The sequence below is a fragment of the Cereibacter sediminicola genome (genome assembly GCF_007668225.1).
Taxonomy (GTDB): domain Bacteria; phylum Pseudomonadota; class Alphaproteobacteria; order Rhodobacterales; family Rhodobacteraceae; genus Cereibacter_A; species Cereibacter_A azotoformans.
Genome location: NZ_VDEK01000021.1, coordinates 1 through 55,913, shown reverse-complemented (window position 1 = coordinate 55,913; position 55,913 = coordinate 1). Strand labels below are relative to the sequence as shown.

The following is a 55,913-nucleotide window of genomic DNA, read 5'->3' as shown; positions in this document are numbered from 1 at the left end:
GATGTGGTGATCCGCCTCAAGCGGTCCTGACGGGCAAGTCGGCGGTCCTTTCGCCTGCGCCTTCGGCATCTGCAGGGATCGGCCCTTTGTGGTCGCATCGCTTCGGAACCGGCCTGCCTGGCAGGGGTTGCCGAATGCGGGGTCACAGGGGGCGGTTCATGCTGATACGGTTCGGATACGAGGTCTCGGTGAACTGCGCCGGGGACACGCCGATGAACTGCCTGCTCGACATTCGGGACGAGCACCGCCCACAGCTCCGCTCGGCCGAGGTGGTCACGACCGAGCCGGAGGTTCCGATGACGCTCCACCGGGACATGTTCGGCAACATCTGCCGGCGGCTTGTGGTGCCTGCGGGCGACTTCACCATCCGCGGCGACGGCGTGATCGAGGATCCGGGCCATCCCGATCCCGAAGACCTGACGGCCGAGGAGGTGCCCGTCGCCCGCCTGCCCGACGAGACGTTGCCGTTCCTGCTCGGGTCGCGCTACTGCGAGACGGATCGGATCAGCCAGATCGCCTGGGACATGTTCGGCGGGCTGGCTCCGGGCTGGGGGCGCGTCCAGGCGATCTCGGACTTTGCGCACCGCCACATCCGCTTCGACTATGCCAACGCCAGCTCGACCCGCACCGCCTATGAGGCGTGGGAGGACGGCACCGGCGTCTGCCGCGACTTCACCCACCTTGCGATCGCGCTCTGCCGGGCCCTGAACATCCCGGCGCGCTACATCAACGGCTACCTCGGCGACATCGGCGTGCCGCCTGGGGGGCCGATGGATTTCTGCGCCTGGATGGAGGTCTATCTCGGCGGCCGCTGGCACACGTTCGATCCGCGCAACAACCAGCGCAGGATCGGCCGGATCACCGTCGCCCGAGGCCGCGACGCGGCCGACGTTGCGCTGATCCACTCGTTCGGCCCGCACAGCCTGACGCACTTCTTCGTCCGCTGCGAAGAACTGGAGGGCTGAGAGCGGCCGCCCCGTCCGCGGGCCCTGGGCCCTTGCGAACGGGGCAGGGTGGCCCGCCCTACTTCGGCCCCATCCTGAGCGCCCCGTCGAGGCGGATGGTCTCGCCGTTCAGCATCGGGTTGCCCAGGATATGCAGCGCCAGCGCCGCAAATTCGGCGGGGCGGCCAAGGCGCGAGGGGAAGGGCACCGCCGCGCCGAGGCTTTCCTGCGCGGCCTCGGGCAGGCCCTTGAGCATGGCGGTCTCGAAGATGCCGGGAGCGATCGCGCACACCCGGATGCCAAGCGGCGCCAGCTCGCGCGCGGCGGGCAGGGTGAGGCCCACGATCCCACCCTTTGACGCCGCATAGGCCGTCTGCCCAATCTGCCCCTCCCATGCCGCGATGGAGGCCGTGTGGATCGCCACGCCCCGCTCGCCCGTGTCGAGCGGAGCCAGCCCGGCCGCCCCCGCCGCAAAGAGCCGCAGCAGGTTGAAGCTGCCGATCAGGTTGACCTCGATGGTGCGCCGGAACTCGTCGAGCGGCATGGTGCCGCCCTTGCCGAGCATCTTCCTCGCCGGGGCCACGCCCGCGCAATTGACCAGGATGCGGGCCGCACCATGCGCGGCCGCGGCCCTTTCCACCGCCTCCTCGGCGCTCTCGGCCGAAGCGACGTCGCAGGCGAGGGCCAGCCCGCCGATCTCGGCCGCCACGGCCTCGGCCGCCCGCCGATTGAAATCCAGCAGCGCAACCCGCGCCCCCGCCGCCGCCAGCGCCCGCGCCGTGGCCTCGCCCAGGCCCGACCCTGCGCCCGTGACCAGCGCCGCCTGATCCCTCAGATCCATCAGAGCAGCTCCACCGCCAGGGCCGTCGCCTCGCCGCCGCCGATGCAGAGCGACGCCACGCCCCGCGTCAGTCCGCGGTCACGCAGGGCGGACAGGAGGGTGACGATGATCCGCGCCCCCGAACACCCGATCGGATGACCGAGCGCGCAGGCGCCGCCGTTCACATTCACCTTGTCATGCGGCAGGTCGAGGTCGCGCATGGCGGCCATGGCCACGACGGCAAAGGCTTCGTTGATTTCGAAGAGGTCCACATCGCCCGCGTCCCAGCCCATCCGGTCGAGCAGTTTGCGGATCGCGAAGATCGGCGCGGTGGTGAAGAGGTTCGGCGCCTGCGCATGGCTGGCATGGCCACGGATCGTCGCCAGCGGCGTGAGGCCTTGCGCCTCGGCGGCGCTCAGGCTGGTGATCACCAGCGCGGCCGCCCCGTCCGAGATCGAGGAGCTGTTCGCCGCCGTCACCGTGCCGCCCTCGCGGAAGGCGGGACGAAGCTGCGGGATCTTCTCGGGACGTGCCCGGCCCGGCGCCTCGTCATCGGCCACGTCATCGACCGCCACGACCTCACCGGCGAAGCGGCCCCCCGAGATCGCGGCCTTGGCGCGCGACAGGGATTCCAGCGCATAGGCATCCTGCGCGTCGCGGGTGAACTGGTAGGCTTCGGCGCAATCCTCGGCGAAGGTGCCCATGGCGCGACCGCGGTCATAGGCATCCTCGAGCCCGTCGAGGAACATGTGATCCATGACGCGGCCGTGACCGATCCTGTAGCCGCCCCGCGCCTTGTCGAGAAGGTAGGGGGCGTTCGACATGCTCTCCATGCCGCCCGCCACCACGATCCGCGCGCTCTCGGCCCGGATCAGGTCGTGCGCAAGCATGACGGCCTTCATGCCCGAGCCGCACACCTTGTTGAGGGTCGAGCAGGGCACCGACTGGGGCAGCCCCGCACCCATCGCCGCCTGCCGAGCCGGAGCCTGCCCCAGCCCCGCCGGCAGGACGCATCCCATGATCAGCTCGTCCACCGCCTGCGGCGCCAGTCCCGCGCGCGCCAGCGCGGCCTCGATGGCTGTCGCGCCAAGTTCGACCGCGGTGCGGCCCCTGAGCGCCCCCTGAAACGCCCCCATCGGCGTGCGCGCCGCCCCCGCGATCACGATCGGTTCCGCCGTCATCAAGCCCTCCCTTCCTGCTGACCGGCGAAGGCTAATCCGGCAGGCTCGTGCGGTGGAAGTGCAAATGGAGGGGTGAGGGGCCTCGTGACGCTCGGTAACTCTGCCGCGCGAGGCCCGGCATCGGCCAATGGGCCACCGGATGATGGCGGGCGCCGTGCTGCGTCTGCGAATGGCTCTGGCAGGGCCGGCCGGGCGCGCGCCGGGGTTCTGGCAAGTGCTGGAAAGTGCGGCATATTGTTGCAGACAGTGTCCCGCCTCCTGCATGGCGGCACTGCATGGCCAGACGTAGACGCCGCTGCGACGCAGCATTATGTTCCGCTCGTCAATCGGCCTGCGATCAAAGGGCCGCCTCTCTGGAAAGCGTCTCACGATGAAAAACGTTCTGGCCGTTACCGCTGCCGCCCTGGCTCTGGCCTCTTCCGTGTCCGCCGGTGAACTGGTGCTCGATGCCCCGATGCAGGCCCGCAGCCTGCACGAGGGGGCGCTCGACCTGGTGGCCTATCGGAGCGACCTCGCCGACGGTGGAATGGAAGTCACCGCGGCCTTCCGCGCACGCACGCCGTCGGGCGAGCCGCAGGTCGTCAAGATGCTGCTGCAGGACAAGGACCGGGTGCAGTTCTCGATGCCGTCGGACCTGCGCACGATCTACACCTTCGCCCGTGCGGGGGATCGGGTGACGGTGGGCGCCGAGCCGGTGGCCTTCAGCCTCGCCTCGCAATAAGCCGATCATCCGGCCCGAAGCGCGCGACGCTGCCCTTGTTCTCGGCGTCGCGTCGCGCTGAGCCCTTCGGTCCGGCGAAAGTTCATGACACGGGAATGGCCCGGACCTGCGGTCCGGGCCAAAGGTCTTGAGGGGTGGATCTTACTTCGGGATCTCGCCCGAGATCCCTTCAACGTAGAAATTCATGCCCAGCAGATCGGCATCGGGCGCGGTCTCGCCTTCGGCCAGCCAGGCCGAGCCGTCCTGCCTGTTCAGCGGGCCGGTGAAGGGATGGTAGGTGCCATCGGCGATCGCGTCGTGAACCTCCATGGCCTTGGCCTTCACCTCGGCCGGGACCGCCTCGGTGATCTCGCCGATCTGCACCTCTCCGCCCGCGATGCCCTCCCAGGCGTCGGTGCCCTCCCAGGTGCCATCGAGCACCATGCCCACGCGCTTGACGTAGTAGGGCGCCCAGTTGTCGATGATCGAGGACACGCGCGGCGAGGGCTTGTAGTTGGCCATGTCCGAGGCCTGGCCAAAGCCGATCACGCCCGGCGTCTTGGCGGCCTCGGCCAGCGGAGCGGTCGAATCGGTGTGGGCGAGGATCACGTCCACCCCCTGCTCGATCAGCGCCTTGGCGGCGTCGGCCTCTTTCGCGGGGTCGAACCAGGTGTAGGCCCAGACGACCGAGATCGTCACGTCGGGGTTCACCTTGCGCGCGTGGATGAACGAGGCGTTGATGCCCTGCACCACCTCGGGGATCGGATAGGAGCCGATGTAGCCGATCTTGTTCGACTTGGTCATCATGCCCGCGATCGTGCCGCAGACCGCGCGACCCTCGTAGAAGCGGGCGTTGTAGGTCGCCACGTTCGGATGCTCGCGCTTGAAGCCGGTGCAATGCTCGAACTTCACGTTCGGGAACTTGGCGGCCACGTTGTTGGTGGCGTCCATGTAGCCGAACGAGGTGGTGAAGATGATGTCGCAGCCCGCCAGCGCCATCTGCGTCAGCACACGCTCGGCGTCCGAACCTTCGGGAACGCTTTCCTGGTAGATCGTCTCGACCCGGTCGCCGAACTCCTGCTCGACGGCCAGACGGCCCTCGTTGTGCTGGAAGGTCCAGCCGCCATCGCCGATCGGGCCGACGAAGACGAAGCCCACCTTCACCTTGTCCCTGGCCTGGGCCATCGCGGCCCGGCCTCCCGCCAGCGACAACGCGAGACCCGAGGCGGCGCCTGCGAGAAGCGTTCTGCGATCCATTCTTTTGCTCCCTGTTCCCTGCCGGCGGTGCCGGCCGATAGTGCTGCCTCAGCGCGAGGCGTGGAAGGTCTTGCCCAGCGACGCCGGCGCCGAGCTGCTCCGGCGCCGGTCGGCCGACATGATGACCAGCACGAGGATCGTTATCAGATAGGGCGACATGGACAAGTATTGCACCGGAATCCGTGCGCCCGCGGCCTGCAGGTTCAACTGGAGGACCGTGATGCCGCCGAAAAGATAGGCGCCGAGCAGGACACGCCACGGCCGCCAGCTGGCAAAGACCACGATGGCCAGCGCGATCCAGCCCGCGCCCGCGGTGATCCCGTCCGTCCATTGCGGCACGCGGATGAGGCTGAGATAGGCGCCGCCGAGCCCCGCCATCGCGCCTCCGAACAGGATCGCCAGCACCCGGATCCGCACCACATGGTAGCCGAGCGCATGGGCCGCCTCGTGATTCTCGCCCACCGCCCGCAACACGAGGCCCGTGCGCGTGTGGCGCAGCACGAACCAGACCGCGGCCACGGCGGCAATCGAGAGGTAGACCATGATGTCGTGCCGGAAGAGCATCGTCCCCAGCGCGGGAATGTCCGACAGCGGCCCGAAGTCGAGCCGGCCCGTCGCGGGCGGCTTCACGCCCACATAGCCCTGCCCGATAAGGCTCGAGAGGCCGAGGCCGAAGAGGGTGAGCGCGAGGCCGCTGGCCACCTGATTGGCCATCAGGACCTGCGTCAGAAAGGCGAAGATCAGGCTCAGCGCGGCCCCGCCCACGGCGCCCCCGATGAAGCCCGCCAGCGGGCTTCCGGTCTCGACCGCGACGACAAAGCCGCAGATCGCGCCGATGATCATCATCCCCTCGACCCCGAGGTTCAGCACGCCCGACTTCTCGACCACCAGTTCCCCGATCGCCGCGAGGATGATCGGCACCGAGGCCATCATCAGCGAGGCCACGAGGACGGCGGGATTGATGCCTCCGAACAGGTCCATCAGGCGGCCTCCTTCCGGCGCGGGCGGATGCGGTAGTTCGACAGAAGGTCCACGGCGAGAAGGAAGAAGAGCAGCATCCCCTGGAAGGCCTGGATCGACGCCGCGGGCAGGCCGAGGTTCGTCGAGGCATTATCGCCGCCGACATAGGTCAGCGCCATCAGAAGCCCCGCGAGCAGGATGCCCACCGGATTGAGCCGCCCGAGGAAGGCCACGATGATCGCCGTAAAGCCATAGCCCTGCGCGAAGTCGATCGAGATCTGCCCCGCCGGCCCCGTCACCTCGAACATCCCCGCCAGGCCCGCCAGCGCGCCCGAGATCCCCATGCACATCAGCACGAGCCGGTTGGGCGACACGCCCGCGAAGCGCGCCGCCCGCGGCGCCTGGCCCGCAAGCCGGATCTGGAAGCCGAGGATGTGACGCTGGAGAAGGATGTAGGCCGCGATCACCGCGGCAAAGGCCGCGACCACGCCCCAGTGCATGCCCGTCCCGGCGATCAGCTCGGGGTTGGCCGACGACGGCCACTGCGAGAGGTTGCGAGAGCCGGGAAAGCCGCCCCCCTGCGGATTGCGCAGGGCGCCCAACGCCATCGAGGCCATGATCGACTGCGCCACATAGACGAGGAGGAGCGAGACGAGGATCTCGTTGGTGCGGAACTTCGTGCGCAGGATCGCGGGGATCATGGCCCAGATCCAGCCGCCGAACGCGCCCGCCACCACCATCAGCGGGAAGATCAGCCGGTTGTCGGCCGGGTAGAGCGCAAGGCCCGCCGCGGCGCCGAAGATGGCGCCCATCATGTACTGCCCCTCGGCGCCGATGTTCCAGACGCCCGCGCGGAAGCCGAGGCTCAGCCCCACCGCGATCAGGATCAGCGGCCCCGCCTTCACCAGAAGCTGGCCCCGGAAATACCAGGCGAACTCGCCGAACAGCGGGTCCCAGAAGATCGTGCGGATCGCCTCGACCGGGTTCTTGCCCAGCAGCGCGAACATCAGCCCACCCGCCAGCATCGTGAGGACAACGGCCAGCACCGGGGTTGCCCAGTTCCAGAAGCGCGACGGGTTGGGCCGCTTCTCAAGCGTGAGCATGGGCCACCTCCATCCCGTGCGCGCCGCCCATCATCAGGCCGATTTCCTCGATGGACAGGCCCTGCGTCGGCCGGGGCACGCTGAGCCGGCCCTCGTTCAGGGCCGCAAAGCGATCGGCGATTTCCAGAAGCTCGTCAAGGTCCTGGCTGATGACCACGACCGCCGCCCCCGCCGCCGCCCGATCGAGGATCGCCTGCCGGATCGCCGCCGCGGCCGAGGCATCCACGCCCCACGTCGGCTGGTTGATGATGATGACCGACGGATCCTGCGACAGCTCGCGGCCCACCACGAATTTCTGCAGGTTGCCGCCCGAAAGCGCGCGGGCGGCCACCCATGTGCCGGGCGTGCGCACGTCGAACCGCTCGACGATCTCCGAGGCGAAGGCGCGCGTGCCCGCCCAGTCGATGAAGCCGCGCCAGGTCAGACGCTTGCGCACCATGCCCGACAGGAGCGCGTTCTCCACAAGGCTCATGTCGGGCGCGGCCGCATGGCCCAGCCGCTCTTCGGGCGCGGCCACCAACCCCCGCGTGCGGCGCTCGTTCGGCCCGAGGTCGCCCACGCCGTGCCCCTCGACCAGCACGGCATCCTTCGGCGCGCGCAACTCGCCCGAGAGCGCGATCAGCAGTTCGTCCTGCCCGTTGCCCGCCACGCCCGCGATGCCCAGCACCTCGCCGCGGCGCACCTTGAAGCTGATGTCCTTGAGCGCGGTGCCGAACGGGATCGGCGAGGCGACCGACAGTCCCGCCACCTCGAGCGCCACTTCGCCCTTGGGGGTGGCGTGCCGCTCGGGCGGGGTCAGCACGGTGCCCACCATCAGTTCGGCCATCTCGCGGGCCGAGCGTTCGCGCGGGGTGCAGGTCGCCACCACCCGCCCGCGGCGCAGGATGGTCGCCTCGTCGCAGAGCGCCCGGATCTCCTCGAGCTTGTGGCTGATGTAGAGGATCGAGGTCCCCTCGGCCGCCAGCTGTCGCAGGGTCTGGAACAGGATCTCCACCTCCTGCGGGGTGAGGACCGACGTCGGCTCGTCCATGATGAGAAGTTTCGGGTCCTGCAGCAGGCAGCGGATGATCTCGACCCGCTGCCGCTCGCCCGCCGAAAGGTCGCCGACCATCCGCGCCGGATCGAGCGGCAGGCCATATTCCTCGGAAACCTGCCGGATCCGGCCCGCGAGGTCGCGCAGCCTCGGCGGATTCTCCATGCCGAGCGCCACGTTCTCGGCCACGTTCAGCGCCTCGAACAGGCTGAAATGCTGGAACACCATGGCCACGCCCGCGGCGCGGGCCTCGCGCGGCTCGCGCGGGGCATAGTCCTGCCCGCGCAGCCGCATCCGCCCCTCGTCGGGCCGGACCAGCCCGTAGATCATCTTGACCAGCGTGGACTTGCCCGCGCCGTTCTCGCCGAGGAGCGCATGCACCTCGCCTTCCCGGATCGAGAAGGACACGTCCGAGTTCGCGACCACGCCCGGATAGGCCTTCGTCACCCCCTCGATCCGCAGAAGTTCCGTCATGACGCGATCTCCGCCCCCGCTCTGCGCTTTTCCCCCAGCAACCCCACCGCGACGCCCAAGGCAATCGCCTGCGGATGCTTGCCGAGCGACTTGTCGCCGATCGGGCACACCATGCGCGCGATCTGCCCCTCGGAATGGCCAAGCGCGCGCAACCTGCCACGGAAGCGGGCAGCCTTCGTGGCCGAGCCGATGACCCCGAGCCCGGCCGAGCCGTGCGCGAGGATCCGGTGGCAAAGCTCGAGATCCAGCGCGTGCGAGAATGTCAGCACGAGATGTTCGGCCTCGCGCGGCGCATGGGCCACCAGCTCCTCGGGCCGCTCGCACCAGAGCGCGTGCGGCCCCTCGGGCAGCGCCTCGGGAAAGCGGTCGCGGGCCACGTCGATCCATGTCAGCGCAAGATCGGGCAGGGGCGCCAGCACCCCCACCAGCGCCCGGCCGACATGGCCGGCGCCCCAGATCCAGACCTGCCGCTCTGGCATCGCCAAGGGCTCGATCAGCCAGCCCTGCCGGATCTGCGCCGCCGGCCGCGCCCCCTCGCGCCGCGTCCGGTCGATCAGCCGCCTCACCTCGAGCCCCATCGGGCGGCCGTCCAGGCTGCGCGCCACCAGCGGCCCCGCGACCGCGGAAAGCTTCGCCGCGTCCCAGACCTCGGTGACCAGCGTGACAGACCCGCCGCAGCACTGTCCGAGCGCGGGGCCGAGCGGCATCCGGTCGACCCTCGCCACTCCGTCCGGCAGAAGGGCTTGGGCCCGCGCGGTGGCCTCCCATTCCAGCGCCCCGCCGCCGATGGTGCCCGAACTCCCGCCCTCCCAGACGAGCATGGCCGCGCCCGGCGCGCGGGGCGCCGAACCCTCGACCGCGGCCACCACCACCCGGGCCACGCGCCCATGGTCCTGCACGGCCGCCCGCAGCCCTTCAAGGTGGAACCCCTCAGCCACGCTGCCGCCTCACCGCCATCAGGATGCGCTCCGGCGTGGCCGGCGCATCCAGCGCGGGATAGACCGAGCCATCGCCGCAGGCCGCCACCGCGTCCGAAAGCGCCATCAGCACTGAAATTCCGAGCATGAAGGGCGGCTCGCCCACCGCCTTCGACCGCCCCACCGTCTCCTCGGGATTTGGCCGGTCCCAGAGGGCCACGTTGAAGATCCGCGGCCGGTCCGAGCAGGCGGGGATCTTGTAGGTCGAGGGCGCATGGGTGCGCAGCCGCCCCTCGCCGTCCCAGACCAGCTCTTCCGTGGTCAGCCAGCCCGCCCCCTGCACATAGCCGCCCTCGATCTGGCCCAGATCCAGCGCCGGATTAAGGCTCGCGCCCGTGTCGTGCAGGATGTCGGCCCGCAGGATGCGGTTCTCGCCCGTAAGGCTGTCGATCACGACCTCCGACACCGCGGCCCCGTAGGCGAAGTAGAAGAAGGGTCGCCCGCGCCCCTTCAGCCGGTCCCAGACGATCTTCGGCGTCCGGTAATAGCCGGTGGCCGAGAGGGGAACGCGTGCCTGATAGGCCATGGCCGCCACGTCGGCGAAGGACAGGTCGGCCCCGCCCACGCGCACACGCCCCTCCTCGAACAGCACCTCCTCCGCCCGCGCCTGATGCCGAGCGGCCACGAGATCCGCCAGTCGCTCGCGCAGCGTCACGCAGGCCGCGCGCACGGCCATTCCGTTCAGGTCCGACCCGGACGAGGCCGCCGTGGCCGAGGTGTTGGGCACCTTGCCGGTGTCGGTGGGCGTGATCTTCACCGCCTCGACCGGCAGCCCCAGCTCGGCTGCCGCCACCTGCGCAACCTTCTGGAACAGCCCCTGTCCCATCTCGGTCCCGCCGTGGTTCAGATGCACCGATCCATCCTGATAGATGTGGACCAGCGCCCCCGCCTGGTTCAGCCAGGTCAGCGTGAACGAGATCCCGAACTTCACCGGCGTCAGCGCAATGCCGCGCTTCAGGATCGGGCTCTGCCGGTTCCATTCGGCAATCTCGGCACGGCGGCGGGCATAGTCCGCCCTCTCCGCCAATGCGGCCACCAGCGCATCGCCAATGAAATCCTCGACCGGCATGTGGTAGGGCGTCGTCTGCACCCCCTCGGGCACGGGCGGCGGCAGATCATGCCCGACCGCCTCCGCCCCGCGCGAGGTCAGATCCACCTCCTCCGCGCCGAGCCGCTCCCGGGCTTCGGCCTCCTCCTCCTTCATTCTCGCGGAAATATCCCGGGGGTCCGGGGGCAGAGCCCCCGGCCCTGTCCCCGGCTCCGGCCCGTCCGTGCCTTGCCCCCGGTCGCCGCCCGATGTCATCGGCGCATAGAAGTTCGCCTGACGCACCGCGAGCGGATCGCGGCCGAGCGCATGGGCCACATGGTCCATCACCCGCTCGATCCCGATCATGCCCTGCGGGCCGCCAAAGCCGCGGAAGGCGGTGGCGCTCTGGCTGTGGGTGCGCAGCCGGTGGCTCTCGATCCGCACCGCTGGCAGGTGATAGGCATTGTCGGCGTGCAGCATCGCCCGGTCCGCCACCGGCAGCGAAAGGTCCTGCGACCAGCCGCAGCGGAAGAGGTGGCGGAACTCGACCCCCGAAAGACGCCCCTCCGCGTCAAAGCCCGCGCGGTAGTCGATCCGAAGGTCGTGACGCTTGCCGGTGATGATCATGTCGTCGTCGCGGTCGTAGCGCATCTTGCAGGGCCGCCCCGTCATCCGCGCGGCCAGCGCGCAGGCGATGGCCAGCGCATTGCCCTGGCTTTCCTTGCCACCAAAGCCGCCGCCCATGCGCCGCACCTCGACCCGCACCGCGCTCATCGGCAGTCCCAGCGCATGGGCCACCTTGTGCTGGATCTCGGTCGGATGCTGGGTCGAGGAATGGACATGCATGTCGCCCCCCTCCTGCGGCAGGGAGAGCGCCACCTGACCCTCGAGGTAGAAATGCTCCTGTCCGCCCACCTCCATCCGGCCCTCGACACGGTGCGGTGCCGCCTCGATGGCCTCCGCGGCCCGGCCCTTCTCCCAGACGACCGGCCCCTCCTCGAAGCGCGAGCCGGCGGCCAGCGCCTCATCGACGGTGAGGATCGCCGGCAGCGGCTGGATCTCGGGCCGCGCCAGACGCGCCGCGCGGCGGGCCGCCCGATGGCTCTCGGCCACCACGAGAAACAGGGGCTGGCCCGCGTAATGGACGCGACCGCGCGCAAGGAGCGGCTCGTCGTGGGTCGAGGGCGAGCAGTCCGGCATCGGATCGAGGTCATCGGGGCCGATCACCCGCACGACGCCCGGCGCGCGCCGCACCGGCTCGAGGTCGAGCGACAGGATCTCGCCATGCGCCACGGGCGAGAGGCCGAAGGCCAGATGCAGCGTGCCGCTCGGGGTGGGGATGTCGTCCACATAGCGCGCGGCGCCGGTGACATGAAGCGGGGCCGCATCGTGCGGCAGGGGCTTGCCGAGGCTCATGCGCCCACCTCCAGCACCGAGACCCTGCCGCCGTCGAGATCGTGGAAGACGCGGGTCAGCATGTTCGCCGCCGCCTCCAGCCGGTAGGCGGCCGAGGCGCGCATGTCCGAAAGCGGGGTGAAATCCTCGGCGAAGGCCGGCCGGGCGGCCTCCAGCGCGGCGAGCGTCCAGGGCCGGCCGACGAGAGCGGCCTCGACCGCCGACGCCCGCTTCGGGATCCCCGCCATGCCGCCAAAGGCCACGCGGGCCGAGACGACATGGCCCTCTTCCAACCCGATGTTGAAGCAGCCGCAGACCGCCGAAATGTCCTGATCGAACCGCTTCGACAGCTTGTAGCAGCGCAGCCCCGGGGCCTCGGTCGGGATCGTGACCGCCTCGACGAACTCGCCCGGACGCCGGTCCTGCTTGCGGTAGTCGAGGAAAAAGTCCTCGATCGGCAGCGAGCGCTGCTCCTCTCCCCGACGCAGGTGGAGCGTTCCGCCGAGCGCGATCAGGGCGGGCGGCGTGTCGCCGATGGGCGAGCCGTTGGCGATGTTGCCGCCGATCGTGGCGGCGTTGCGGATCTGGACGCTCGCGAAGCGGCGCAGGAGTTCGGCGAAGGCGGGCAGGCGGGGTGCCAGCGCCGCGCGCAGTTCGGCGATGGTGACCATGGCGCCGACGCGGAGCTGTCCGCCCTCGTCGTCGATGCGGCGGAGCTCCGGGATGGCGCCAAGGAAGATCGGCGTCGGCAGGTCGCGCAGCTCCTTCGTGACCCAGAGGCCCACGTCGGTCGCGCCCGCGATCAGCGTGGCTTCGGGATGGGCCTCGTAGAGACGCGCAAGCTCCTCGAGGCTCGTCGGGCGGCTGGTGGCGGCGGGGGGGCTGTCTGCCCCCCCGTGCCCGCCCGCCGGGCGGACGTTCGCGGCCGCCCCTCCCGAGGAGGGGCTCCGGCCGCTCACGGTCCCCCCCGAGGATATTTGGGGCAGAGTGAAGGGCGGCAGCCAGTCGGGCTGCGGGTCCGTCTCGGCGGCCTGGGCGGCGCGGAGGATGGGGGCGTAGCCCGTGCAGCGGCAAAGGTTGCCCGCAAGCGTGTCGTCATGGTCGCGACAGCCGGTTGCGTGGGCCACGGCCAGCGACATGACGATGCCTGGGGTGCAGAAGCCACATTGCGAGCCGTGTTCGTCGATCATCGCCCGCTGGACGGGATGCAGGCGGCCATCGGGCGCGGCAAGGCCCTCGACGGTCCGAACGTCCTTGCCCTGCAGCTGCGGAAGGAAGAGCAGACAGGCGTTCAGGGCGCGCGGGCCGGTCTCGTCGGTCACCATGACGGTGCAGGCGCCGCAGTCGCCTTCGTTGCAGCCCTCCTTGGTGCCGGTGAGGCCGCGGTCTTCACGCAGGAAGTCGAGGAGCGTCCGCGTGGGTTCGGCCGAGACGCTGAGGGGCGTTCCGTTCAGGATGAACGCGATGTCCGTCATGTGAGAACCTGCCGCCTTCTGTGGTGCCTTGCTTGCGCCGGTGCAGGACCGCCCGATGCGGCGTAAAGCGGGCCTGCGACATATCGTGCCATGAAAGCCTGCCGGGGCGCCGGATGGCAAGGGGGTCCGACCGTCGACTGGACGGCGCCGCCGCGTCTTTCCGGCCGGTCGCGGGTTCTGTAGGCTTCGCGCCATGTCGAACGTCCCCCGATTCATCCACCTCCGCGTCCATACCGAATATTCGCTGCTGGAAGGCGCCGTGCCGGTCAAGAAGCTGATCGGCCTCTGCACCGCGGCCGCCATGCCGGCGGTGGCGGTGACGGACACCAACGCCATGTTCGCCGCGCTGGAATTCTCGGTGCTGGCAAGCGGCGCCGGGATCCAGCCCATCGTCGGCTGTCAGCTGTCGGTCGCCTACGAGACGGCGGCGCTCGGCGAGCGGGCGAAGCCGCCCGCGCCGGTCGTGCTGCTGGCGCAGACCGAAGCGGGGTATGGCAATCTGATGAAGCTCTCCTCCTGCCTCTATCTCGGCAAGGATGGGGCGCTGCCGCAGGTGACGCTGGAGGAGCTGGAGCGTCATTCGGGTGGGCTGATCTGTCTGACGGGCGGGCCGGACGGGCCTGTGGGCCGGCATCTGCAAGAGGGGCAGCGGGCGAAGGCCGAGGCGCTGCTGGGCCGGCTGGCCGCGATCTATCCCGGGCGGCTCTATGTCGAGTTGCAGCGACATCCGGGCGAGGGCGGGCGGCTGACCGAGGCGGAGCGCGCGACCGAGCCCGGCCATGTGGAGCTGGCCTATGCGATGGGCCTGCCGCTGGTCGCCACCAACGACGTCTATTTCCCCAAGCCCGAGATCTATGAGGCGCATGATGCGCTGATCTGCATCGCCGAGGGGGCCTATGTCGATCAGGTCGCGCCGCGGCGACGGCTGACGCCGCAGCATTACTTCAAGTCCGAGGCCGAGATGGTCGCGCTGTTCGCCGACCTGCCCGAGGCGGTGGAGAACACGGTCGAGATCGCGCGCCGCTGCGCCTTCAAGGCCGCCAAGCGCCCGCCGATCCTGCCGCGCTTCGCCGATGACGAGGTGGAGGAGTTGCGCCGGCAGGCCAATGAGGGGCTGGCGGCGCGGCTGGCGGTGATCCCGCATGCCGCACCGGTCGAGGAGTACGAGGCGCGGCTTGCATTTGAACTCGGCATCATCGAGCAGATGGGCTTTCCGGGCTACTTCCTGATCGTGGCCGACTTCATCAAGTGGGGGAAGGCCAACGGCATCCCGGTGGGGCCGGGGCGGGGGTCGGGCGCGGGCTCGCTCGTGGCCTACGCGCTGACGATTACCGACCTGGATCCATTGCGTTACCAGCTTCTCTTCGAGCGGTTTCTGAACCCCGAGCGGGTCTCGATGCCGGATTTCGACATCGACTTCTGCATGGACCGCCGCGAAGAGGTCATCCGCTACGTCCAGGAGAAATACGGCCGCGACAAGGTGGGCCAGATCATCACCTTCGGCGCGCTCCTGTCCAAGGCCGCGGTGCGCGACGTGGGGCGCGTGCTCCAGATGCCCTACGGGCAGGTGGACCGGCTGTCGAAGATGATCCCGGTCGAGGGGGTGAAGCCCGTCTCGATCCAGAAGGCGCTGGCCGACGAGCCGCGCCTGCGCGAGGCCGCCAAGGCCGAGGAGGTGGTCAAGCGCCTGCTGGACTATGGCATGCAGATCGAGGGGCTTCTGCGCAACGCCTCGACCCATGCCGCGGGCGTGGTGATCGGCGACCGGCCGCTGGACGAGCTCGTGCCGCTTTATCAGGACCCGCGCTCGGACATGCCGGCCACCCAGTTCAACATGAAATGGGTCGAGGCCGCGGGGCTGGTGAAGTTCGACTTCCTCGGCCTCAAGACGCTGACCGTGATCCAGAACGCGATCGACCTGATCCGCGGCACGGGGCGGCCGCTGCATAAGGCGGCGGACGGGCGGGTGCTCTACGACCCGCCGCCGGGCGCCGAGAATGACATCGGGCACATCCCGCTCGAGGACAAGGCCACCTACGAGCTTTATGCCCAGGCCAAGACCGTGGCGGTGTTCCAGGTCGAAAGCTCGGGGATGATGGATGCGCTGCGGCGCATGAAGCCCACCTGCATCGAGGATATCGTGGCACTGGTGGCGCTCTACCGCCCCGGTCCCATGGAGAACATCCCGGTCTATTGCGAGGTGAAGCACGGGCTGCGTGAGCTGGAGAGCCTGCATCCGACCATCGACCCGATCCTGAAGGAGACGCAGGGCATCATCGTCTATCAGGAACAGGTGATGCAGATCGCGCAGGTCATGGGCGGCTATACGCTGGGCGGCGCGGACCTCTTGCGCCGCGCCATGGGCAAGAAGATCGCCGAGGAGATGGCGAAGGAGCGCCCGAAGTTCATCGAGGGCGCGAAGAAGACCCACGGGATCGACGCGAAGAAAGCCGGTGAAGTCTTCGACCTGCTGGAGAAATTCGCGAACTACGGCTTCAACAAGTCCCACGCCGCGGCCTATGCGGTCGTCAGCTACCAGACCGCCTGGCTGAAGGCGAACCATCCGGTCGAGTTCATGGCCGCGGTGATGAACTGCGATATCCACCTGACCGACAAGCTCGCCGTCTACAAGCGCGAGGTGGACAAGCTGGGCATCCGCACCGTCGCGCCCTGTGTCAACGCCTCGCTGGCCACCTTCACGGTGCGCGACGGGGCGGTGGTCTATGCGCTCGGCGCGCTGAAGAATGTGGGCGTCGAGGCGATGCGGCTCATCGTCGAGGCCCGCGGCGACCGGCCCTTCGCCACGCTCTTCGACCTGGCACGGCGGGTGGAGCTGAAGCGGATCGGCAAGCGCCCGCTCGAGATGCTGGCGCGCGCCGGGGCCTTCGACGCGCTCGACCGCAACCGCGCGCGGGTGTTCGAGGCGCTGGACGCGCTGGTCTCCTATTCCGCCGCCATTCACGAAGCGCGAAACTCAAGCCAGGTCTCGCTCTTCGGCGAGGCGGGGGCGGACATCCCCGAGCCGCGCCTGCCCTCGCGCGATGACTGGCTGCCGGTCGAGCGGCTGGCGCAGGAGCATCAGGCCATCGGCTTCTATCTCTCGGGCCATCCGCTCGACGACTACATGGGGGCGCTGAAGCGGCGGAACGTGACCACACTCGCGGCGCTGACCGATCTGGCGCAGCGGGGGCCGATGGTGGCCAAGCTTGCGGGGGCCGTCTCGTCGCGGCAGGAGAAGAAGTCGGCCAAGGGCAACCGCTTTGCCTTCGTCCAGCTCTCGGACCCGACCGGGCTTTACGAATGCACCGTCTTCTCGGACGTGCTGGAGCAGGCGCGCGACCTGCTGGAACCGGGCGGCCATGTGGTGCTGACGGTCGAGGCCACGCTCGAGGGCGACAGTCTGAAGCTGCTCGCGCGCGGGGTCTCGCCCATTGATGCGGTGGCGGCCGATGCGGGCGCCATGAGCCTGCGTGTCCATCTCGACCGCGCCGAGGCCGCGGCCTCGGTGGCGGCGCTGCTCGCCCGCGCGCAGGGACGCGCCCGGGCGCCAGTGCGGATCTGCGTGCGCGACCCCTCGGGCGGGCAGGAGATCGACATCGAGCTGGGTCAGGATTTCGCCGTCTCGCCGCAGATCCGCAGCGCGCTTCGCGCCGTCCCGGGCGTCGAGATGGTCGAGGAGATCTGATCCGGGCGCTCAGTAGTGCGGCGGGCGCTGGTCGGCGAGGACGGCCACGCCTTCGGCTTCACGCTCGGCCTCGCGTTCGAGCAGCATCTCGACGCGGCGGCGGAGCTGCGAGATCTCGCCTGCCTGCCGCGCCACCACCTCCGAAAGATCCTCGACGCTGCGCACCAGATGCGCGATCTGCACCTCGGCCGCCTCGATCCGGTCGTCCATTCCATGCCTCCTTCTGGTTCGCCCGGCGCTTGTCCGCGCGCCGCCCTTCCGATACACCGCGCGCGACGAACAGCGAAGGGTGCGACCCATGGCCAAGGACAAGGCTCCCCGCCGCCCGCGCGCGGAAACGCCCAAGGGCTTCCGCGACTATTTCGGGGCGGACGTGACCGAGCGCAAGGTGATGCTCGATGCGGTGGCCGAGGTCTATCATCGCTATGGCTTTGACCCGCTGGAAACCTCGGCGGTCGAGACGGTCGAGGCGCTTGGCAAGTTCCTGCCCGACGTGGACCGTCCGAACGAGGGCGTGTTCGGCTGGCAGGACGAGGACGGCGACTGGCTCGCGCTGCGCTACGACCTGACGGCGCCGCTGGCGCGGGTGGCGGCGCAGTTCCGCAACGACCTGCCGAGCCCCTACCGCCGCTATGCGATGGGTCCGGTCTGGCGCAACGAAAAGCCGGGGCCGGGGCGGTTCCGCCAGTTCTACCAGTGCGACGCCGACACGGTGGGGGCGGCAAGCGTCGCGGCCGATGCCGAGATCTGCGCCATGCTGTCGGATGCGCTCGAGGTGGTGGGCATTCCGCGCGGCGACTACATCGTGCGGGTGAACAACCGCAAGGTTCTGAACGGCGTGATGGAGGTGGCGGGCGTGCTCGATCCCTCGGACCCGTCGAAGTTCGAGGCCGAACGCGGCATCGTCCTGCGCGCGATCGACAAGATCGACCGGCTGGGCGAGACGGGCGTGCGTGCCCTGCTCGGGGCGGGGCGCAAGGACGATTCCGGCGACTTCACCAAGGGGGCGGGTCTCTCGGACGAACAGGCCGAGGTGGTGATGGGCTTCATGGCCGCCAAACGTGCCACCGGCGCCAAGACGGCGGCGCGGCTGCGCGAGCTGGTCGGCGGCTCGACCCTCGGGCGCGAAGGCGTGCAGGAGCTGGAAACCATCGCCGAGCTGCTCGACGCACAGGGCTACGGGCCTGACCGGATCGTGGTGGACCCCTCGGTGGTGCGGGGTCTCGGCTACTACACCGGCCCGGTGTTCGAGGCCGAGCTGACCTTCGAGATCCTCGACGAGAAGGGCCGCAAGCGGCAGTTCGGCTCGGTCGCGGGCGGCGGGCGCTACGACGATCTGGTCAAGCGCTTCACCGGCCAGTCGGTGCCGGCGACCGGCGTCTCGATCGGGGTGGACCGGCTGCTCGCGGCGCTGCGCGCCAAGGGCCGGGCGGGGCAGGAGGCGCAGGGGCCGGTGGTCGTGACCGTCATGGACCGCGACCGGATGGGCGACTACATGGCGATGGTGGGCGAGCTGCGCCGCGCAGGGATCCGGGCCGAGCTTTACCTCGGCAACCCGAAGAACTTCGGCAACCAGTTGAAATATGCCGATGCTCGGAAATCTCCGGTGGCGGTGATCCAGGGCTCGGACGAGGCGGCGCGGGATGTGGTGGTGCTGAAGGATCTCGTGCTGGGTGCGAAGATCGCCGCGGGCGCGAGCCTCGAGGAATGGAAGAGCCGCCCGGCTCAGGTCGAGGTGCCGCGGGCGGAGCTGGTCCGGGCGGTGAAGGACATGCTCTCGTGACCAAGGCTGCGGTGCGCGCGGAAGCCGAGGCGATCTTTGCGGCCTTTCAGGCGGCGGGGGCGGTGGCGGTCGAGGCTGACATCCTGTTGCCTGCGGGCACGCTCCTTGACCTCTATGGCGAGGACATCCGCGCGCGGGCCTATGTCACCTCGGACCCGCTCCGGGGCGAGATGATGCTGCGCCCGGACTTCACCGTGCCGGTGGTGCAGGCCCACATGAGCGAAGGGGCCGAGCCCGCGCGCTACACCTACATGGGCGAGGTCTTCCGTAGGCAGGAGCATGTCGGCCCGCGCGCGTCCGAATACATGCAGGTGGGCTTCGAGCTGTTCGACCGGACCGAGCCCGAGGCCGCCGACGCCGAAGTCTTCGCCCTGATCGCGGGGTTGCTGGCGCCGCTGGACCTTCGGGCCGCGACGGGCGACATCGGCATCCTGATGGCGGCCGTGCGCGGTCTTTCGACCACCGAGAAGCGCAAGGCCGCCCTCCTGCGTCATGTCTGGCGGCCCAACCGGTTTCGTGCGCTGCTCGACCGGTTTGCAGGCCGCATGCCGGTGCCCGAGGCGCGGCTGCGCCTTCTGGACCGGCTGTCGAGGGCGGGCGCGGTCGAACTGATGGAGGCCGCAGGCCCCGCGATCGGCCTGCGCGAGCCGGACGAGATCGAGGCCCGTGCCGCCGCGCTGGTCGAGGATGCCTCGGCCGCGCCACTGGGGGCCGAGGAGACGGCGGTCCTTGACGAGTTGCTGTCGCTCGAGGATGCGGCGCCGGCCGCGCTGGACCGGCTGGAGGGGCTTGCCCGCCGGATGCCGTCGCTCGGCCCGTCGGTCGCCCGCTTCGCGCGTCGTCTGGGCGCCCTCTCGGCGCGCGGGATCGCGGTGGAGCACCTGCCGTTCGACGCGAGCCACGGCCAGAGTTCGCTGGAATATTACGATGGCTTCGTCTTCAGCTTCCACGCCGCCGATCCGGCCCTGCCGCCGGTGTCCACGGGCGGACGGTATGACGCGCTGACGGCGGTGCTGGGGCAGGGCCGATCCATCCCCGCGGTGGGCGGCGTGATCCGCCCGGGCCTCGTGGCCAGGCTGAAGGGGCTCGCATGACGCTGAAGATCGGGGTGCCGTCCAAGGGCCGGCTGATGGAAAAGACCTTCGACTGGTTCGGCACGCGCGGCGTGACGATGCGCCAGACGGGGGCCGAGCGGGAATATTCCGGTGCCGTGGAGGGGATCGAGGGCGTCGAGCTCGTGCTCCTCTCGGCGGGCGAGATCCCGCGCGAGCTGGGGGCGGGGCGCATTCATCTCGGGGTCACCGGGTCCGACCTCGTGCGCGAGAAGCTGGCCGACTGGCGGACGCAGGTGGCCGAGCTGGCGCCGCTCGGCTTTGGACATGCCGACCTCATCATCGCCGTGCCGGCCTTCTGGATCGACGTGGACACGCTGGACGATCTCGACGCGGTGGCGGCGGCCTTCCGGGCCACGCACGGCTTCCGCCTGCGGATTGCCACCAAGTATCACCGTCTCGTGCGCGAGTTCCTGACCGACAATGGCGTTGCCGACTATCAGCTGGTGGACAGCCAGGGCGCGACCGAGGGCACGGTGAAGAACGGCACCGCCGAGGCGATCGCCGACATCACCTCGTCGGGCGAGACGCTGCGGGCCAACAATCTGAAGATCCTGTCGGATGCGCTGATCCACAGTTCGCAGGCCGTGCTCTTCGCCTCGCGCAAGGCCGACTGGTGCGAGGCCGCGGCGCCGCTGCAGGTGCTTGGCCGTCGGCTCGGCCTGCAGCTGCCGGACCTCGCCGTTACCTGAGGCCGATGTCGGCCAGCGCCTGGGCCAGTTCCGGGGGCAGGGCCTCTTCCTTCGCCCGCCCCTTGGGCAGGTCCGCCGGCGACTCCTCGGGCGAGAGATAGCGCCAGCCCTGGAAGGGCCGCCGCGGGGCAGGGACGGTGCGGATCACCTCGGGGTCGAGCACCAGCGCGCAGCGCGCGATCCCGTCCGCGCCGGTGACGCTCTCGAGGGCCCGGATCGGCTGGCGCGCCAGCACGAGCCCCTTGAACACCCAGTAAAGCGAGCCTCCGGCCAGCACCTCGGCCTCGCGCTTCGGCCACATCCGGGTGATGTGGCGCGGATTTCCGTCGGGCCAGCGGTGGCGCTCGCCGTGCTGCCACGCGATCAGCTCTTCGACCGCTTCCGCGCCGACGCAGAGCTTCAGGATGTTCACGTGACCGGACATATGGGGATTCTCCGTGGCAGAGGCCCGTCATATAGGCCGCCTGCCCGGCCGCTCCAAGCGGTTCACGGCGACATCGCCGCGGCTTCCGCAATCTCGCGCACCCGCACTGCCCCTCCGGCCGCGGGCGCCCGTCGGGCCTAGTTCCGCGCGCGCTCGACCAGCGCCCGCACCTTCGGGCCGATCTCCTCGACGATCACGGCCACGCCCTCGGTGCTGGGATGGATGCCGTCGGGCTGCATGTAGCGCTGGCGCGCGTCGGGCTCGTCAAGCCGCGCAGTCAGCGGCGCGAAGAAGTTGGCCTCGAGATCGGCCTCGTAGCTGCGGGCGAGATCCGGGAAGATCGCGTCGAAGTCCCGCTTGTAGTCGGGGCCGTAATTGCCCGGCGCCTCGAGCCCGACCAGCAGCACGGGCAGTTCGCGCGCCCGGGCCTCCTTGAGGATCGCCTCGAGGTTCGAGCGGCTGAGCCCGGGGTCAAGTCCGCGCAGCATGTCATTGCCGCCGAGGTTCACGATCATGGCATCGACCTCGGGGGTCAGGCTCCAGGCCAGCCGCGCGAGCCCCCCCGCCGTCGTGTCGCCCGAAACGCCCGCGTTTACCACCTCGACGGCCTGGCCATGGTCCCGCAGCCATTGTTGCAACTGCGGAACAAAGCCCTCTCCTTCCGGCAGTCCGTAGCCGGCGGTCAGGCTGTCGCCCAGGGCCAGCACGGTGACCTCCTCGGCGGCCAGCGACGGCATGGCAGAGAAGACAAGGGCCAGCGACATGTTGCGCATCGTGCGAAGCGCGCCATATCGGGGGCTGAGGTTGAGAGAGGCGAGGTGCATGAGCGAGACGATCCTTGCGCTGAGGGACGCGCGGCTGACGTTGGCGGGGAATGCGGGTCCGGTCGAGATCCTGAAGGGGATCGACCTGGACATCCGGCGCGGCGAGACGCTGGGTCTTGTGGGGCCTTCGGGGTCGGGCAAGTCGTCTCTCCTGATGCTGATGGGCGGGCTGGAACGCGCCACCGGCGGCTCGGTCCTGGCCCTGGGCCAGGATCTGACGGCGATGGACGAGGACCAGCTCGCGCGGTTCCGCCGGGGGAATATGGGGGTGGTCTTCCAGTCTTTCCACCTTATCCCCACCATGACCGCGCTGGAAAATGTGGCGGTGCCGCTGGAGCTTGCGGGCGCGCGCGACGCCTTTGCGCGGGCCGAGGCCGAGTTGCGTGCGGTGGGGCTGGGCCGGCGGATGGATCACTACCCCTCGCAGATGTCGGGGGGCGAGCAGCAGCGGGTGGCGCTTGCCCGCGCGGCGGCGCCGCGGCCCGCGATCCTTCTGGCCGACGAGCCGACGGGCAACCTCGACGGGGTGAACGGGGCGGCGATCATGGAACTGCTCTTCGGGCTGCGCGACCGGCACGGGGCGACGCTCGTGCTCGTGACCCACGCGCCCGAGCTTGCCGCGCGCTGTGACCGGGTGGTGCGGCTGGCCGACGGGCTGATCGCGGGCGAGGAGCGCAAGGCGGCATGAGGAACGCGGCACGGATCGCGCGGCGCGAGTTGCGGGGCGGCCTTCGCGGCTTCCGCGTCTTTCTCGCCTGCCTCACGCTGGGCGTGGCCGCCATCGCGGCGGTGGGGCTGGTTCGGTCGGCCATCGAGGCCGGCCTTACCGATCAGGGGGCGGTGCTGCTGGGCGGCGACGCGCAGATGGAGTTCACCTACCGCTTCGCCACCCCCGAAGAGCGCGCCTGGATGGAAGAGCGGGCCGAGCGCGTCTCGGAGGTGGTCGAGTTCCGCTCGATGGCCGTCGTGGGGGATGAGCGCGCCCTGACGCAGGTCAAGGGCGTCGATGACCTCTACCCGCTGGTGGGAGAGATGGAGCTCGATCCGCCCTTCCCGCTCGAGGAGGCGCTGGCCCGCCGCGGCCTGCCCGGCGCCGTCATGGACCGGGTGCTGGCGGACCGGCTCGGGATCGGCATCGGCGAGAGCTTCCGGCTTGGCAACCAGAACTTCCGGCTCGGCGCGGTCATCGTGCGCGAGCCCGACAGCATCACCGGCGGCTTTGCCTTCGGCCCGCGCACGCTTGTGCACAGTTCGGCCCTGGGCGCGTCGGGGCTGCTCGGCCCCGGCACGCTCTATGAGACGGAATACCGGCTCGACCTGCCGGCTGGAACGGATCTGGCGGCGGCGCAGGCCGAGGCCGAGGCCGCCTTCCGCGACAAGGGGATGCGCTGGTCGGACAGCCGCCGCGCGAGCCCCGGCGTCGAGCGGTTCGTGGACCGGACCGGATCCTTCCTGGTCCTCGTTGGGCTTGCCGGTCTTGCGGTGGGGGGCGTCGGCATCTCGGCGGCCGTGCGGGCCTATCTCGAGGGCAAGATCGCCACGATCGCGACGCTGCGGACCCTGGGCGCCGAGGGCAGCACGATCTTCCTGGCCTATCTGCTGCAGATCGGCGTGCTGACCGCGCTTGGCGTGGCGGCGGGCCTGCTGCTCGGGATTCTTCTGCCGCTGGCGGCCTCGCCCTTCATCGTGGCCTCGCTGCCTTTCCCCATCGCCTTCGGCATCTACCCTGCACCGCTGGCCGAGGCCGCCTTCTACGGCATCCTGACCGCGCTGCTCTTCACGCTCTGGCCGCTGGCGCGCACCGAGAGCGTCCGTGCCGCCGCCCTCTACCGCGGAACCGGGGGCGGAGGGCGCCCGCGGTGGCCGTGGCTGCTGGCCACGGGCGCGGTGGCGGCGCTGCTGGTGGGGGGCGCGGTGGCCTTCTCCGGCACGGCGCTTCTCGCCCTCGGATCGGCGGGCGGCATCGCGGGGGCGTTGGCGGTGCTGGCCCTGGCCGCGCTTGCGCTGCGCCGCGCCGCACGGCGGGCCGCGCGCTCGGGCCTTGCGCGCGGGCGCACGGCGCTGCGGCTTGCGCTCTCCTCGATCGGCGGGCCGCGGGAAGAGGCGGCGTCCGTCATCCTGTCGCTCGGCCTCGGCCTCTCGGTGCTGGCCGCCGTGGGCCAGATCGACGCGAATCTCCGCTCGGCGATCTCGCGCGACTTGCCCGAGCGTGCGCCGTCCTACTTCTTCGTGGACATCCAGCAGGACCAGATCGACGGCTTCCTCGGCCGGCTTGAGGCCGACGCCGAGGTGAGCCGCGCCGAGGCGGCGCCGATGTTGCGGGGCGTTCTGACCCGGATCAATGGCACGCCCGCGCGCGAGGTGGCGGGCGAGCACTGGGTCGTGCGCGGCGACCGCGGCATCTCTTACGCCGCCCGCCCCGACGAGACCGCGCGCGTGGTGGCGGGCACCTTCTGGCCCGAGGATTATCAGGGCCCGCCGCAGGTGTCCTTTGCCGCCGAAGAGGCCGCCGAGATCGGCCTCAAGCTTGGAGACCGGCTGACCGTCAACATCCTGGGCCGCGACATCGAGGCCGAGATCACATCCCTGCGCGAGGTGGATTTCTCCTCGGCCGGCATGGGGTTCGTGATGGTGATGAACCCGGCCGCCCTTCAGGGCGCGCCCCACACCTTCATCTCCACCGTCTATGCCGAGCCGCAGGCCGAGGGCCGCATCCTTCGGGAGCTGGCCTCGGACTATCCCAACATCACCGCCGTCCGCGTCAAGGATGCCATCGACCGGGTGAGCGAGGCTCTCTCGGCGATCGCCACGGCGACGGCCTGGGCCGCGGCGGCGACGCTGGTGACGGGCCTTGTGGTGCTGATCGGCGCCGCTGCGGCGGGCGAGCGCGGGCGGATCTACGAAGCGGCCGTGCTGAAGACGCTCGGGGCCACGCGGGGCCGGATCCTGGCGAGCTTCGCGCTGCGCTCGGGCCTCCTGGGGGCGGCGGCGGGGCTTGTGGCGATCCTCGCCGGGGGACTTGCCGGATGGGCCGTCATGACCTTCGTGATGCAGGCCAGCTATCGGTTCGAGCCTGTCTCGGCGCTGGCCATCGTCGCCGGGGGCGTGCTCGCCACGCTGCTCGCGGGCCTCGGCTTTGCGTTGCGTCCGCTGCGGGCGCGGCCTGCGCAAGTTCTCCGTTCATCGGAGTGAGATAGCGGGAACCATCTCTCTTCCTGTGCGTTGTCAGGTGTTTCCTTGGGGGGAGACTTTTGGGGTGATGGTCAAGATGAAAGACAAGAGTATCGATCTTACACCGCCGCCGGAGGTAGCTTCGGTGGCGGAGAAGGGGCTTGAACTCCGCCGGAAGTACAAGCGGGGCGGCACCAATGTGGGCGTTGCACGGGCCCGCGATCTGAAGGGGCGCAAGTCGCTGTCCCCTCAGACCATCAAGCGGATGGTGAACTTCTTCGACCGGCAGGAAGTGCACAAGCAGGACGAGAACTTCGGCAACGAAGAGGATCCGTCGCCGGAATATGTCGGCTGGTTGCTGTGGGGTGGCGATCCGGGCCGCGAGTGGGCGCAACGGAAAAAGGCCGAGCTTGTGGATTCCGCCGGCAAGATGAAGAACTGATCTGGCCCGCGTGACGTTCGGGTTCCCATGACGCTCGTGAGCGGGGCGCCGGCATCGCTGGCGCCTCTTGCATTTTCACCCCGGCACGCGGCCGCAGAGCGGTGCAGCCGTCGGCCCGGAGCCGGTCTTGAACGTCAGGGGGGTGGAGCGGACGACGAGGTTCGAACTCGCGACATCCTGCTTGGAAGGCAGGTGCTCTACCAACTGAGCTACGTCCGCATGATGAAGGGGCGGCAGAGCGCCACGGGCTTCACCCGGTGCTCATACCGCAGTCTTCGACCACGTTCAAGGGTTGCGGCCTCGTCGCCAGGGCCGCGGCCCGTCACGCCGGATGCGGGCCTCAGCCCCCCAGTCTGCGAAGCAGGCCAAGCGAGGGTTGCCCCGTCACGGGCAGGCCGTTGGCCGCCTCGTAGGCGGAAATCGCGGCCTGGCTTCTGGAGCCGATCACCCCGTCGGTCCCGCCGGTGTCGTATCCAGCGGCGGTCAGACGGCGCTGAAGCTCCTGCCGGTCCCGCATGGTCATGCCGCGGGCATCGGGCGGAAAGCTTCCCCGGATCGGCGGACGGCCGCGCAGGCGGTCCGAGAGGTGGCCGACCCCGATGACGTAATTCTCGGCGTTGTTGTAGCGCGTGATGACGGTGAAGTTGCGGAACACCATGAAGGCCGGACCCGCAAGGCCCATCGGGATCAGGATCGAGGCGGGCCCGTGATCCGGCACGGCCCGCCCGTCCATGTCACGCACCCCGAGGCTCGCCCAGGCCGAGGGGCTGCGGGTCGTGCCGCGCCCGGCAAGGCCGGGATTGAAGCCCGCGGGCAGTTGCACCTCGACCCCCCAGGGCTGGCCCCGCTGCCACCCCGAGCGCGACAGATAGGCCGCGGCCGAGGCCAGCGCGTCGGTGGGATCGTCCGACCAGATGTCGCGCCGGCCGTCGCCGTCGAAATCCACCGCATAGGCGAGGTAGGAGGTGGGGATGAACTGGGTGTGGCCCATGGCGCCGGCCCAGCTTCCGGTCAGATGGGCCGGGTCGGTATCACCCGCCTGCACGATCTTGAGGGCTGCGATCAGCTGGCTCTCGAAGAAGGCGCCGCGGCGGCCGTCGAAGGCCAGGGTGGAGAGGGCCGAGATGACAGGCACATCGCCGCGACGTTCCCCATAGCGGCTTTCGAGGCCCCAGACCGCCGTCACGACCTCGGCCTCGACGCCGTAACGGGATTCGATGCGCGACAGCACGGCCGCGTGGCGGGCGAGGGCCGCGCGGCCCAGGGCGATCCGCTCGTCAGAGGCCGCTATGGCCAGATAATCCTCTGTCGTCCGGGTGAACTCGGTCTGGTTGCGGTCGCGCTCGATGACCTGCGGCAGGAAGCCTGCGCTGCGGAAGGCGCGGTCGAAGGTGTCCGGCGCGACGCCGGCGCCGATCGCCCGCGGCCGGAAGCCGGCCACCCACGCGTCCCAGGCCGGGTTCGGCACCGCGCGCATGGCGGGCTCGGGGGAGGGTGAGGGCGAAAGCCCCACGCCACCGCCGCACCCCGCCAAACCCGCAGCCAGAAGCCCGAGCATCATCATCCGCCGCGTTGCCTGCATCCCGCTCTCCTGTGGTCTTGTTGTTCCTGCCTCGGTTCCCGAGCCTATCCGAAACCGCAAGAGCCGCAAATCGCTTCGGCGAGCGGTTGCCGAAGGAGGGCGGGTGCCCCGTCACGGGCCAGCCGTCGCGCCGGCCAGACAGTTTCTACTTCTTGCGGAGGGCCTCGGGCTTGTGGGCGGCCTTTGCGCCCGTCTTGTCGCTCTGAACCACATACTGCGGATCGTCGGGCGAGGCCGAGACCTTGTGCCCCTTGATCTTGGTGTCGCTGGTCTGCTTCTTCACGATCCGGCCCTCGGTCTCCCCCTGGCTCGTGTTCCAGGCTACCTTGTCGCCCTGCCTGAGTTCCTTCGCCATGCACCCTCCTCCTTGCGGACCTGCGGCGGACCGTCGCTGTCCGCCTCGCGGAACGCAAACAGTCAATGCAGGTTCCCTTTTTGCCGCGACGCCGCTACGTCATGCTTGAGAATCGGCCTTGCAAACGTTCTCACGACGGCATTTGATCCGCTCCGAGGCGCCGCTCGTTCGGAAGAAGACGGCACTTCCAACATGATGGAGGTTCACCCATGAGATTCGCTCATCTGCTGGCCGCGTCGTCGCTGGCCCTGATGGCTGCTGCCGGAGCCCACGCCAAGACGCTGGTCTATTGCTCGGAAGGTTCGCCCGAGGGCTTCGACCCCGCGCCCTACACCGCCGGCACCACGTTCGACGCCGCGAGCCAGACCGTCTACAACCAGCTGGTCGAGTTCAAGCCGGGCACGACCGAGATCGCCCCGGCGCTGGCCGAAAGCTATGAGATCTCGGAAGACGGGCTGGAGTACACCTTCCGCCTGCGTCCGGGCGTCAAGTTCCACACCACCGACTTCTTCACGCCGACGCGCGACCTGAACGCCGACGACGTGATCTTCTCGTTCCTGCGCCAGGGCGACACGGAAAACCCGTGGCACCAGTATGTGACCGGGATCACCTACGAATATTACAGCGGCATGGAAATGCCGACCGTGATCAAGGAGATCGAGAAGGTCGACGACCTCACGGTGAAGTTCGTGCTGACCCGCCCCGAGGCGCCGTTCCTGGCCAACCTCGCGATGGACTTCGCCTCGATCCTGTCGAAGGAATATGCCGACACGCTCGAGGCCGAGAACCGCAAGGAAGACCTGAACAACGCCCCCGTCGGCACCGGGCCGTTCAAGTTCGTGGCCTACCAGAAGGACGCCGTGATCCGCTACCAGGCCCACGACGACTACTGGGCCGGCCGCGAGAAGATCGACGACCTGATCTTCGCCATCACCCCCGATCCGGCGGTGCGGATGCAGAAGCTGCAGGCCGGCGAGTGCCACATCATGCCCTATCCGGCGCCCGCCGACATCGAGGCGCTGAAGGCCGATGCCAACCTGCAGGTGATGGAGCAGCCGGGCCTGAACGTGGCCTATCTGGCCTACAACACCACCATCGCGCCCTTCGACAATCCCGATGTGCGGCGCGCGCTCAACATGGCGCTGAACAAGGAAGCCATCCTTGATGCCGTGTTCCAGGGCACCGGCGAGGTGGCCAAGAACCCGATCCCGCCGACCATGTGGAGCTACAACGACGCGGTCGAGGACACGGCCTACGACCCCGAGGCGGCCAAGGCGCTGCTGGAAGAGGCGGGCGTCTCGAATCTCTCGATGGAGATCTGGGCCATGCCGGTGCAGCGGCCCTACATGCCGAACGCGCGCCGCACGGCCGAGTTGATGCAGGAAGACCTGGCCAAGATCGGCGTCAACGTCGAGATCGTCTCGTATGAATGGGGCGAGTATCTGAAGAAATCGACCGAGCCGGCGCGCAAGGGTGCGGTCATCCTCGGCTGGACGGGCGACAACGGCGACCCGGACAACTTCCTCGGCGTGCTTCTGGGCTGTGCGGCCACCGGCGACGGCGGCGCGAACCGCGCCCAGTGGTGCAACAAGGAGTTCGACGACCTGATCCAGAAGGCGAAGGTTACCGCCGATCAGGCCGAGCGCGCGAAGCTCTACGAAGAGGCGCAACTCGTCTTCAAGCGCGAGAACCCCTGGGCCACCATCGCCCATTCGACGGTCTTCATGCCGATGTCGCAGAAGGTCTCGGGCTATGTGATGAACCCGCTGGGCAAGCACGGCTTCTCGGGCGTCGATATCGAAGAGTGAAACGGCTAAAGTAACGGGCAGGCGCGTCGGGAGGACCCCGGCGCGCCTCTCATCATTCAGGGTTCAGATGATCAGATTCCTCATCGGCAAGCTTGCCTATCTGATACCGACCTTCATCGGCATCACCATCGTGGCCTTCGGCTTCGTGCGGCTGCTGCCGGGCGATCCGGTGCTGCTGATGGCGGGCGAGCGTGGCATCACGCCCGAGCGTCATGCGCAGCTCTCGGCCCAGCTCGGCTTCGACCGCCCGATCTGGGTCCAGTATTTCGACTTCCTGGGAAATCTCTTCCAGGGCGACTTCGGCCTGTCGCTGACCACCAAGAAGCCGGTCCTGACCGAGTTCCTGACGCTCTTTCCGGCGACGGTCGAGCTTGGTCTGGTGGCGGTCACGCTGGCCACGCTGGTCGGCATTCCGCTGGGCGTCTTCGCCGCGATCAAGCGCGGCAGCTGGTTCGACCAGATCTCGATGGGCACGGCGCTGGTGGGCTATTCCATGCCGATCTTCTGGTGGGGTCTGCTGCTCATCATCTTCTTCTCGGGCATCCTGCGCTGGACGCCGGTCTCGGGGCGGATCGACCTGCTTTACTACTTCCCGAACGGCACGGGCTTCATGCTCTACGACTCGCTCGTTTCGGGGCAGAAGGGCGCCTTCACCTCGGCGGTGCGCCACCTGATCCTGCCGGCGATCGTGCTGGCGACGATCCCGATGGCGGTTATCGCGCGCCAGTCGCGTTCAGCCATGCTCGAGGTGCTGGGCGAGGACTATGTCCGCACCGCCCGCGCCAAGGGCATGAGCCCGTTCCGCGTGATCTCGGTTCATGCGCTGAGGAACGCGCTGATCCCGGTGGTCACGACCATCGGCCTGCAGGTCGGCGTGGTGATGGCCGGCGCCATCCTGACCGAGACGATCTTCTCCTGGCCCGGCATCGGCAAGTGGATGATCGATTCCATCTCGCGCCGCGACTATCCGTCGGTGCAGGGGGGCCTTTTGCTCATGGCGGGCGTCGTGATGGTGGTGAACCTGATCGTCGATCTGCTCTACGGGGTGATCAACCCCCGCATCCGTCATTCGTGAGGGTTCCATGACCGCCGTGACACCCCCCGCCCCGCCGTCCTCGGAAAAGCGCCGGATCCTGCGCGAGTTCTGGTTCTACTTCTCCGAAAACCGCGGCGCGGTCATCGGCCTTGGCGTGTTCCTCGCGCTGGTGCTGGTCGCGGTCTTTGCGCCGCTTCTGGCCCCGCACAGCCCGACGCTGCAGAACCGCGGCGCGCTGCTCATCCCGCCGTTCTGGCAGGAGGGCGGCAGCACGACCTTCCTTCTGGGCACCGATGCGGTGGGGCGCGACATCCTCTCGCGGCTGATCTTCGGGGCAAGGCAGTCGCTCTTCATCGGCTGCGTCGTGGTCTCGATCGCGCTGACGGGCGGGATCATCCTCGGCCTTGTCGCGGGCTTCTTCGGCGGCTGGGTCGATGCGGTCATCATGCGGGTGATGGACGTGATCCTTGCCTTCCCCTCGCTTCTGCTGGCGCTGGTGATGGTGGCGATCCTCGGCCCCGGCCTCACGAACGCGATGATCGCCATTGCCATCGTGCTGCAACCGCACTTCGCACGCCTTACCCGCGCGGCGGTGATGGCCGAGAAGAACCGCGAATATGTGATGGCCGCGCGGGTGGCGGGGGCAGGGCGGCTGCGGCTGATGTTCCGCACCATCCTGCCGAACTGTCTCGCTCCGCTGATCGTGCAGGGCACGCTGTCCTTCTCGAACGCGGTTCTGGATGCGGCGGCGCTCGGCTTCCTTGGCATGGGGGCGCAGCCGCCGACGCCGGAATGGGGCACCATGCTCGCCGAGGCGCGGGAGTTCATCCTGCGGGCCTGGTGGGTGGTGACCTTCCCCGGCCTTGCGATCCTGACCACGGTGCTGGCGATCAACCTCGTGGGCGACGGCCTGCGCGACGCTCTCGATCCGAAACTGAAGCGGAGCTGAGATCATGGCGCTTCTCGAAATCCGCAACCTCTCGGTCAGTTTCGCCACCTCGACCGGCCGCTTCCACGCCGTGAAGGGTATCGACATGACCGTCAACAGCCGCGAGGTGCTGGCGGTGGTGGGCGAGAGCGGCTCGGGCAAGTCGGTGGCGATGCTGGCCACGATGGGCCTTCTGCCCGCGACGGCGCGGGTCGAGGCCGACCTCCTGCGCTTTGACGGCCGCGACATGCTGGGCATGTCGGACGCCGACCGGCGCAAGCTCATCGGGCGCGACATCTCGATGATCTTCCAGGAGCCGATCGCCTCGCTGAACCCCTGCTTCACGGTGGGCTTCCAGATCGAGGAGGTGCTGCGCGTCCACCTGAAGCTCGGCGCCCGCGCACGTCGCGCCCGCGCGATCGAGCTGTTCCAGGCCGTCGGCATCCCCGAGCCCGAGGCGCGGCTGGCCTCCTACCCGCACCAGATGTCGGGCGGCCAGTGCCAGCGGGTGATGATCGCCATGGCCATCGCCTGCAAGCCGAAGCTGTTGATCGCCGACGAGCCCACGACCGCGCTCGACGTGACGATCCAGAAGCAGATCCTCGACCTCCTGATGAAGCTGCAGGAGGACACGGGCATGGGCATGATCATGATCACGCACGACATGGGCGTGGTGGCCGAGACCGCCGACCGCGTCGTGGTGATGTACAAGGGCCGCAAGATGGAGGAGGCGGGCGTGCTGCAGATCTTCGAGGCGCCGCAGCATCCCTACACCCGGGCGCTGCTGTCGGCGCTGCCGGAACTCGCGACCGGCGACCGCCTGCCTACGGTCTCGGATTTCGTCGATACCGAAGCTCTGGCAGGAGGCGTGTGATGGCCCCGGTTCTCGAAGCCCGCAACATCGTGCGCGACTACGCAGGCTCCGGCGGGCTCTTCCGCCGGTCCCGGCCCGTCCGCGCGCTCAAGGGGATCTCCTTTGCGGTCGAGCAGGGCCGCACCCTGGCCGTGGTCGGCGAAAGCGGCTGCGGCAAGTCCACGCTGGCGCGGATCATAACCCTGATCGACCCGGCGACCGAGGGCGATCTGCTGATCGACGGCGAAAAGATCGACATCGCGAAGCAGGGCCTGCCGCCGGGCCTGCGCCGCAAGGTGCAGATCGTGTTCCAGAACCCCTACGGCTCGCTCAACCCGCGCCAGAAGGTCGGCGACATGCTGATGGAGCCGCTGATCCTGAACACGAAGGACAGCGCCGAGGCGCGCCGCGAGAAGGCGATGGCGATGCTGGTCAAGGTGGGCCTCGCGCCCGAGCACTTCCACCGCTATCCGCACATGTTCTCGGGCGGGCAACGCCAGCGCCTTGCCATCGCGCGGGCGCTGATGGTGAACCCGCGGCTTCTGGTGCTGGATGAACCCGTCTCGGCGCTCGATCTTTCGGTGCAGGCGCAGGTGCTGAACCTGCTCGCCGACCTGCAGGAGGAATTCGACCTGACCTATGTCTTCATCTCTCATGACCTGTCGGTGGTGCGCTACATCGCCGACGAGGTGATGGTGATGTGGAAGGGCGAGGTGGTGGAATACGGCATCCGTGACGCGGTCTTCGACGCGCCGCAGCACGAGTACACGCGGACGCTCTTTGCCGCGACGCCGGTGACGGATGTCGCCGCCATCCGCGCCCGTGTCGAGCGGCGCCGCGCGGCCGGCATCGGCGTTTCGGCGGCCTGAGGGTTGGGGGCGGCCGGCCGAGCCGCCCCGGTTTCACGGATTTGGAGGGTTCCTTGGCCAAGCTGATCCACAGCATGATCCGCGTGCAGGACGAGGCGCGCTCGGTGGCCTTCTACCGCGAGGCCTTTGGCCTCGAGGTGGCCGACCGGCTGGATTTCGACAGTTTCACGCTGATCTATCTCTCGAACCCGGAGAGCGGGTTCGAGCTGGAACTGACGGTCAACAAGGGCCGGAGCGAGCCCTATGACCTCGGCGACGGCTACGGCCATCTGGCCGTGTCGGTCGCAGATGTCGCAGCCGAACATGCCCGGCTGACCGCAGCCGGGCTCAACCCGCGGAAATTGGTGGACTTTGCCCCCGGGGGCGAGGTGATCGCCCGGTTCTTTTTCATCGCGGATCCCGACGGATACCAGATTGAAGTCTTGGAGCGCGGCGGCCGCTACCAGTAAGCTTGCTTCCGGTGCCGGGGCCCGGCCTTTCGGGCAGGCCCCCGGTCGCAGGTTGGAAGCAAGGGGGTATCATGCCGAAGAGCATGGGAATGGCGGTTGCCGTGCCGGCGACGCTGGCGGTGATTGCCGTGGGCGGCGCCGGGTTCGGCGCCTACATGTACAACGAGCGCAATCTTGCGCTGGAAGAGCTGGCGCGGCAGTCGGCGCTGAGCGGCTCGATCGCGGCGCTCGAGACGGAAGTGGCGGGGCTGACCTCGCAGGTGAAGGCGGCCGAGAGCCAGCTTGCCGAGCGCCGGAGCCAGCTTGAAGCGGCCCAGGCCGAACTCGCGACGGTCGAGGCCGAGCATGAGCGGCTTTCGTCCGAACTGGCGCCGATGCGCGAGGAGATTGCGAGTTTCGACAGCCGCAGGGCCGAAGCCGAGCAGGGCACGACCAAGGCCATCGAGGATTTCAAGGCCGCGGATGCCCGGCTGAAGGAGCTGACCGGCCGCGAGGACACACTCCGCGCGACCGTCTCGAAGCTTGCCGGCGAGGTGCAGGATCTCGATCGCCGGATGGAGGGGCTGCGGTCCGAGAGCGGCGCGCTGGTGGCGGCGGCCCAGTCGGCGGCCCGGCAGCGGACGGACCTGCAGGGCATGGTCGAGACGCTGGCTCAGCTTCTGGCCTCGCGGTCCGAGGAACTCGTGCAACTCGAGCGGCGGATCGGAGAGCAGGATCTGAAGGTGCCCACGGAAGGCCCGGCGCCACTTGCCGCCGCGGCCGGGGCCGGGGCGCAGGCGGCGCCCGAGCCAGCGCCGGAAGCGGGAAGCGACGCTTCTGACGAGGCGGAAGAGGCCGGGGAGCCTGAAGTGCCGGCCGAGGCGGCTGACGAGCCCGAAGTGCCGGTCGAGGAGGTTGACGAGGCCGAGGACGCCGCTGCCGCGCAGGGCGACTCTGCGGCGGAAGGCGCTGCCGACGACGCGGCAGATGCAGTGGCAGAGGATGCGGCCCCCGCTGAGGCACCGGCCGAGGAAGAACCGGCGGCCGAGACGGCGGAGGCTCCTCAGCCTGCTCCGGCCGAGGAAGTGGGCGAGTTGTGGGCCGGCACCTACGGGATCGGGCCGCTGTTCGCGACCTTTGCCCCCGGCGGCACCTTCACCATGCGCAATGTCGAGCTTGACACCTCGGTCAGCGGCCAGTGGGAGGCGGTCAACGGCCTTCTGACCCTGTCGGACCCCGAGGGCGGCAGCGGTTCGAGCAGCTTTCCGATGGTCTGCCGGCTCGTGAAGGAGGCGCAGGCGCTCAAGCTCGCCGCGGCCGAGCAGGGCAACTGCCCGCTGGCGGGCATGGAGATCATCCGGCGCTGAGCGGCAATCGCAGCAGGACGCGCAGCCCCGGTTGCGCGTCCTCGAGGCCCACCCGCCCGCCGTGGAGGCGCAGCACCGCCGCCACGAGACTGAGGCCGAGGCCGCTGCCTTCGCTGTTGCGGCTCCGCTCCAGCCGGTAGAAGCGGCGAAAGACCGCCTCGCGCTCCGGCCCCGGTATGCCGGGGCCATCGTCTGTGACCGTGAGGAGGGCCTCGGCGCCGACCGATCGGACGGCGAGGGTGATGCGCGCCGGGGCCGGGCAATGGCGGAAGGCATTCTCGACCAGGTTCGAGATCGCCTGCGCAAGCAGGTCGCGGTCGCCGTCCACCCGCACCGGCGCAACCTCGGCGGCGAGGCTGTGGCCCAGCTCTTCCGCGACGGGTTCGAGCATCTCGTGCAGGTCGGTGACGAGCTGGCCCAGATCCAGCGGCGCAAAGCGGGGGCGTGCGCCGCCGCCCTCGATCTGGGCGATCCGCAGCACCGCGTTGAAGATCCGCACGATCCGGTCCGCCTGGCCAACGGCAAGGGCGACCTCGGCCGCCGCATCCTCGGGCAGATCTTCGCGCAGCATCAGCGGCTCGAGCGAGCTGCGCAGCCGGGTGATCGGGGTCCTCAGATCATGGGCCACGTCGGACGAGACCTGACGCAGGCTCTCGACCGTCAGCTCGAGCTGGTCGAGCATGGCATTCACCGCCTGCGCGATGCGCCCGATGTCGTCGCTTCCGCCATCCCGGATGCGGTTCGACAGATCGCCGCCGGCGGCGCCGGTCAGCACATCCGACAGGCGGGCGATCCGCCGCTCGGCCTGCCATGCAAGCACGCCCGCCACCGTCACGGCGAGCAGGATCGCAAGCGCGAGGCCCAGGGCCACCGAGCGGATCACGATGGCCCTCACCTCGTCGAGCGCCGTCGTCTGCCGCGCGGCCATGACGTAGCCGGCCGGGATGCGCAGCCCGTAGGCCGAAAAGCCGAGCCCCTCGGGGGCGCGGCCGGGCAGCCGCATGTCGCGCCCCGAAACCAGTTCGCGCGGACCGACGAAGGGCTCGGGCAGATGGAAGTTGCCGAAGACGATCCGGCCGGAATTGTCGATGAACAGATAGAGGTTGGCGAAGTCGCGGGTCGTGGCGATGTTGGTGGCGATCTGGGCATGCAGGTCCACCAGACCCGCCACCTGCCATGTGGCGGCGAGCGCCTCGGCCATCTGCCGGGCATCGGCGCGCAGCCGGTCCTTCAGCGCCCCGGTCAGCAGCGGCACCGACACCACCCCGGCAAGCAGCGTCGCCGCCACGAAGATCAGGGTCAGCCGCGCCGCCAACCGGAGCGAGGACGAGCCCAGAAGGCGCGCGGCCCCCGCCCGGAACCGCGAGGGGTGGGGTGTAACCTTCATGCCTTCAGCATGTAGCCCGCCCCCCGAACCGTATGGAGGAGCGGCTTCTCGAAGGGCCGGTCGATCTTGGCGCGCAGCCGGCTGATGTGCGTCTCGACCACACTCGTTCCGGGATCGAAGTGAAAGTCCCAGACCGCCTCGAGCAGCATCGTCCGGGTCTGCACCCGCCCCGCCGAGCGCATCAGATGCTCGAGCAGGCGGAACTCGCGGGGCTGCAGGTCGATCTCGACGCCGCCGCGGGTTGCGGTGCGGCGGGTCGTGTCGAGCGTGAGATCGCCCACGCGCAGCACGTCGCGCCCGGTTTCGGCAAGGGCCGGGCGGCGGGCAAGCGCCGCAAGCCGGGCCGAAAGCTCCGAGAAGGCAAAGGGCTTCACAAGGTAGTCGTCGGCGCCCGCCTGAAGCCCCTCGACCCGGTCCGTCACGCCCCCCATCGCCGTCAGGATCAGGATGGGGGCCTTGATCTGCGCGCTGCGCAAGGCCTTGACCAGCGAGAGCCCGTCCAGCCCCGGCATCATCCGGTCGATCACCAGCAGGTCGTAGGGTTGCAGCGTCGCCTGCACCAGCGCGTCGCGCCCGTCGGGCACATGATCCACGCTGTATCCCTCGGCCGAGAGACCCTGCCGGAGGTAGGCGGCGGTCTGACTGTCATCCTCGGCAAGCAGGATCTTCATGGCTCTCTCCATGGGGCCGACTCTAAGCGGGGCCCCTTGCCGCAACCTTTCGGGCTCCTCACCGTTCGGTAAGGTTCGCCCCGCAAGGCCCGCGATCACGTCCGTGCGAGCTTACGGAATGGTAATCCGCCCGTAAGCGGACCCGCAAGCTTGCGTCCCATGTTGGTGTCCAGGCCCGGACGCGCCGCGGTTCCCGGTTCCGGCCGCAGGTCCCACAGGCGCCCGGTCAACCAAAGGAGAGTTTCCATGCCCCTGCCCACCCCCCGATCCTCGCTCAAGGCCGTCCTGATTGCCAGCACCCTCCTTGCCGGAGGCGCCGTCGGCACTGCGCTGCCGGTGGCGCCTGCCCACGCCGAGGTGCCGATGCAGGGTTATGCCGATCTCGTGGCCCGCGTCTCGCCGGCCGTCGTCTTCATCGAGGTGACCGCCAAGTCGCAGGAGACCGCTTCGATGGCGGCATCGCCGCTCGAGGAGTTCCTTCGCCGCTTCGGCGAGATCGACCCGCAGTTCCGCATGCCCGGCCCGCCGGAGCGCGAGCGCGACCGCGTCATGCATGGGCTCGGATCGGGGTTCCTGATCTCGCAGGACGGCGTGATCGTGACCAACAACCATGTCGTCGAGAATGCCACCGACATGACCGTCAAGCTCGAGGACGGGCGCGAGTTCAAGGCCGAGATGGTGGGCGCCGATCCCATGACCGACATTGCCGTGATCCGGCTGCGGGATGCGAGTGATCTGCCCTTCGTCGAGTTCGGTGACAGCGACCGGCTGCGCGTGGGCGATGCGGTCGTGGCGGTCGGCAATCCGTTCGGCCTTGGCGGAACGGTCACGTCGGGCATCGTCTCGGCCATGGGGCGCAACATCAACTCGGGCCCCTATGACGATTACATCCAGACCGATGCGGCCATCAACCGGGGCAACTCCGGCGGACCGCTCTTCGATACGGCCGGCAAGGTGGTGGGCATGAACACGGCGATCTTCTCGCCCTCGGGCGGATCGGTCGGCATCGGCTTCTCGATCCCGGCCAACACGGTGCGGGACGTGGTGGCGCAACTGCAGGAGACGGGCTCGGTCTCGCGCGGGTGGCTGGGCGTGACCATCCAGCCCCTGACGCCCGAGATCGCGCAGGCGATGGGTCTCGAGGGCAGCCGGGGCGCGCTCGTGGCCGAGGTGCAGCCGGACAGCCCGGCCGAGGCGGGAGGCATCGAGAGCGGCGATGTCATCACCGCGGTCAACGGGCAGGAGATCGGCGAGCGGTCCAGCCTGCCCCGGCTGATCGCGGCCATCCCGAACGGCGAGGAGGCCCGGCTCACCGTTCAGCGCGACGGGCGCGAGAGCGAGATGACGGTCACGATCGGCGAGCTGTCGGCCGACCGACTGGAGCCCGCTGCGGCCGCCGCGCCAGAGGGGCTGGGCGCGCCGCTCGGGCTCGAGGTTCAACCGCTGGAGCCCGCGCTGGCCCGGCAGCTCGGACTGCCCGAAGGTGCCTCGGGCGTGGTGGTGACGGCGGTCGATCCGGCCGGCCCGAACGCCGGCCGGCTGGCGCCCGGAGACGTGATCGAAGAGGCCGGGGGGCGCGCGATTGCGACGCCGCGGGATCTTGCCTCGGCCGTGGCGGAGGCGCGCGGCCGCGGGGTCCTGTTGCTGAAGGTGCTGCGGCAGGGCAATCCCGTCTATGTTGGGGCCGAGGTCGCCTCGTCCTGATCCCGCCGACGGCGGCCCTCGCCCGTCGGGGGCCGCCGCTCTGCGCATCGACACAGGCGGTGAAAATTTCTTCCGTCCCGCCGGGCGCGGGGACGGCGTCGCCTCGCGAAGCGACGCTTTGCCCGGAACAAGCGCCGGGCCCCGCGGTTGCACGCCTCCATCTTGGAGAGGAGGAGATCCATGAAACGCCTGACACTCACGACCTGCGCCCTGGCCCTCATTGGTGCCACTGCGGCCCATGCCGATTGCGCGGATGAACTGGCGTCCCTTACCGGCGGGGCGGCGGACATGCCGGCCACGAGCGGTGCCGCGGCCGGGGGCGATGCCACGGCAAGCGCCACCGGCTCGGACATGTCCACGACGGGCAGCGACATGACGGCCGGCGGCGGAGCGGCCGGAACCGCGGCCACGGGCATGGACAGCACGGGCTCTGGCGCGTCGGGCGGATCGGACACGGCTTCGCCCGGCGGCGCGGCGGGCTCGACGACCGGAACCGATACAGCCGCCGGCGGCACCGCCGGGACGAGCGGAACCGACACGACGGGCGCGGCCACGGGCGGAACCGACATGGCCGGTGGGGCGGCCGGAACCGACACCACGGGTGCGGGCGCGGCTGGATCGACCGCGGGCGGCACCGACATGGCCGGCACCACCACGGGCACCAGCTCGACCGGGCCGGGAACGTCGGATGCGGTCGGCGGGTCCGATATGGCTGCGGGCGGCTCGGGCACGGCGGCCGGCTCGGGCGAGGGTGAGGCCATCGCCAAGGACGGCTCGCTGGCCCCGCTCGAGCAGCCGGGCGGCGGCGGCACTGACACTTCGACCATCGCCATGTCGGGCGACGACGCGGCGGCCCAGCAGAGCGGGGAGTCGATGGCCGCCGAAGGCGCGTCGGCGGAAGGTGCCACCACCCGCGAAGGCGCCATCGAAGAGGCGCGCAGCGCGCTCGCCCGCGGCGACGAGGCGGCCTGCATGGCAGCCCTCGAGCGCGCGCGGAGCCTCTGAGGGCTCTTGCCGACGTTTCCGGGCGGCGCGGGCCGCCGCCCGGACTGCATTCGTCCCGCACGAAGCCTCCGAGGGTGGGAGAAATTTCCGCTCCGCAGAAGAAAAAGTATTTCGGCAGCTCGCTTCGTCCGCCGCTGTGACGGAATTGCATTGGCGAAGCGCGAAAAGCCCGCGATGATGTCCCGGCAGGAACCGGGGGCAGGATCGCATGGGCGCAGGTGAGGCATGAGCGGCAACCGCTGGGCCTTTCTGGCAGTGGCCTGTGCCGCTCTTGTCTTGTCCCTTTCCACCTGGTTCTCGGCCACCGCCGTCATGCCCGAGCTTGTCGCACGCTGGAGCCTCGGGTCCTCCGAGGCGGCTTGGCTCACGAACGGGGTTCAGGCAGGCTTTGTCATTGGCGCACTCGCCTCGAGCGTCCTGGGGCTGCCTGACAGGCTGCATCCCAACCGGCTGATGGCAGGGGCGGCCGCGCTCGCGGGCGCGTCGACCCTCATCCTCCTGCTGGAGCCCGGCCCGGCGGCCGCCATCACCGCGCGGCTCGTGACCGGGATGGCGCTGGCGGGCGTCTATCCTCCGGCGATCCGGCTGATGGCGACATGGTTCCTGCGCGGCCGGGGGTTGGCGCTCGGCTGCCTGATCGGGGCCCTGACCCTCGGGTCGGCCCTGCCGCATCTGGTGCGGGGGGTGGGCGAGGTCCTCGACTGGCGGCTGGTGATCGCGGCGGCCGGCCTCTTCAGCCTGGCGGCGGCGCCGATCTTCGGACTGGCGCTGCGCGAGGGGCCCCATCCCTTCGGCCGCGCCGGGCGCGTGGACCTGCGCCAGACGCTCTCGATCCTGCGCAACCGGCCGGTCATGGCGGCCAACCTCGGCTATTTCGGCCACATGTGGGAGCTTTACGCCATGTGGGGCTGGTTCCTGGCCTGGGCCCGTGCGGCCTCCGGGGCGGGGCTCGGGCTGGGCAACCTCTCGCTTCTGACCTTTGCGGTGCTGGCGGCGGGCGCCCCCGGCTGCGTGCTGGGCGGGCTGCTGTCGGATCGGATCGGGCGTTGCCGGACGACCGCCCTCGCCCTCGGCGTCTCGGGCTGCTGCGCGCTGGCGATCGGTCTGGCCTGGAGCGGCCCGGCCTGGCTTCTCGTGGGGCTGGCGTTGCTCTGGGGGCTCGCTGTCGTGGCCGACAGCGCGCAGTTCTCGGCCGCGGTCACCGAACTGTCGCCGCCGCATCTGGTGGGCTCGGCGCTGGCCTTCCAGATGGGCGTGGGCTTTGCCCTGACGATCTTCACCATCTGGGCGCTGCCGCTGCTGGCCGGCGTGATCGGCTGGCGCTGGGTGTTTCTTGCGCTGGTGCCGGGCCCGTTCCTCGGCGCCTGGTCGATGCTCGCATTGCGCCGGATGCCGGAGGCGGCGCAGATGGCGCACGGCCTGCGCTAGGGCGGGCCCGAGGCCCTCAGCCGCGCTTGCGGGTGAGCGCGCCCCAGATCATCAGCACGAGGATCGCGCCCAGGATGGCGCCGATGAATCCCGCGCCTTCGCCCGGACCATACCAGCCCACGACCTGCCCGAGCCAGGTGGCGACGAAGGCGCCGGCAATGCCCAGGATCGTGGTCAGGATGAACCCCGATGGCTCATTGTCGCCCGGATGCAGGAACTTGGCGATGACGCCGGCGACAAAGCCGATGATGATGGTCCAGATGACGGTCAAGGGGGTTCCTCCGTTCAGGGTCTGCGGGGCGAACGGCCGGCGGGGCCGGCGGTTCCCTCATTCGGCCGGCTCGGCTTCCAGTTCGGGCAGCGGCTCGCGCGCCCCGAGGAAGTTGCCGAACGTGTGCAGCGCCTCGACATTGTCGCACACGACCTTGAGGCAGACGAGAAACGGCACCGCGACCAGCGCGCCCGGCACGCCCCAGAGCCAGCCCCAGAAGATCACGGTGACAAAGACCGAGACGGTGTTCAGCTCGAGCCTGCGCCCGAGCACGATCGGCGTCACCAGCTGTCCCTCGATGGCAGTGGCCGCAAGATAGAGCGCGGGAACGAGAAAGGCCTGCGACAGGTGATCGTAATGGACGATCGCCACCGCGGCCGAGAGCGCCACGCCCGAGATCGCCCCGATATAGGGCAGGAAGTTGAGCAGGAACGCCCCGATCGCCCAGATGATCGGGCTTGGCATTCCCGCTCCCCACATCGCGAGGCCGATTACGACGCCGAGGCCCGCGTTGATGATCGTGACCGACAGCAGGTAGCGCGAGACCCGCCGCTCGATGCCATAGACGATCCGCAGGGCGCGCTTCTTGTCACCGAAGCGGGGGAAGGCCTCGATGAGCTTGATGTAGAAGAGATCGCCCGACGCCAGGAGGAACAGCGCCAGCACGAGCGTCACGATGGTGGTGGTGAGCACGGCGGCGACGCTGCCCACGGCCGACGACAGGATGCCCGGCGATTGCACCGCCACCCGTTGCACCGTGGGATCCTCGGCATCGTTGGCCAGTTCCGAAACCTGCTCGGAGGCGTTCTGCACGGCCTCGAACGAGGCGAGCAGCGTCTGCGCCCGCTCGCGCAGCTGGTCGCCCAGCCGTGGCGCCTGGCTGATCCAGTCCGAGACCGGCCCGCTCAGGATGAAGGCGCCGATCCCGATCACCGCGGCCAGCGAGACGATCAGCGCCGTCGCCGTCACCGGAGGTGCGATGCCGATCCGCTGCAGCGAGCGTACGACCGGGCTGAAGGTCAGCGCCAGAAGCAGCCCGATCATCAGCGGCAGGATCACGTCGCGGGCGAAATAGAGCCCCATGATGACGAGAACGAGAAGGATGAACCCGAGAAGCCTGCGGATCGCGACGAGATGGTTGAGCTGCACCGTCTCGGGCCCGGGCGGGGCGGGCTGTGGCGGTGCATCCCGGGCCGCGACCACGCCTGTGACCGCCTCGCCCGTCGGCTCGTTCTGCATGGTTCCCCCCGAGGGCCTTCCGGCCGGCACGCCGCACGCGGACGGCAATCGGAGGCACAACTTCGCCGACAGGCCTGCTGTTCCACCTCGCCCGCCGCTCAGCGCGGCCTTGAAACAAGCCGCGCCCCGGCGCCCGCGGCCTGCTACTTCGAGCAGAGCGAGCAGATCCGGCGCACGGCCAGCTCGTAACCCTCGACCCCCAGTCCCGCCAGCACCCCATCGGCCCGAAGGCTGACGTAGGAATGATGCCGGAAGCCCTCGCGCTTGTGGATGTTCGAGATGTGGCATTCGATCACCGGCCCGTCGAAGGCGTTGAGCGCGTCGAGGATCGCGACGGAGGTGTGGGTGTAGGCGCCGGGATTGATGACGATGCCGCAGGCTGCGTGACGCGCCTCGTGGATCGTGTCGATGATGGCGCCCTCGTGGTTGGACTGGAAGAGCCGGACCTCGAACCCCTTTTCGGCCGCGACGGCGGCGCAGGCGCGCTCGACATCCGCAAGGGTGTCGTGGCCATAGATCTCGGGCTGGCGCTGGCCCAGCAGGTTCAGGTTGGGCCCGTTCAGAATGTAGATCGTCTTGTTCATCCCGCTTCCCTCGATGTCGCCGATGTCCGACTGATCGCAAAAGGGCGGCAGAACGTCCAGCCAGAGGCGTGGCTGCGGTGACGAAACCGATGGGGCGGGGCCGGCCGGTTGCCTCAGGCCGGCTGCTGCGCGAGGGGAAGCTGACGGACGGGCCGCCCGGTCAGGGCGCGCCAGGCGTTCGCCACGGCCGGCCCGAGAGGGGGCACGCCGGGTTCCCCCACGCCGGTCGGCGGTTCCGCCGATGGCAGGATCGCCACATGCACCTGCGGCATCTCCTCGATCCTGAGCAGACGGTAGCTGTCGAAGTTCGACTGCTGCACGCGCCCGGTCCCGTCGAGCGTGATCGCCCCGTAGAGCGCGGCCGAGAGGGCATAGCCGATCCCGCCCTCCATCTGCGCGCGGACGATGTCGGGATTGACCGCAAGGCCGCAGTCGATGGCGCACCAGACCTGCGTGACACTTGGAAGAGAGCCGCCGTTTTCCACCTCGACGATCTGGGCGACATGGCTGCCGAAGCTCTTGGCGAGCGCCACGCCATAGCCGCGCCCGTCGCGCGTGCGCCCCTTCCAGTCCGCCATGTCCGCCACCTTTTCCAGAACGGCGCGATGGCGGCTGGCCTCTGGCCCGAGCAGCTCGAGCCGGCCCTGCACCGGATCCTTGCCCGCCCGTTCGAGCACTTCATCGAGGAAGACCTCGACCGCAAAGGCGGTATGGGTGTGGCCCACCGACCGCCACCAGAGAACGGGCACCGGACTGTCCACGCGCGCCCACGCGATGTGCCGCGCGCCCAGCGAGTAGGGCAGGTCGTTCGAACCCTCGTAAGAGCTGGGGTCGAGCCCGTTCTGCATGAAGGCCTCGAGCGCGGTGCCGGCCATGATCGACTGGTTGGCGATCCGGTTCTCCCAGCCGACGATGCGGCCCTCGGCGTCCAGTCCCGCGCGCAGGCGGTGGAGCGTGGCGGGACGGTAATAGCCGCCGCGGATGTCATCCTCGCGGGTCCAGAGCAGCTTGAAGGCCCCATCGCGCCCCGCGGCCTGCGCCACATGCGCGACCTCGGCCGCAAAATGCCCGTCGCCCTGCGCCCGTCGCCCGAAGGAGCCGCCGGCAAAGAGCACGTTGATCCGCACGGCATCGGAGCCAAGACCCAGCGTCTGCGCCACGATCGGCCGGTCGATCGCGGGGAACTGGCATCCATACCAGAGTTGGGCGCGCCCCTCCTTCACCTCGATCACCGCGTCGAGCGGCTCCATCGGCGCATGGGCGAGATAGGGAAAGCGGTATTCGGCCTCGAGCAACTCGGCGGCCCCCTCGAGCGCGTCCGCCTCGCCCGATTGCTCGACCACGCGGGCGCTTTCGAGCGCCCCGGACATGTCCTCGAACATCTCGGTCGTGCTGCGGCGCTCGGCCCTGGCCTCCTCCCATTCGATCTGCAGCGCCTCGCGCCCCTTGAGGGCGGCGAAGGTGTTGCGCGCATAGACGGCGATCCCGGACGGGATCTGGCGGACCATCTCGACGCCCCGCACCTTCAACGCCGCGGCATCGTCCCACGAGGCCACCGTCGCACCGAACGCGGGCGGATGGGCGACCACCACCGTCAACATCCCCTCGCGGTAGAGGTCGAGCGTGAATTCCGCGGTGCCGTTCGACTTGGCGGCGGAGTCGAGCCGCGGGACATTCGTGCCGATCAGGACGAAGTCGGCCGGATCCTTGAGGGGCGGGTCCTGCGGCACCTCCATCCCCGCCGCGGCCGCGGCGAAGGCGCCAAAGCCCGCCTCGCGGCCGCTCGGGTGCGACAGGCGGCCCGCGCGCACTGTGATCTCGGAGGCGGGCACGCCCCAGTCCTCGGCCGCCGCGGCCACCAGCATGGCACGGGCCGCAGCGCCCGCCTTGCGCATCTGGATGTAGCTGTTGGCGATGGCGGTGGAACCGCCGGTCCCCTGAACGCCGAAGGCGAGGTTGCGGTAGAGGGCGTCATCGGCATGGGCGGCTTCGGCGCGGATCTGGCTCCAGTCCGCATCCATCTCTTCGGCGACCAGCGTCGCCAGGCCCGTGTAGGGGCCCTGGCCCATCTCGAGATGCTTGATGATGACCGTCACCGTGTCATCGGCACCCACGCGGATGAAGGCGTTCGGGGTGGCGGGCAGGTCGGGCGGGCCGCTCTGCGTCCGACCCGAGCGCACCGGCAGCACCAGAAGCAGCGTGAAGCCCGCGCCGGCGGACAGGAAATTGCGGCGAGATAGGATGGGCATGGCTCAACCCTCCAGCGTGCGGGAGGCCGCGTGGATCGCCTGCCGGATCCTGAGATAGGTCGCGCAGCGGCAGAGGTTCCCGCTCATGGCGCGATCGATGTCCGCGTCGCTGGGTCTCGGGGTCTCGCGCAGCAGGGCAGTGGCGGCCATCACCTGCCCCGACTGGCACCAGCCGCATTGGGGAACGTCGAGGGCGGCCCAGGCGGCCTGCACGACCTCGATCTCGCGGCCCTGCATGCCTTCGATCGTGGTGATTCGCGCGTCCGTAACCGATCCGACCGGCGTCACGCACGAGCGCGTGGGCATCCCGTCCAGCATGACCGTGCAGGCCCCGCACTGCGCCATTCCACAGCCGAACTTGGTTCCGGTCAGGCGCAACTCGTCACGCAGCACCCACAGAAGCGGCGTGTCGGGATCGACGTCGAGACTGAGATCACGACCGTTGACGGACAATGTGAGCATGGCTGCCTCCCCCGGTGGCCTCCGGGGGAACTAGCGGCCGCTGCCGCCGCGTCAAGCGGTCGCACCGGCTTGCCGCGGCCATTGTCGGCCCGCTGCCGCGGACCGTCTCCGCCCGGGGACTCGCGGCCGCGGCTCAGGCTTGCGCGGCCTTTGCCTCGTCGAGGAGGCGGACAAGTTCCTGCCGCATGTCGCTCAGCCTTGCGCGCGCATCGGGGGCCTGCGGCTGGGCCAGCGCCTCGTCAAAGGCGTCGAGGACATGCTGCTCGCCGCTCTCGACCTGCGCGAGAATGTCCTCGTCGATGTCGTCGAAGATCGACCTCAGCGAGACCACGGCGCGGTTCACCGTGGACATGAAGGTGCCTTCGTTGCCGGGGGTGCGCCCGGCCGCGGCAAGAAGGCCCGCCAGTTCGGTCGAGTGCCGGCGGTGCAGATCCTGAAACCGCATGGCCAGCGGGCGGAAATGCGGTTCGGCCTTTCCGACCATGGTGTCAAAGCCCGCCAGCACGTCAACGCTCCGGTCGTGCAGCGACTCGAGCGCATCCGCGGCGGCCGGGTCGGGGGTGTAGGACTGGTTACTCATCTTGGGTCTCCATTTGCCTGAGCCGGTCCAACGTCCGCCACCCGTGCCTGTTCCGTCGCACCGGCTGGGGACGCCACGGAAGAAGCGGTCAGAGAAGCCCGCGCTTCTGGGCGATGTTGGCGGCCTGAACGGCGGTGCGCGCGCCCAGGCGCTGGCAGGCGGCCTTGAAGCGGGCCTTGACCGCGCCTTCCGTGATGCCGAGCCGCCAGGCGATCTCCTTGTATCGGACCCCCTCGCTCAGCATCCGCAGCACCTCGGCCTGGCTTTGCGTGAGGGCATCGCGTTCGGGCGCATGGAGTTCCGCAAGGCTGGCCCTGAGCGCGCCGATCTCGGCGTTGGTCATCTCGCGGTCGTTGCGGGCGAAGATGCCGAAGGTGCGCTTGCGGCTGCGCGAGATGCGGGCGGGCAGGCCGATCACGCACCCGTAGCGCAACCCGTGAAGTCGGTAGGCCGCCATCACGCCCGCCTCGTCAGGCAGGGTGATCGAACTCCAGCGCGTGGCGCCGTTGGCTGTGGCGGCCCATCGGGTCAGCGGGTCCTTCAGCCCGTAGGCGTGGATCGTGTAGAAGCGTATCCAGGTCGAAGGAAACAGGTTCGACTCTTCCTCGGGTGCCAGAAAACCAACCCTCAGCGCCACATAGCTGCCCGCGGGCGCAAGGTCCCGGAACAGCGGCTCCTGATCGGTCAAGGCGGAGAAGGATCGTAGCGTCATCTTCTTTTCTGGCAGGAATGCCAAGGATGGCGCGAACAGACCGTGCCCGCGCGGCAATCACAAGTTGCGCAAAAGGCAATGCCGCGGTCTGTCGCCAGAGCTGTCGTGACGGGTGAGTCAGGTGCCGCGCCTCGCCGCGGCCCTGCGCGCTCCCCACGAGGAACGGTCTCTTGCGCGGCTTCAGGCCGAGAAGCTGAACCGGGTCTCCTGCCGGAAGAGCGCACCCGGCCGAAGGTCGATCGACGGGAAGGCCGGATGGTTCGGGGCATCGGGCCAGAGCTGCGGCTCAAGCGCGATCGCGTCGAAGGAACGGAGCGGGCGGCCGTGGTGCCCTGCATGGGCGCCGCTGTCGATGTCGCGCCCGGTATAGACCTGCAGCCCCGGCGCCGTCGTGGCAAGCGTCAGGCTGACGCCGGAGCGGCCGGTGAGGCGCGCACCCTCGGCAAGCGCGCGCGGCCCCGCCGCCAGACAGAAATTGTGGTCGATCTCTTCCGCGGGTCCGAGCGGTCGGCCTGCGCGCAGATCGAAGGCGCCCTCGGCGGCCCGGATCTCGCCCGTCGGCAGGCCGTCGGCGCTCGGCAGCCAGTGCTCGGCCGCGACCCGCAGGTGCTGGCCACCGATCCCGGGCTCGGGGTCAAGCGTCCAGTAGCTGTGATTGGCGAGGTTCATCAGCGTAGGGGCGTCGCTGACGGCCGTCAGCACCAGCCGGAGCGTGGCCGGCGGCGTCAGGGCGAACTCGGCCTCGATCCGCCGGTTGCCGGGAAAGCCGTCGATGCCGTCCGCCAGATCGAGGCGGAGACGCGCGCTCGACGGTCCGGCCTCGATCACCTGCCAGAGGCGGCCATGAAGGCCCTGCGGACCCGAATGGAGCAGGTTCGGCCCCTCGTTCGGCGCGAACCTTAGGTCGCGCCCGTCGATCCGGGCCGACGCCCCTCCGATTCGGTTGGCGACCGGCCCGACGATCGCGCCGAACCAGCGCAACGGACCGAGATAGGCGGCCAGCTCCGTGGCGCCCGCGGTCAGCGGCCAGTCGATCCCCGCAAGGCGCACATCCTGCAGGATGGCCCCCAGGTCGAGCAGTGCGACCCGCAGGTCGCCGGCCTGAAGCGTGATCCGTTGGACGGCCCGCCCGTCGGGGGCGGTGCCGAAGCGTGTGATGGTCATGCCCGCCTCCGATGCTGGCCAAGGCTGCGCCGGGGGTGGCACGAGGTCAAGGCGCGACGCAGGACAGGATCCCGTCGGCAAGGCCGCGGATCAGGTCGCCATAGAGCCGCGGGCCCGGTTCCATCGAGCTGCCCGAGGGGTCGAGCGGCGGACCGATCCGTGCGCCCGTGTCCTCGGCGATCTGTTGCACGAGCCTTGGATCGTGCTGCACCTCGGGAAAGATGCAGCGCGGCTCGTCCGAGATCGCCGCCCGCAGCTCGGACAGATGTGCGGCCCCCGGCGACGCGGCGTCGCCAGCCGAGATGCTGCCGGCAATGGTCAATCCGTAGTGGCTTGCGAAATAGCCGTAGGCGTCGTGGAAGACATAGAACGGCTGGCCGCGGGCCGCCTCGAGCCGCTGGGCCGTTTCCGTGTCCAGCGCGTCAACGTCGGCGCGCGCCGCCTCGGCATTCGCGGCATAGGTTGCGGCATTGGCCGGATCGAGATCGGCCAGCACGTCGGCAACATGGGCCAGCCACTGCCTGGCGTTGGCCGGATCGAGCCAGAGATGCGGGTCAAGGCCCTCGTGGCTGTGGCCCTCGTGCCCATGTTCGTCGTCATGCGCATGCTCCTCAGCGGAATGGTTGTGCTCTCCGGCATGGTCATGGTCATGGTCATGGTCATGGTCGGCCGTGTCCCCGAAATCCTGCCGATGCGTGCCTTCGAGCGTGGAAAGGCGGATTTCCTCTCCCGTGCGCCCCGCGAGCGCCCGGTCAAGCCAGCGCGTCATTTCCGGCCCGACCCAGACCACGAGATCCGCGTCGGCCAGCGCCTTCGCCTGACTCGGGCGCAGCTGGAACGAGTGGGCGTCGGCCCCCCGGTCGAGCAGGAGGGTCGGCTGCCCGAGATCGCCCATGACCTGCGCCACCAGCGAATGGACCGGCGGCAGGTCGGTAACCACGCGCGGCACCTCGGCAAGGGCAGGGGCCGCAATCAGGCTGGCGACGGCGGGTGGTATGGTATAACGCATGGGGCTGCCTTTCGTTCGGAACGGCACAGGTTTATGTGGTTATAACGTAACACGTCAATGGGGGACAGTGGATGGATGCCCGGACCCGAGGGGCGGCGGCCTTCCGGCCGCACGATCACAGCAGTTGCGCGGCCTCGATCCTCTCGCACGCCGAGAAGGTGGCGGCCGCGGCGGGCCTGCGTCTCACACCCGTCCGGCGGCGGACGCTCGAGATCCTGCTGGAGGAGCATCGGGCGCTCGGCGCCTACGAGGTGCTGGACCGGCTGGCGCAGGAAGGGTTCGGCAACAAGCCCCCCGTCGCTTACAGGGCGCTGGATTTCCTTGTCGAGCAGGGCTTTGCGCACCGGATCCGGCGGCTCAACGCCTTCACCGCCTGCATGCATCCCGGCGAGGCCCATGCGCCCGCCTTCCTGATCTGCAGCCGCTGCGGGGCGGTGGCCGAGGCCCCGGCCGAACCGGTGCGGGCGGCGCTCGACGCGGCCGCCGGGCAGCTGGGCTTCGTGATCGAACGGACGAACATCGAGGCGGTGGGCCTCTGCCCCGCCTGCCGGGAGGCCGCATGAGCCTCATTGCCGCCCATCACCTGGCCGTGCGCCGGGGCCGCGACGAGATCCTGTCGGACGTGAGCCTCGCGGTCGCGCCCGGCGAGATCGTGACCATCGTGGGCCCGAACGGGTCGGGCAAGAGCACGCTCCTGCGCGCGCTTCTGGGCATCCTGCCGCCCGCCGCCGGTTCCGTGAGCCGCAAGCCGGGCCTGCGGATCGGATATGTCCCCCAGCGGCTGCAGGTGGACGGAACCCTTCCGCTCACCGCGGCGCGGTTCCTGTCGCTTCCCCGCAGGCACGGGACGACCGAGGTCGAGGCCGCCCTGCGCCGCGTGGGCGTGCCCGAGGTGGCGGGCCGGCAACTCGCCGACCTCTCGGGCGGGCAGTTCCAGCGCGTGCTTCTCGCGCGGGCCCTCCTGACCGATCCCGAGCTTCTGATGCTCGACGAGCCGACGCAGGGCCTCGACCAGCCGGGCGAAGCCGCGTTCTACCGCCTGATCGAGGAGGTCCGCTCGACCACGGGCGCCGCCGTGCTGATGGTCAGCCATGACCTGCATGTGGTGATGGCGGCCTCGGACCGGGTGATCTGCCTCAACCGGCATGTCTGCTGCGAGGGCACGCCGCGCGTGGTCTCCAACGCACCGGAATACCGCGCGCTCTTCGGCCACGGGACGCAGGGGGCGCTGGCGCTCTACCGCCACGAGCACGATCACGACCATACCCACGATGATCATCACCACCATCACCACCATGCTTGACGATTTCCTCATCCGCGCGGCTCTCGCGGGCATCGGCGTGGCGGCCGCGGCGGGGCCGCTCGGGGCCTTCGTCGTCTGGCGCCGCATGGCCTATTTCGGCGATGCCACCTCGCACGCGGCGATCCTCGGCGTGGCGCTCGCGCTTGCGACGGAGCTGCCGGTGGGGCTGGGCACGCTGATCGTCGCGCTGGTGATGGCCGCGACCGTCGCCATGCTCAGCGGCCGTGGCTGGGCAATGGACACGATGCTGGGCGTGCTGGCCCATTCGGCGCTGGCCTTCGGCCTTCTGGCGGTCAGCTTCCTGCCGTCGGTGCGCACAGACCTGTCCGCCTGGCTCTTTGGCGACATCCTCGCGGTGTCGCTGCCGGATCTCGCCTTCATCTGGATGGGCGCGGCGCTGGTTCTGGCGCTGCTCATCTGGCGCTGGACCGCGCTTCTCACCTCCACCATCAACGAGGATCTGGCGGCCGCCTCGGGCATCGATCCCGGCCGCGAGAGGCTGATCCTGACGCTCGCCCTCGCCGTCACGGTGGCGGTCGCGCTGAAGGTGGTGGGGGCGCTGCTGATCTCGGCCATGCTCATCATCCCGGCGGCGGCGGCGCGCGGCCTTGCGCGCAACCCCGAGCCGATGGCCCTGCTGGCGGCGCTGATCGGGGCAGGGGCGAGCATCGCGGGCCTTGGCGCCTCGCTCACCTTCGACACGCCCGCCGGCCCCTCGATCGTTGCGGCCGCGGCCCTCGCCTTTCTCGTCTCGGCGCTCCTGCGCCGCACCTGATCCTTTCACTCTGTCCAAATATCCTGCGGGGGGCTTCGCCGCAGGCGAAGTCCGCCGACCCGCGCCCCGGCGCGGGGCGGCGGACGGGGGGCGCAAGGCCCCCCGGCGACGGCGGCCCACGGGCGTCCCGATCCCGTCATCCGGGGCGCATGTCGTTTTCGGACGCCAAATGTCGGGCCCACCTGTCCCGAACCGCGGCGATGAGTCATTGATGCGGCAAACCCTGCGGTGACGGAGTGCGCGGATGAAGACCCATGTGAAAGCCCTTGTCGTCGGCGGCGGTGCCGTCGGGACCGGCATCGCCTACCATCTCGCCAAGGCGGGCTGGGATACGATGCTGGTCGAGCGCGACGAGCTGACGGCGGGCTCCACATGGCACGCGGCGGGGCTCTTGCCGCTCTTCAACATGAGCTACGCCACCACCCACATCCACAAGTATTCGGTGGATTTCTACAAGGGGCTCGAAGCCGAGACGGGGCTCAACCCCGGCTTCTATGTCGTGGGCAACCTGCGCATGGCCCAGACCGACGCCCGGATGGACGAATACATGCTCTATTCGAGCGTGGCCGAGACCGCGGGCGTCTATCACGAGTTCCTGACGCCCGCGCAGATCAGGGACCGCTGGCCGCTGGTGCGGACCGAGGATCTGAAGGGCGCGCTGTTCCACCCGCAGGACGGCTACATCAACCCCGCCGACGTCACGCAGGCGATGGCCAAGGGCGCGCGGCAGCTGGGCTGCACCATCGAGCGCAAGATCCAGGTGAACGGCTATCGCTGGACGGGCAGCGAATGGATCGTCTCCTGCGTGCGGATGGTCGAGCAGGGCGGCAACCTCGTCCCGTCCGAAGAGACGTTCGAGATCCACGCCGAGCATGTGGTGACCGCCACCGGCAACCATGCGCAGCGCACCGCCCGGCTCCTCGGCATCAAGATCCCGGCGATCCCGGTCGAGCACCAGTATATCGTGACCGAGCCCGACCCCGCTCTGGTCGAATGGCGCAAGTCGAACCCCCAGCACCCCGTGCTGCGCGACGCCGACGCCAAATGGTATGTCCGCGAGGAACGCGGCGGCTGGATCCTCGGTCCCTACGAGCGCAACGCCCCCGCACGCTTCCTCTATGACGTGCCGCAAAGCTTCCGCGCCGACCTCTTCCCGCTGGATCTGGAGCGGATCGAGGAAGAATACATGTCGATGATCCACCGCATTCCGTCCTCGGAGACCGTGGGGCTGAAAGACGATTACAACGGCCCGATCTGCTACACGCCCGACGGCAACCCGCTGGTCGGCCCCGCGCCGGGTCTGCGCAACATGTGGCTGGCGGAAGGCTTCTCGTTTGGCATCACCGCGGCGGGCGGCACCGGCCATTACCTCGCGCAGATGATGACCGAGGGCGAGGCCGAGATCGACATGGCCTCGCTCGATCCCAAGCGCTACGGCTCGTGGATGACGACCGAATATGCAGCGCGGAAGAACGAGGAATGCTACGAGCATGTCTTCATCCTCCACCATCCCGACGAAGAGCGCGAAGCCTGCCGCCCGCTGCGCACCGCGCCGGTCTATGACCGCCAGAAGGCGCTCGGCGCGCAATTCGGGCAGGTGAATGGCTGGGAGCGGCCGAACTATTACGGCCCGCTCGATGCCGCGCCCGATTTCGACCACAACGCCCGCAGCTTCCGTCGCGGCGAGTGGTGGCAATATGCCCGCGCAGAGGCCGAGGTGCTGCGCGAGACCGCCGGCCTGATCGACGCGACCGCCTTCACCAAGCATCTGGTGCGCGGCCCCGGCGCCACGGCCTTCCTCGACTGGTTCACCTGCAACAAGCTGCCCGCCGTGGGCCGGATCAACCTGACCTATGCGCTGACGCCGACCGGCACGACCCGCACCGAATACACCATCGTGCGGCTGGCCGAGCATGAATACTACCTCGTCTCGGCGGGGGCCTGGACGGCCTACGACGCGGATTACCTGCGGAAATGCGCCGAGGAGAAGATCGCCGACTTCGGCTGGATCGACATCCATGACGTGACCACCCAGTGGGGCGTCTTCGCGCTGGCCGGCCCGAACGCCCGCGCGATCCTGAACAAGATCGTGAAGGATGCCGAGCCCGCGACGCGGCTCTTGAACAAGCGCTTCCCCTGGCTCAGCTGGCGCGACATCGAGCTTGGCATGTGCCCGGTGCGCGCGGTGCGCGTGGCCTATACCGGCGAGCTGGGCTGGGAGCTGCACCACCCGATCGAGATGTCGACCTATCTCTGGGATCTGCTGCTGAAGGCCGGCGAGGCGCACGGGCTGAAACTGGTCGGCGCCCGCGCGCAGAACTGGCTGCGGCAGGAGAAGAGCTACCGCGCCTTCGGCACGGAACTCGGCCGGGATGCGACGCCGCTCGAGGCGGGGCTTGACCGGTTCATCGATCTCTCGAAGGAGTTTCAGGGCAAGCAGGCGATGCTCGACACCGGCATCCGCTCGAAATGCGTGACGCTGCTGATCGACGGGCCGGCGGATGCCGATCCATGGGGCAAGGAGGCGCTGCTGTCGAACGGCGAGAAGGTGGGGCGCCTGACCTCGGGCGGCTGGTCGGTGGCCTTCGGCAAGCAGATTGGCATGGGCTATGTCCGCCCTGACCTGGCCCAGGTGGGCACGAAGCTGCAGGTGCGGATGTTCCGCGAGACCTATGAGGCCGTGGTTGCCGAGGATTCACCCTACGATCCGAAGAACGCCCGGATCCGGCAGGACGGCTGAACCCGAGGGCCGGGGGGCTGTCTGCCCCCCGCGCCGCCGGCCTTGGCCGGCGACGTCCCCCCGAGGATATTTCGGCAAGAGTGAAAGGCTCAGCGCAGGTTCAGCGCAAGCCAGGCAGCCCACTGGGCGGCGCTGCCGTTGAAGACATTGATGTCGGTGATCTTGTCGATGCCGGGCACGATGCCGGTCCCGGTATACTGCCAGAAGGTCCAGGGATGGCCGTTGTAGCGCTCGTGCGGGTGGGCGGCGACCGAGCGCAGCCAGAAGTCGTAGCCCGTCAGGCGCCACATCTCGTTGCGCTCGAAGAAATCCACGGTCGTGTAGATGATCGGGCGCTTGCCGTAATGCTGCCCGACCTGACGAAGGAAGGTCAGCGCCTCGGCACGAACGACGGCCGGCTCCGGCCGGAAGGTGCAGGTGGGCGAGTAGGGATTCCACTCCATGTCGAGCACCGGGGGCAGGGCGCGCGGTGAGTTCGGCACGTTGCGGATGAACCACTCGGCCTGTTCCGAGGCCGGGCGGCAGAAGTAGAAGAAATGGTACGCGCCGCGCGGCACGCCCGCGCGGCCAGCGCCGCGCCAGTTCTCGTGAAAGGCGGCGTCGAGTCGGTCGCCGCCCTCGGTGGCCTTGATGAAGGCGAAGGAGACGCCCGCCGAGGCGGCGGTGGGCCAGTCGATCGGGCCCTGAAAGCGCGAGACGTCGATGCCGTGCACCGGATAGGCCGAGGGCGCGCGCCCGGCCCACGGGTGAGGCTTGGCATCGCCAAAGCTTGGAGCAGCGATGGTGACGGTCTGGCCGGAAGGCAGCTCTGCGGTGACGGGGGGGCGGCCGCAAGAGAGCAGCAGTACCGCGAGGCCGAAGGCGAGAAGGCGTGGGTTCATGAGGCTCCGGGAGGTGCGAGATCGGACGGCGGCGACTTTGGCCGAATTGCCGGCCCCTGTCACCCCCAGGCGGGAAGTCGCGCGGTCGTGTCGCTAGGCTCCGGAGTCATTGATTTTGAGCGGTTCGCATGAATTCAGGCCTCGCAAGGAGACCTGACCGATGAGCAACCTCTACTGGCTGTCCGAGGCGCAAATGGAGCGGCTGCGGCCGTTCTTTCCCAAGAGCCATGGCAAGCCCCGCGTCGACGACCGGGGCGTCCTGAGCGGCATAATCTTCATCAACCGCAATGGATTGCGGTGGTGCGACGCACCCAGGGAGTACGGTCCGGCGAAAACCCTCTGCAATCGCTGGAAGCGTTGGAACGAGAACGGAGTCTTCGCCCGGATCATGATGGGCCTGGCGGCCGGGAGAGCCGAGCACAGGACGATCATGATTGACGTGACCTATCTGAAGGCGCATCGCACGGCTTCCAGCCTGCGGGTGAAAACGTATGGCCCGCCCCGGTTGCAAGCGGCGAGTGGGTGACAGCGTGATCAGTCTGCACAAACGTATCCGGCATGTCGGCTCGGTGGCCGCTGCCAAGATGGAGATCCGCGCGTCCCGCTCCTCATAAAGGGGCCGGCCTCGAGGGGCCATTTTTCGCCGGAGGTTTTCAGGACACCGATCGACTGTCAGGCCATCCACTCGCAGCTTGTCGCGCCCGGCCGGGGTTTGGGCGGGCGCGTGTTCGTCACCCCGCGGCCATGGGCACGGGCGCGCAAGTCCGGCCGTGGCGCAGCAGCGCCCAGACGGTGCGGGCCATCTTCGCGGCCAAGACGACGACGGCAACATTCTGGTGGGCCCGCCTCAGGAGCGCCCGCAGGCACGCACCGACCGCGCTGTCGCCCCTCGCGAGCGTCGGCATCGCCGACCGGGCGCCCTGGATCAGCATCTTTCGCAGATATCGGCTGCCACGCTTGGTGATGCCGAGCAGCCGTGGCTTGCCGCCGGTGGTGGCTTGGCGCGGCACCAGGCCCAGCCATGCGGCGAGGTCGCGGCCCTTG

At 69.5% G+C, this 55,913-nt stretch carries 51 protein-coding genes, 1 tRNA gene and 1 pseudogene (1 of these 53 running past the window's edge); 25 read left to right on the top strand and 28 right to left on the bottom strand.

Annotation, left to right across the window (positions count from 1 at the left end; all coding sequences use genetic code 11):
* Both irr and FG154_RS13900 read left to right on the top strand, forming a co-directional pair.
* Nucleotides 1-30, top strand: partial view of a Fur family transcriptional regulator Irr gene (gene irr, locus FG154_RS13905; RefSeq protein ID WP_145109055.1) — the final stretch only. 411 nt of this gene lie to the left of the window's left edge; 30 of the gene's 441 nt are visible here — the last part of the coding sequence; the start codon falls outside the window, past its left edge; it ends in the stop codon at nt 28-30.
* 128 nt (nt 31-158) lie between these two features.
* Nucleotides 159-965 carry a transglutaminase-like domain-containing protein gene (locus tag FG154_RS13900; RefSeq protein WP_145109052.1) on the top strand — a complete coding sequence of 269 codons (807 nt, stop codon included), beginning with the start codon at nt 159-161 and terminating at the stop codon, nt 963-965.
* A gap of 58 nt (nt 966-1,023) precedes the next feature.
* On the opposite strand, the gene FG154_RS13895 is transcribed toward FG154_RS13900, so the two are convergent.
* Both FG154_RS13895 and FG154_RS13890 read right to left on the bottom strand, forming a co-directional pair.
* The gene (locus FG154_RS13895; RefSeq protein WP_145109049.1) at nt 1,024-1,785 is read right to left on the bottom strand and encodes an SDR family NAD(P)-dependent oxidoreductase; all 762 of its coding nucleotides are present in this window, start codon (nt 1,783-1,785) and stop codon (nt 1,024-1,026) included.
* On the bottom strand, nt 1,785-2,945 hold the full coding sequence (locus FG154_RS13890) for an acetyl-CoA C-acyltransferase (protein WP_145109046.1): 1,161 nt from the start codon (nt 2,943-2,945) through the stop codon (nt 1,785-1,787). Before FG154_RS13890 ends, FG154_RS13895 begins: the two co-directional genes overlap by 1 nt.
* A gap of 370 nt (nt 2,946-3,315) precedes the next feature.
* Between FG154_RS13890 and FG154_RS13885 the strand changes: the two genes are divergently transcribed.
* Nucleotides 3,316-3,666: a hypothetical protein gene (locus FG154_RS13885; RefSeq protein ID WP_145109043.1), complete on the top strand. Its 351-nt coding sequence runs from the start codon at nt 3,316-3,318 to the stop codon at nt 3,664-3,666.
* A gap of 141 nt (nt 3,667-3,807) precedes the next feature.
* Here FG154_RS13885 and FG154_RS13880 read toward each other — a convergent pair whose 3' ends face one another.
* Genes FG154_RS13880 through xdhA form a run of 7 tightly spaced genes read right to left on the bottom strand, consistent with a single transcriptional unit; the run spans nt 3,808 to nt 13,346 of the window.
* Nucleotides 3,808-4,902 carry a BMP family ABC transporter substrate-binding protein gene (locus FG154_RS13880; protein WP_145109040.1) on the bottom strand — a complete coding sequence of 365 codons (1,095 nt, stop codon included), beginning with the start codon at nt 4,900-4,902 and terminating at the stop codon, nt 3,808-3,810.
* 48 nt (nt 4,903-4,950) lie between these two features.
* Nucleotides 4,951-5,883 (bottom strand): ABC transporter permease, encoded by a 933-nt coding sequence (locus FG154_RS13875; protein WP_145109037.1) that lies wholly within the window; start codon nt 5,881-5,883, stop codon nt 4,951-4,953.
* Entirely contained in the window at nt 5,883-6,965 is a 1,083-nt protein-coding gene (locus FG154_RS13870) for an ABC transporter permease (protein ID WP_145109034.1), read from the bottom strand. Before FG154_RS13870 ends, FG154_RS13875 begins: the two co-directional genes overlap by 1 nt.
* Nucleotides 6,952-8,472: an ABC transporter ATP-binding protein gene (locus FG154_RS13865; RefSeq protein ID WP_145109031.1), complete on the bottom strand. Its 1,521-nt coding sequence runs from the start codon at nt 8,470-8,472 to the stop codon at nt 6,952-6,954. The genes FG154_RS13870 and FG154_RS13865 overlap by 14 nt, the downstream gene beginning before the upstream one ends.
* Complete coding sequence (gene xdhC, locus FG154_RS13860) at nt 8,469-9,410, bottom strand: xanthine dehydrogenase accessory protein XdhC (RefSeq protein WP_145109028.1); 942 nt, start codon at nt 9,408-9,410, stop codon at nt 8,469-8,471. Before xdhC ends, FG154_RS13865 begins: the two co-directional genes overlap by 4 nt.
* Nucleotides 9,403-11,892: a xanthine dehydrogenase molybdopterin binding subunit gene (locus tag FG154_RS13855; RefSeq protein WP_145109025.1), complete on the bottom strand. Its 2,490-nt coding sequence runs from the start codon at nt 11,890-11,892 to the stop codon at nt 9,403-9,405. Before FG154_RS13855 ends, xdhC begins: the two co-directional genes overlap by 8 nt.
* Nucleotides 11,889-13,346, bottom strand: coding sequence for a xanthine dehydrogenase small subunit (gene xdhA, locus FG154_RS13850; RefSeq protein ID WP_145109022.1), 1,458 nt, complete (start codon nt 13,344-13,346; stop codon nt 11,889-11,891). Before xdhA ends, FG154_RS13855 begins: the two co-directional genes overlap by 4 nt.
* Nucleotides 13,347-13,539: 193 nt before the next feature.
* Between xdhA and dnaE the strand changes: the two genes are divergently transcribed.
* Nucleotides 13,540-17,031, top strand: a complete 3,492-nt coding sequence (gene dnaE / locus FG154_RS13845) for a DNA polymerase III subunit alpha (RefSeq protein WP_145109019.1) — start codon at nt 13,540-13,542, stop codon at nt 17,029-17,031.
* Nucleotides 17,032-17,040: 9 nt separating this feature from the next.
* Here dnaE and FG154_RS13840 read toward each other — a convergent pair whose 3' ends face one another.
* A complete protein-coding gene (locus FG154_RS13840) occupies nt 17,041-17,241 on the bottom strand; it encodes a SlyX family protein (RefSeq protein ID WP_011910826.1) in 201 nt (66 codons plus the stop codon).
* Between the two features lie 88 nt (nt 17,242-17,329).
* Here FG154_RS13840 and hisS point away from each other — a divergent pair, with 88 nt between their 5' ends.
* The 3 genes from hisS to hisG are packed head-to-tail and all read left to right on the top strand — an operon-like array spanning nt 17,330 to nt 20,618.
* Entirely contained in the window at nt 17,330-18,814 is a 1,485-nt protein-coding gene (hisS, locus tag FG154_RS13835; RefSeq protein WP_145109016.1) for a histidine--tRNA ligase, read from the top strand.
* Nucleotides 18,811-19,908: an ATP phosphoribosyltransferase regulatory subunit gene (locus FG154_RS13830; protein ID WP_145109013.1), complete on the top strand. Its 1,098-nt coding sequence runs from the start codon at nt 18,811-18,813 to the stop codon at nt 19,906-19,908. Before hisS ends, FG154_RS13830 begins: the two co-directional genes overlap by 4 nt.
* The gene (hisG, locus tag FG154_RS13825) at nt 19,905-20,618 is read left to right on the top strand and encodes an ATP phosphoribosyltransferase (RefSeq protein ID WP_145109010.1); all 714 of its coding nucleotides are present in this window, start codon (nt 19,905-19,907) and stop codon (nt 20,616-20,618) included. The genes FG154_RS13830 and hisG overlap by 4 nt, the downstream gene beginning before the upstream one ends.
* On the opposite strand, the gene FG154_RS13820 is transcribed toward hisG, so the two are convergent.
* Nucleotides 20,611-21,042, bottom strand: coding sequence for a DUF1489 family protein (locus FG154_RS13820; RefSeq protein ID WP_145109007.1), 432 nt, complete (start codon nt 21,040-21,042; stop codon nt 20,611-20,613). The genes hisG and FG154_RS13820 overlap by 8 nt on opposite strands.
* 137 nt (nt 21,043-21,179) lie before the next feature.
* Nucleotides 21,180-21,866, bottom strand: a complete 687-nt coding sequence (locus tag FG154_RS13815) for an arylesterase (protein WP_186312372.1) — start codon at nt 21,864-21,866, stop codon at nt 21,180-21,182.
* Here FG154_RS13815 and FG154_RS13810 point away from each other — a divergent pair.
* The 3 genes from FG154_RS13810 (at nt 21,865) to FG154_RS13800 (ending at nt 25,479) form a co-directional block, all read left to right on the top strand.
* A complete protein-coding gene (locus FG154_RS13810; protein ID WP_145109004.1) occupies nt 21,865-22,554 on the top strand; it encodes an ABC transporter ATP-binding protein in 690 nt (229 codons plus the stop codon). The genes FG154_RS13815 and FG154_RS13810 overlap by 2 nt on opposite strands.
* The gene (locus tag FG154_RS13805; RefSeq protein ID WP_145109002.1) at nt 22,551-25,058 is read left to right on the top strand and encodes an ABC transporter permease; all 2,508 of its coding nucleotides are present in this window, start codon (nt 22,551-22,553) and stop codon (nt 25,056-25,058) included. The genes FG154_RS13810 and FG154_RS13805 overlap by 4 nt, the downstream gene beginning before the upstream one ends.
* A gap of 67 nt (nt 25,059-25,125) precedes the next feature.
* Nucleotides 25,126-25,479, top strand: coding sequence for a hypothetical protein (locus tag FG154_RS13800; protein WP_145108999.1), 354 nt, complete (start codon nt 25,126-25,128; stop codon nt 25,477-25,479).
* 143 nt (nt 25,480-25,622) lie between these two features.
* Here FG154_RS13800 and FG154_RS13795 read toward each other — a convergent pair.
* From FG154_RS13795 to FG154_RS13785, 3 genes are all read right to left on the bottom strand, one after another.
* A tRNA-Gly gene (locus FG154_RS13795) sits at nt 25,623-25,698 on the bottom strand.
* Between the two features lie 121 nt (nt 25,699-25,819).
* Nucleotides 25,820-27,061, bottom strand: coding sequence for a lytic murein transglycosylase (locus FG154_RS13790; RefSeq protein ID WP_145108996.1), 1,242 nt, complete (start codon nt 27,059-27,061; stop codon nt 25,820-25,822).
* A 145-nt stretch (nt 27,062-27,206) separates the two neighbouring features.
* On the bottom strand, nt 27,207-27,416 hold the full coding sequence (locus FG154_RS13785; RefSeq protein ID WP_145108993.1) for a hypervirulence associated TUDOR domain-containing protein: 210 nt from the start codon (nt 27,414-27,416) through the stop codon (nt 27,207-27,209).
* Between the two features lie 209 nt (nt 27,417-27,625).
* Between FG154_RS13785 and FG154_RS13780 the strand changes: the two genes are divergently transcribed.
* The 7 genes from FG154_RS13780 (at nt 27,626) to FG154_RS13750 (ending at nt 34,705) form a co-directional block, all read left to right on the top strand.
* Complete coding sequence (locus tag FG154_RS13780; protein WP_145108990.1) at nt 27,626-29,224, top strand: ABC transporter substrate-binding protein; 1,599 nt, start codon at nt 27,626-27,628, stop codon at nt 29,222-29,224.
* A gap of 67 nt (nt 29,225-29,291) precedes the next feature.
* The gene (locus FG154_RS13775) at nt 29,292-30,299 is read left to right on the top strand and encodes an ABC transporter permease subunit (protein ID WP_145108987.1); all 1,008 of its coding nucleotides are present in this window, start codon (nt 29,292-29,294) and stop codon (nt 30,297-30,299) included.
* 7 nt (nt 30,300-30,306) lie between these two features.
* Complete coding sequence (locus tag FG154_RS13770; RefSeq protein WP_145108984.1) at nt 30,307-31,209, top strand: ABC transporter permease subunit; 903 nt, start codon at nt 30,307-30,309, stop codon at nt 31,207-31,209.
* Between the two features lie 4 nt (nt 31,210-31,213).
* Complete coding sequence (locus FG154_RS13765) at nt 31,214-32,062, top strand: ABC transporter ATP-binding protein (protein ID WP_145108981.1); 849 nt, start codon at nt 31,214-31,216, stop codon at nt 32,060-32,062.
* Complete coding sequence (locus tag FG154_RS13760) at nt 32,062-32,910, top strand: ATP-binding cassette domain-containing protein (RefSeq protein ID WP_145108978.1); 849 nt, start codon at nt 32,062-32,064, stop codon at nt 32,908-32,910. The genes FG154_RS13765 and FG154_RS13760 overlap by 1 nt, the downstream gene beginning before the upstream one ends.
* 53 nt (nt 32,911-32,963) lie before the next feature.
* Nucleotides 32,964-33,359, top strand: coding sequence for a VOC family protein (locus FG154_RS13755; protein WP_011910844.1), 396 nt, complete (start codon nt 32,964-32,966; stop codon nt 33,357-33,359).
* 71 nt (nt 33,360-33,430) lie between these two features.
* A complete protein-coding gene (locus tag FG154_RS13750) occupies nt 33,431-34,705 on the top strand; it encodes a hypothetical protein (RefSeq protein WP_145108975.1) in 1,275 nt (424 codons plus the stop codon).
* Here FG154_RS13750 and FG154_RS13745 read toward each other — a convergent pair.
* Both FG154_RS13745 and FG154_RS13740 read right to left on the bottom strand, forming a co-directional pair.
* Nucleotides 34,692-36,092, bottom strand: coding sequence for a HAMP domain-containing sensor histidine kinase (locus tag FG154_RS13745; protein ID WP_145108972.1), 1,401 nt, complete (start codon nt 36,090-36,092; stop codon nt 34,692-34,694). The genes FG154_RS13750 and FG154_RS13745 overlap by 14 nt on opposite strands.
* Complete coding sequence (locus FG154_RS13740) at nt 36,089-36,763, bottom strand: response regulator (protein ID WP_145108969.1); 675 nt, start codon at nt 36,761-36,763, stop codon at nt 36,089-36,091. The genes FG154_RS13745 and FG154_RS13740 overlap by 4 nt, the downstream gene beginning before the upstream one ends.
* A gap of 246 nt (nt 36,764-37,009) precedes the next feature.
* Here FG154_RS13740 and FG154_RS13735 point away from each other — a divergent pair, with 246 nt between their 5' ends.
* The 3 genes from FG154_RS13735 (at nt 37,010) to FG154_RS13725 (ending at nt 40,900) form a co-directional block, all read left to right on the top strand.
* The gene (locus FG154_RS13735) at nt 37,010-38,467 is read left to right on the top strand and encodes a DegQ family serine endoprotease (RefSeq protein ID WP_145108966.1); all 1,458 of its coding nucleotides are present in this window, start codon (nt 37,010-37,012) and stop codon (nt 38,465-38,467) included.
* Between the two features lie 180 nt (nt 38,468-38,647).
* A complete protein-coding gene (locus FG154_RS13730) occupies nt 38,648-39,472 on the top strand; it encodes a hypothetical protein (protein WP_145108963.1) in 825 nt (274 codons plus the stop codon).
* A gap of 225 nt (nt 39,473-39,697) precedes the next feature.
* Nucleotides 39,698-40,900, top strand: a complete 1,203-nt coding sequence (locus FG154_RS13725; RefSeq protein WP_145108960.1) for an MFS transporter — start codon at nt 39,698-39,700, stop codon at nt 40,898-40,900.
* Between the two features lie 16 nt (nt 40,901-40,916).
* On the opposite strand, the gene FG154_RS13720 is transcribed toward FG154_RS13725, so the two are convergent.
* The 9 genes from FG154_RS13720 to FG154_RS13680 form a co-directional block, all read right to left on the bottom strand.
* A complete protein-coding gene (locus tag FG154_RS13720; RefSeq protein ID WP_011910086.1) occupies nt 40,917-41,171 on the bottom strand; it encodes a GlsB/YeaQ/YmgE family stress response membrane protein in 255 nt (84 codons plus the stop codon).
* 57 nt (nt 41,172-41,228) lie between these two features.
* On the bottom strand, nt 41,229-42,410 hold the full coding sequence (locus tag FG154_RS13715) for an AI-2E family transporter (RefSeq protein ID WP_145108957.1): 1,182 nt from the start codon (nt 42,408-42,410) through the stop codon (nt 41,229-41,231).
* A 143-nt stretch (nt 42,411-42,553) separates the two neighbouring features.
* Nucleotides 42,554-42,994: a type II 3-dehydroquinate dehydratase gene (gene aroQ / locus FG154_RS13710; protein WP_145108954.1), complete on the bottom strand. Its 441-nt coding sequence runs from the start codon at nt 42,992-42,994 to the stop codon at nt 42,554-42,556.
* Nucleotides 42,995-43,107: 113 nt separating this feature from the next.
* Nucleotides 43,108-45,243, bottom strand: coding sequence for a xanthine dehydrogenase family protein molybdopterin-binding subunit (locus tag FG154_RS13705; protein WP_145108951.1), 2,136 nt, complete (start codon nt 45,241-45,243; stop codon nt 43,108-43,110).
* Between the two features lie 3 nt (nt 45,244-45,246).
* Nucleotides 45,247-45,705 carry a (2Fe-2S)-binding protein gene (locus FG154_RS13700; RefSeq protein ID WP_145108948.1) on the bottom strand — a complete coding sequence of 153 codons (459 nt, stop codon included), beginning with the start codon at nt 45,703-45,705 and terminating at the stop codon, nt 45,247-45,249.
* Nucleotides 45,706-45,838: 133 nt separating this feature from the next.
* Nucleotides 45,839-46,285: a ferritin-like domain-containing protein gene (locus FG154_RS13695; RefSeq protein ID WP_145108945.1), complete on the bottom strand. Its 447-nt coding sequence runs from the start codon at nt 46,283-46,285 to the stop codon at nt 45,839-45,841.
* Nucleotides 46,286-46,373: 88 nt separating this feature from the next.
* Nucleotides 46,374-46,997 carry a helix-turn-helix transcriptional regulator gene (locus tag FG154_RS13690; protein WP_145108942.1) on the bottom strand — a complete coding sequence of 208 codons (624 nt, stop codon included), beginning with the start codon at nt 46,995-46,997 and terminating at the stop codon, nt 46,374-46,376.
* Nucleotides 46,998-47,177: 180 nt separating this feature from the next.
* Complete coding sequence (locus FG154_RS13685; protein ID WP_145108939.1) at nt 47,178-48,161, bottom strand: aldose epimerase family protein; 984 nt, start codon at nt 48,159-48,161, stop codon at nt 47,178-47,180.
* Between the two features lie 46 nt (nt 48,162-48,207).
* Nucleotides 48,208-49,170 (bottom strand): zinc ABC transporter substrate-binding protein, encoded by a 963-nt coding sequence (locus FG154_RS13680; protein WP_145108936.1) that lies wholly within the window; start codon nt 49,168-49,170, stop codon nt 48,208-48,210.
* Nucleotides 49,171-49,241: 71 nt separating this feature from the next.
* Here FG154_RS13680 and FG154_RS13675 point away from each other — a divergent pair, with 71 nt between their 5' ends.
* From FG154_RS13675 to FG154_RS13660, 4 genes are all read left to right on the top strand, one after another.
* Nucleotides 49,242-49,733: a transcriptional repressor gene (locus tag FG154_RS13675; RefSeq protein WP_145108934.1), complete on the top strand. Its 492-nt coding sequence runs from the start codon at nt 49,242-49,244 to the stop codon at nt 49,731-49,733.
* Complete coding sequence (locus FG154_RS13670) at nt 49,730-50,473, top strand: metal ABC transporter ATP-binding protein (protein ID WP_145108931.1); 744 nt, start codon at nt 49,730-49,732, stop codon at nt 50,471-50,473. Before FG154_RS13675 ends, FG154_RS13670 begins: the two co-directional genes overlap by 4 nt.
* Nucleotides 50,466-51,248, top strand: coding sequence for an iron chelate uptake ABC transporter family permease subunit (locus FG154_RS13665; protein WP_011910097.1), 783 nt, complete (start codon nt 50,466-50,468; stop codon nt 51,246-51,248). The genes FG154_RS13670 and FG154_RS13665 overlap by 8 nt, the downstream gene beginning before the upstream one ends.
* A gap of 244 nt (nt 51,249-51,492) precedes the next feature.
* Entirely contained in the window at nt 51,493-53,988 is a 2,496-nt protein-coding gene (locus tag FG154_RS13660) for a GcvT family protein (protein WP_145108928.1), read from the top strand.
* Nucleotides 53,989-54,077: 89 nt separating this feature from the next.
* On the opposite strand, the gene FG154_RS13655 is transcribed toward FG154_RS13660, so the two are convergent.
* Nucleotides 54,078-54,869, bottom strand: a complete 792-nt coding sequence (locus FG154_RS13655) for a glycoside hydrolase family 25 protein (RefSeq protein WP_145108923.1) — start codon at nt 54,867-54,869, stop codon at nt 54,078-54,080.
* 160 nt (nt 54,870-55,029) lie between these two features.
* On the opposite strand from FG154_RS13655, the pseudogene FG154_RS13650 reads away from it, so the two are divergent.
* Nucleotides 55,030-55,374, top strand: a pseudogene (locus FG154_RS13650) (transposase); the annotation flags it as partial.
* A gap of 226 nt (nt 55,375-55,600) precedes the next feature.
* Here FG154_RS13650 and FG154_RS13645 read toward each other — a convergent pair.
* On the bottom strand, nt 55,601-55,913 hold a 313-nt coding region (locus FG154_RS13645; protein WP_145108920.1), incomplete at its 5' end, for a transposase.

Excerpts from the sequence above, each read along its gene's own strand:
- FG154_RS13685 (WP_145108939.1), bottom strand. The coding sequence starts at position 48,161 with ATGACCATCACACGCTTCGGCACCGCCCCCGACGGGCGGGCCGTCCAA.
- FG154_RS13880 (WP_145109040.1), bottom strand. The coding sequence starts at position 4,902 with ATGGATCGCAGAACGCTTCTCGCAGGCGCCGCCTCGGGTCTCGCGTTG.
- FG154_RS13885 (WP_145109043.1), top strand. The coding sequence starts at position 3,316 with ATGAAAAACGTTCTGGCCGTTACCGCTGCCGCCCTGGCTCTGGCCTCT.
- FG154_RS13770 (WP_145108984.1), top strand. The coding sequence starts at position 30,307 with ATGACCGCCGTGACACCCCCCGCCCCGCCGTCCTCGGAAAAGCGCCGG.
- FG154_RS13855 (WP_145109025.1), bottom strand. The coding sequence starts at position 11,892 with ATGAGCCTCGGCAAGCCCCTGCCGCACGATGCGGCCCCGCTTCATGTC.
- FG154_RS13775 (WP_145108987.1), top strand. The coding sequence starts at position 29,292 with ATGATCAGATTCCTCATCGGCAAGCTTGCCTATCTGATACCGACCTTC.
- FG154_RS13660 (WP_145108928.1), top strand. The coding sequence starts at position 51,493 with ATGAAGACCCATGTGAAAGCCCTTGTCGTCGGCGGCGGTGCCGTCGGG.
- FG154_RS13875 (WP_145109037.1), bottom strand. The coding sequence starts at position 5,883 with ATGGACCTGTTCGGAGGCATCAATCCCGCCGTCCTCGTGGCCTCGCTG.
- FG154_RS13890 (WP_145109046.1), bottom strand. The coding sequence starts at position 2,945 with ATGACGGCGGAACCGATCGTGATCGCGGGGGCGGCGCGCACGCCGATG.
- FG154_RS13670 (WP_145108931.1), top strand. The coding sequence starts at position 49,730 with ATGAGCCTCATTGCCGCCCATCACCTGGCCGTGCGCCGGGGCCGCGAC.
- FG154_RS13695 (WP_145108945.1), bottom strand. The coding sequence starts at position 46,285 with ATGAGTAACCAGTCCTACACCCCCGACCCGGCCGCCGCGGATGCGCTC.
- FG154_RS13690 (WP_145108942.1), bottom strand. The coding sequence starts at position 46,997 with ATGACGCTACGATCCTTCTCCGCCTTGACCGATCAGGAGCCGCTGTTC.
- hisS (WP_145109016.1), top strand. The coding sequence starts at position 17,330 with ATGGCCAAGGACAAGGCTCCCCGCCGCCCGCGCGCGGAAACGCCCAAG.
- FG154_RS13800 (WP_145108999.1), top strand. The coding sequence starts at position 25,126 with ATGGTCAAGATGAAAGACAAGAGTATCGATCTTACACCGCCGCCGGAG.
- FG154_RS13785 (WP_145108993.1), bottom strand. The coding sequence starts at position 27,416 with ATGGCGAAGGAACTCAGGCAGGGCGACAAGGTAGCCTGGAACACGAGC.
- FG154_RS13790 (WP_145108996.1), bottom strand. The coding sequence starts at position 27,061 with ATGCAGGCAACGCGGCGGATGATGATGCTCGGGCTTCTGGCTGCGGGT.
- FG154_RS13735 (WP_145108966.1), top strand. The coding sequence starts at position 37,010 with ATGCCCCTGCCCACCCCCCGATCCTCGCTCAAGGCCGTCCTGATTGCC.
- FG154_RS13725 (WP_145108960.1), top strand. The coding sequence starts at position 39,698 with ATGAGCGGCAACCGCTGGGCCTTTCTGGCAGTGGCCTGTGCCGCTCTT.
- aroQ (WP_145108954.1), bottom strand. The coding sequence starts at position 42,994 with ATGAACAAGACGATCTACATTCTGAACGGGCCCAACCTGAACCTGCTG.
- FG154_RS13705 (WP_145108951.1), bottom strand. The coding sequence starts at position 45,243 with ATGCCCATCCTATCTCGCCGCAATTTCCTGTCCGCCGGCGCGGGCTTC.
- FG154_RS13895 (WP_145109049.1), bottom strand. The coding sequence starts at position 1,785 with ATGGATCTGAGGGATCAGGCGGCGCTGGTCACGGGCGCAGGGTCGGGC.
- hisG (WP_145109010.1), top strand. The coding sequence starts at position 19,905 with ATGACGCTGAAGATCGGGGTGCCGTCCAAGGGCCGGCTGATGGAAAAG.
- FG154_RS13655 (WP_145108923.1), bottom strand. The coding sequence starts at position 54,869 with ATGAACCCACGCCTTCTCGCCTTCGGCCTCGCGGTACTGCTGCTCTCT.
- FG154_RS13815 (WP_186312372.1), bottom strand. The coding sequence starts at position 21,866 with ATGCACCTCGCCTCTCTCAACCTCAGCCCCCGATATGGCGCGCTTCGC.
- FG154_RS13760 (WP_145108978.1), top strand. The coding sequence starts at position 32,062 with ATGGCCCCGGTTCTCGAAGCCCGCAACATCGTGCGCGACTACGCAGGC.
- FG154_RS13810 (WP_145109004.1), top strand. The coding sequence starts at position 21,865 with ATGAGCGAGACGATCCTTGCGCTGAGGGACGCGCGGCTGACGTTGGCG.
- FG154_RS13700 (WP_145108948.1), bottom strand. The coding sequence starts at position 45,705 with ATGCTCACATTGTCCGTCAACGGTCGTGATCTCAGTCTCGACGTCGAT.
- FG154_RS13900 (WP_145109052.1), top strand. The coding sequence starts at position 159 with ATGCTGATACGGTTCGGATACGAGGTCTCGGTGAACTGCGCCGGGGAC.
- xdhA (WP_145109022.1), bottom strand. The coding sequence starts at position 13,346 with ATGACGGACATCGCGTTCATCCTGAACGGAACGCCCCTCAGCGTCTCG.
- FG154_RS13840 (WP_011910826.1), bottom strand. The coding sequence starts at position 17,241 with ATGGACGACCGGATCGAGGCGGCCGAGGTGCAGATCGCGCATCTGGTG.
- FG154_RS13740 (WP_145108969.1), bottom strand. The coding sequence starts at position 36,763 with ATGAAGATCCTGCTTGCCGAGGATGACAGTCAGACCGCCGCCTACCTC.
- FG154_RS13805 (WP_145109002.1), top strand. The coding sequence starts at position 22,551 with ATGAGGAACGCGGCACGGATCGCGCGGCGCGAGTTGCGGGGCGGCCTT.
- FG154_RS13870 (WP_145109034.1), bottom strand. The coding sequence starts at position 6,965 with ATGCTCACGCTTGAGAAGCGGCCCAACCCGTCGCGCTTCTGGAACTGG.
- FG154_RS13780 (WP_145108990.1), top strand. The coding sequence starts at position 27,626 with ATGAGATTCGCTCATCTGCTGGCCGCGTCGTCGCTGGCCCTGATGGCT.
- FG154_RS13730 (WP_145108963.1), top strand. The coding sequence starts at position 38,648 with ATGAAACGCCTGACACTCACGACCTGCGCCCTGGCCCTCATTGGTGCC.
- FG154_RS13750 (WP_145108975.1), top strand. The coding sequence starts at position 33,431 with ATGCCGAAGAGCATGGGAATGGCGGTTGCCGTGCCGGCGACGCTGGCG.
- FG154_RS13665 (WP_011910097.1), top strand. The coding sequence starts at position 50,466 with ATGCTTGACGATTTCCTCATCCGCGCGGCTCTCGCGGGCATCGGCGTG.
- FG154_RS13765 (WP_145108981.1), top strand. The coding sequence starts at position 31,214 with ATGGCGCTTCTCGAAATCCGCAACCTCTCGGTCAGTTTCGCCACCTCG.
- FG154_RS13820 (WP_145109007.1), bottom strand. The coding sequence starts at position 21,042 with ATGTCCGGTCACGTGAACATCCTGAAGCTCTGCGTCGGCGCGGAAGCG.
- dnaE (WP_145109019.1), top strand. The coding sequence starts at position 13,540 with ATGTCGAACGTCCCCCGATTCATCCACCTCCGCGTCCATACCGAATAT.
- FG154_RS13715 (WP_145108957.1), bottom strand. The coding sequence starts at position 42,410 with ATGCAGAACGAGCCGACGGGCGAGGCGGTCACAGGCGTGGTCGCGGCC.
- FG154_RS13675 (WP_145108934.1), top strand. The coding sequence starts at position 49,242 with ATGGATGCCCGGACCCGAGGGGCGGCGGCCTTCCGGCCGCACGATCAC.
- FG154_RS13745 (WP_145108972.1), bottom strand. The coding sequence starts at position 36,092 with ATGAAGGTTACACCCCACCCCTCGCGGTTCCGGGCGGGGGCCGCGCGC.
- FG154_RS13865 (WP_145109031.1), bottom strand. The coding sequence starts at position 8,472 with ATGACGGAACTTCTGCGGATCGAGGGGGTGACGAAGGCCTATCCGGGC.
- FG154_RS13680 (WP_145108936.1), bottom strand. The coding sequence starts at position 49,170 with ATGCGTTATACCATACCACCCGCCGTCGCCAGCCTGATTGCGGCCCCT.